General features: G+C 35.0%; 52 protein-coding genes and 1 tRNA gene (2 of these 53 only partly in view). 21 read left to right on the forward strand and 32 right to left on the reverse strand.

The genetic code is table 11. From position 1 onward, the window contains the following. From purL to AB0A59_RS07505, 3 genes are all read left to right on the forward strand, one after another. Positions 1-2,058: the 3' portion of a phosphoribosylformylglycinamidine synthase subunit PurL gene (gene purL, locus AB0A59_RS07495; protein WP_458747451.1), read on the forward strand. 132 nt of this gene lie to the left of the window's left edge; 2,058 of the gene's 2,190 nt are visible here — the last part of the coding sequence; its start codon lies off the left edge, out of view; its stop codon occupies positions 2,056-2,058. A gap of 94 nt (positions 2,059-2,152) precedes the next feature. Continuing rightward, positions 2,153-3,601 (forward strand): amidophosphoribosyltransferase, encoded by a 1,449-nt coding sequence (locus AB0A59_RS07500; protein WP_458747452.1) that lies wholly within the window; start codon positions 2,153-2,155, stop codon positions 3,599-3,601. Positions 3,602-3,633: 32 nt separating this feature from the next. Continuing rightward, a complete protein-coding gene (locus AB0A59_RS07505) occupies positions 3,634-3,951 on the forward strand; it encodes a hypothetical protein (RefSeq protein ID WP_458747453.1) in 318 nt (105 codons plus the stop codon). A gap of 11 nt (positions 3,952-3,962) precedes the next feature. On the opposite strand, the gene AB0A59_RS07510 is transcribed toward AB0A59_RS07505, so the two are convergent. From AB0A59_RS07510 to AB0A59_RS07525, 4 genes are all read right to left on the reverse strand, one after another. Beyond that, entirely contained in the window at positions 3,963-4,418 is a 456-nt protein-coding gene (locus AB0A59_RS07510; protein WP_458747454.1) for an NUDIX hydrolase, read from the reverse strand. Positions 4,419-4,456: 38 nt separating this feature from the next. Further along, positions 4,457-6,193 carry a DNA topoisomerase I gene (locus AB0A59_RS07515; RefSeq protein WP_458747455.1) on the reverse strand — a complete coding sequence of 579 codons (1,737 nt, stop codon included), beginning with the start codon at positions 6,191-6,193 and terminating at the stop codon, positions 4,457-4,459. A gap of 185 nt (positions 6,194-6,378) precedes the next feature. Continuing rightward, positions 6,379-7,203, reverse strand: coding sequence for a dihydroorotate dehydrogenase electron transfer subunit (locus tag AB0A59_RS07520; RefSeq protein ID WP_458747456.1), 825 nt, complete (start codon positions 7,201-7,203; stop codon positions 6,379-6,381). After that, positions 7,190-8,095, reverse strand: coding sequence for a dihydroorotate dehydrogenase (locus tag AB0A59_RS07525; RefSeq protein WP_458747457.1), 906 nt, complete (start codon positions 8,093-8,095; stop codon positions 7,190-7,192). Before AB0A59_RS07525 ends, AB0A59_RS07520 begins: the two co-directional genes overlap by 14 nt. Before the next feature lie 688 nt (positions 8,096-8,783). Between AB0A59_RS07525 and AB0A59_RS07530 the strand changes: the two genes are divergently transcribed. Beyond that, positions 8,784-8,858: transfer RNA gene (locus tag AB0A59_RS07530), tRNA-Met, on the forward strand. Positions 8,859-9,130: 272 nt separating this feature from the next. On the opposite strand, the gene bluB is transcribed toward AB0A59_RS07530, so the two are convergent. Then, positions 9,131-9,841, reverse strand: a complete 711-nt coding sequence (gene bluB, locus AB0A59_RS07535; protein WP_458747579.1) for a 5,6-dimethylbenzimidazole synthase — start codon at positions 9,839-9,841, stop codon at positions 9,131-9,133. A 404-nt stretch (positions 9,842-10,245) separates the two neighbouring features. Between bluB and bioD the strand changes: the two genes are divergently transcribed. Next, the gene (gene bioD / locus AB0A59_RS07540; RefSeq protein ID WP_458747458.1) at positions 10,246-10,953 is read left to right on the forward strand and encodes a dethiobiotin synthase; all 708 of its coding nucleotides are present in this window, start codon (positions 10,246-10,248) and stop codon (positions 10,951-10,953) included. Positions 10,954-11,159: 206 nt separating this feature from the next. On the opposite strand, the gene AB0A59_RS07545 is transcribed toward bioD, so the two are convergent. Both AB0A59_RS07545 and thiD read right to left on the reverse strand, forming a co-directional pair. Then, a complete protein-coding gene (locus AB0A59_RS07545) occupies positions 11,160-11,873 on the reverse strand; it encodes a nucleotidyltransferase family protein (RefSeq protein ID WP_458747459.1) in 714 nt (237 codons plus the stop codon). A gap of 34 nt (positions 11,874-11,907) precedes the next feature. Beyond that, positions 11,908-13,248, reverse strand: a complete 1,341-nt coding sequence (gene thiD / locus AB0A59_RS07550) for a bifunctional hydroxymethylpyrimidine kinase/phosphomethylpyrimidine kinase (protein WP_458747460.1) — start codon at positions 13,246-13,248, stop codon at positions 11,908-11,910. Between the two features lie 352 nt (positions 13,249-13,600). Between thiD and AB0A59_RS07555 the strand changes: the two genes are divergently transcribed. From AB0A59_RS07555 to AB0A59_RS07570, 4 genes are all read left to right on the forward strand, one after another. After that, positions 13,601-13,981, forward strand: coding sequence for a translation initiation factor IF-5A (locus AB0A59_RS07555; RefSeq protein ID WP_458747580.1), 381 nt, complete (start codon positions 13,601-13,603; stop codon positions 13,979-13,981). Between the two features lie 256 nt (positions 13,982-14,237). Beyond that, the gene (locus AB0A59_RS07560; RefSeq protein ID WP_458747461.1) at positions 14,238-15,464 is read left to right on the forward strand and encodes a site-2 protease family protein; all 1,227 of its coding nucleotides are present in this window, start codon (positions 14,238-14,240) and stop codon (positions 15,462-15,464) included. A 261-nt stretch (positions 15,465-15,725) separates the two neighbouring features. Continuing rightward, positions 15,726-16,646 (forward strand): class I SAM-dependent methyltransferase, encoded by a 921-nt coding sequence (locus AB0A59_RS07565; protein ID WP_458747462.1) that lies wholly within the window; start codon positions 15,726-15,728, stop codon positions 16,644-16,646. Positions 16,647-16,759: 113 nt separating this feature from the next. Continuing rightward, positions 16,760-17,758 (forward strand): LbetaH domain-containing protein, encoded by a 999-nt coding sequence (locus AB0A59_RS07570; protein WP_458747463.1) that lies wholly within the window; start codon positions 16,760-16,762, stop codon positions 17,756-17,758. Between the two features lie 33 nt (positions 17,759-17,791). Here the strand turns inward: AB0A59_RS07570 and AB0A59_RS07575 are convergent, their stop codons facing one another. The 3 genes from AB0A59_RS07575 to AB0A59_RS07585 all read right to left on the reverse strand — a co-directional run bounded on the left by AB0A59_RS07575 (position 17,792) and on the right by AB0A59_RS07585 (position 20,127). After that, a complete protein-coding gene (locus AB0A59_RS07575; RefSeq protein ID WP_458747464.1) occupies positions 17,792-18,283 on the reverse strand; it encodes a hypothetical protein in 492 nt (163 codons plus the stop codon). Between the two features lie 97 nt (positions 18,284-18,380). Beyond that, positions 18,381-19,796, reverse strand: coding sequence for a cysteine--tRNA ligase (cysS, locus tag AB0A59_RS07580; RefSeq protein WP_458747465.1), 1,416 nt, complete (start codon positions 19,794-19,796; stop codon positions 18,381-18,383). A gap of 25 nt (positions 19,797-19,821) precedes the next feature. Further along, positions 19,822-20,127, reverse strand: a complete 306-nt coding sequence (locus AB0A59_RS07585; protein WP_458747466.1) for a Rieske (2Fe-2S) protein — start codon at positions 20,125-20,127, stop codon at positions 19,822-19,824. 242 nt (positions 20,128-20,369) lie between these two features. On the opposite strand from AB0A59_RS07585, the gene metG reads away from it, so the two are divergent. Further along, positions 20,370-22,043: a methionine--tRNA ligase gene (gene metG / locus AB0A59_RS07590; RefSeq protein WP_458747581.1), complete on the forward strand. Its 1,674-nt coding sequence runs from the start codon at positions 20,370-20,372 to the stop codon at positions 22,041-22,043. Positions 22,044-22,093: 50 nt separating this feature from the next. Further along, positions 22,094-22,651: a nicotinamide-nucleotide adenylyltransferase gene (locus tag AB0A59_RS07595; protein WP_458747467.1), complete on the forward strand. Its 558-nt coding sequence runs from the start codon at positions 22,094-22,096 to the stop codon at positions 22,649-22,651. Positions 22,652-23,202: 551 nt separating this feature from the next. Here AB0A59_RS07595 and egtD read toward each other — a convergent pair. The 3 genes from egtD to cofG all read right to left on the reverse strand — a co-directional run bounded on the left by egtD (position 23,203) and on the right by cofG (position 26,758). After that, a complete protein-coding gene (gene egtD / locus AB0A59_RS07600; RefSeq protein WP_458747468.1) occupies positions 23,203-24,183 on the reverse strand; it encodes an L-histidine N(alpha)-methyltransferase in 981 nt (326 codons plus the stop codon). Between the two features lie 102 nt (positions 24,184-24,285). Further along, positions 24,286-25,539: a 5-amino-6-(D-ribitylamino)uracil--L-tyrosine 4-hydroxyphenyl transferase CofH gene (gene cofH / locus AB0A59_RS07605; RefSeq protein ID WP_458747469.1), complete on the reverse strand. Its 1,254-nt coding sequence runs from the start codon at positions 25,537-25,539 to the stop codon at positions 24,286-24,288. Further along, positions 25,529-26,758: a 7,8-didemethyl-8-hydroxy-5-deazariboflavin synthase CofG gene (gene cofG, locus AB0A59_RS07610; protein ID WP_458747470.1), complete on the reverse strand. Its 1,230-nt coding sequence runs from the start codon at positions 26,756-26,758 to the stop codon at positions 25,529-25,531. Before cofG ends, cofH begins: the two co-directional genes overlap by 11 nt. 156 nt (positions 26,759-26,914) lie before the next feature. On the opposite strand from cofG, the gene AB0A59_RS07615 reads away from it, so the two are divergent. Continuing rightward, entirely contained in the window at positions 26,915-27,367 is a 453-nt protein-coding gene (locus AB0A59_RS07615) for a cobalamin B12-binding domain-containing protein (RefSeq protein WP_458747471.1), read from the forward strand. Positions 27,368-27,400: 33 nt separating this feature from the next. Here the strand turns inward: AB0A59_RS07615 and ilvC are convergent, their stop codons facing one another. The 13 genes from ilvC to AB0A59_RS07680 all read right to left on the reverse strand — a co-directional run bounded on the left by ilvC (position 27,401) and on the right by AB0A59_RS07680 (position 41,848). Further along, positions 27,401-28,405 carry a ketol-acid reductoisomerase gene (gene ilvC / locus AB0A59_RS07620; RefSeq protein ID WP_458747472.1) on the reverse strand — a complete coding sequence of 335 codons (1,005 nt, stop codon included), beginning with the start codon at positions 28,403-28,405 and terminating at the stop codon, positions 27,401-27,403. Positions 28,406-28,465: 60 nt separating this feature from the next. Next, the gene (locus AB0A59_RS07625; protein WP_458747473.1) at positions 28,466-29,425 is read right to left on the reverse strand and encodes a prephenate dehydrogenase/arogenate dehydrogenase family protein; all 960 of its coding nucleotides are present in this window, start codon (positions 29,423-29,425) and stop codon (positions 28,466-28,468) included. Between the two features lie 47 nt (positions 29,426-29,472). Beyond that, positions 29,473-30,987, reverse strand: coding sequence for an aminotransferase class I/II-fold pyridoxal phosphate-dependent enzyme (locus tag AB0A59_RS07630; protein WP_458747474.1), 1,515 nt, complete (start codon positions 30,985-30,987; stop codon positions 29,473-29,475). 10 nt (positions 30,988-30,997) lie between these two features. After that, entirely contained in the window at positions 30,998-32,107 is a 1,110-nt protein-coding gene (aroC, locus tag AB0A59_RS07635; RefSeq protein ID WP_458747475.1) for a chorismate synthase, read from the reverse strand. A 102-nt stretch (positions 32,108-32,209) separates the two neighbouring features. Further along, positions 32,210-33,676: a 3-phosphoshikimate 1-carboxyvinyltransferase gene (locus AB0A59_RS07640; protein WP_458747476.1), complete on the reverse strand. Its 1,467-nt coding sequence runs from the start codon at positions 33,674-33,676 to the stop codon at positions 32,210-32,212. Positions 33,677-34,039: 363 nt separating this feature from the next. Beyond that, positions 34,040-34,885, reverse strand: coding sequence for a shikimate kinase (locus AB0A59_RS07645; RefSeq protein ID WP_458747477.1), 846 nt, complete (start codon positions 34,883-34,885; stop codon positions 34,040-34,042). Between the two features lies 1 nt (position 34,886). Next, complete coding sequence (locus AB0A59_RS07650; protein ID WP_458747478.1) at positions 34,887-35,786, reverse strand: shikimate dehydrogenase; 900 nt, start codon at positions 35,784-35,786, stop codon at positions 34,887-34,889. 570 nt (positions 35,787-36,356) lie between these two features. Further along, a complete protein-coding gene (gene aroD, locus AB0A59_RS07655; RefSeq protein WP_458747479.1) occupies positions 36,357-37,079 on the reverse strand; it encodes a type I 3-dehydroquinate dehydratase in 723 nt (240 codons plus the stop codon). A gap of 67 nt (positions 37,080-37,146) precedes the next feature. Next, positions 37,147-37,947 (reverse strand): twin-arginine translocase subunit TatC, encoded by an 801-nt coding sequence (gene tatC, locus AB0A59_RS07660; RefSeq protein WP_458747480.1) that lies wholly within the window; start codon positions 37,945-37,947, stop codon positions 37,147-37,149. 102 nt (positions 37,948-38,049) lie between these two features. Next, on the reverse strand, positions 38,050-38,829 hold the full coding sequence (locus tag AB0A59_RS07665) for a DNA-methyltransferase (RefSeq protein WP_458747481.1): 780 nt from the start codon (positions 38,827-38,829) through the stop codon (positions 38,050-38,052). 190 nt (positions 38,830-39,019) lie between these two features. Then, positions 39,020-40,207 carry a 3-dehydroquinate synthase II gene (locus AB0A59_RS07670; RefSeq protein WP_458747482.1) on the reverse strand — a complete coding sequence of 396 codons (1,188 nt, stop codon included), beginning with the start codon at positions 40,205-40,207 and terminating at the stop codon, positions 39,020-39,022. Next, positions 40,170-40,961 (reverse strand): 2-amino-3,7-dideoxy-D-threo-hept-6-ulosonate synthase, encoded by a 792-nt coding sequence (locus AB0A59_RS07675; protein ID WP_458747483.1) that lies wholly within the window; start codon positions 40,959-40,961, stop codon positions 40,170-40,172. Before AB0A59_RS07675 ends, AB0A59_RS07670 begins: the two co-directional genes overlap by 38 nt. Positions 40,962-41,038: 77 nt before the next feature. Beyond that, positions 41,039-41,848: an NAD+ synthase gene (locus AB0A59_RS07680; RefSeq protein ID WP_458747582.1), complete on the reverse strand. Its 810-nt coding sequence runs from the start codon at positions 41,846-41,848 to the stop codon at positions 41,039-41,041. A gap of 128 nt (positions 41,849-41,976) precedes the next feature. Between AB0A59_RS07680 and AB0A59_RS07685 the strand changes: the two genes are divergently transcribed. The 6 genes from AB0A59_RS07685 (at position 41,977) to AB0A59_RS07710 (ending at position 50,381) form a co-directional block, all read left to right on the forward strand. After that, a complete protein-coding gene (locus AB0A59_RS07685) occupies positions 41,977-43,161 on the forward strand; it encodes a citrate/2-methylcitrate synthase (protein ID WP_458747484.1) in 1,185 nt (394 codons plus the stop codon). 77 nt (positions 43,162-43,238) lie between these two features. Next, positions 43,239-44,330: a phosphoribosylformylglycinamidine cyclo-ligase gene (purM, locus tag AB0A59_RS07690; protein WP_458747485.1), complete on the forward strand. Its 1,092-nt coding sequence runs from the start codon at positions 43,239-43,241 to the stop codon at positions 44,328-44,330. Between the two features lie 437 nt (positions 44,331-44,767). Further along, positions 44,768-46,756 carry a tRNA uridine(34) 5-carboxymethylaminomethyl modification radical SAM/GNAT enzyme Elp3 gene (locus AB0A59_RS07695; protein WP_458747486.1) on the forward strand — a complete coding sequence of 663 codons (1,989 nt, stop codon included), beginning with the start codon at positions 44,768-44,770 and terminating at the stop codon, positions 46,754-46,756. Next, entirely contained in the window at positions 46,728-48,509 is a 1,782-nt protein-coding gene (lysS, locus tag AB0A59_RS07700) for a lysine--tRNA ligase (RefSeq protein WP_458747487.1), read from the forward strand. The genes AB0A59_RS07695 and lysS overlap by 29 nt, the downstream gene beginning before the upstream one ends. Positions 48,510-48,570: 61 nt before the next feature. After that, complete coding sequence (locus AB0A59_RS07705) at positions 48,571-49,905, forward strand: hypothetical protein (RefSeq protein WP_458747488.1); 1,335 nt, start codon at positions 48,571-48,573, stop codon at positions 49,903-49,905. Positions 49,906-50,042: 137 nt separating this feature from the next. Continuing rightward, on the forward strand, positions 50,043-50,381 hold the full coding sequence (locus AB0A59_RS07710) for a hypothetical protein (protein ID WP_458747489.1): 339 nt from the start codon (positions 50,043-50,045) through the stop codon (positions 50,379-50,381). Here the strand turns inward: AB0A59_RS07710 and AB0A59_RS07715 are convergent. The 3 genes from AB0A59_RS07715 to AB0A59_RS07725 form a co-directional block, all read right to left on the reverse strand. Next, complete coding sequence (locus AB0A59_RS07715; RefSeq protein ID WP_458747490.1) at positions 50,378-50,770, reverse strand: hypothetical protein; 393 nt, start codon at positions 50,768-50,770, stop codon at positions 50,378-50,380. The genes AB0A59_RS07710 and AB0A59_RS07715 overlap by 4 nt on opposite strands. 1,322 nt (positions 50,771-52,092) lie before the next feature. Further along, entirely contained in the window at positions 52,093-53,094 is a 1,002-nt protein-coding gene (locus tag AB0A59_RS07720; protein WP_458747491.1) for a family 16 glycoside hydrolase, read from the reverse strand. A gap of 304 nt (positions 53,095-53,398) precedes the next feature. After that, positions 53,399-53,866, reverse strand: a complete 468-nt coding sequence (locus AB0A59_RS07725; protein WP_458747492.1) for a family 16 glycoside hydrolase — start codon at positions 53,864-53,866, stop codon at positions 53,399-53,401. A 215-nt stretch (positions 53,867-54,081) separates the two neighbouring features. Here AB0A59_RS07725 and AB0A59_RS07730 point away from each other — a divergent pair, with 215 nt between their 5' ends. Next, positions 54,082-54,648 carry a hypothetical protein gene (locus AB0A59_RS07730; RefSeq protein WP_458747493.1) on the forward strand — a complete coding sequence of 189 codons (567 nt, stop codon included), beginning with the start codon at positions 54,082-54,084 and terminating at the stop codon, positions 54,646-54,648. Positions 54,649-54,999: 351 nt separating this feature from the next. After that, complete coding sequence (locus AB0A59_RS07735) at positions 55,000-55,617, forward strand: nitroreductase family protein (RefSeq protein WP_458747494.1); 618 nt, start codon at positions 55,000-55,002, stop codon at positions 55,615-55,617. 294 nt (positions 55,618-55,911) lie between these two features. Here AB0A59_RS07735 and AB0A59_RS07740 read toward each other — a convergent pair whose 3' ends face one another. Both AB0A59_RS07740 and AB0A59_RS07745 read right to left on the reverse strand, forming a co-directional pair. Further along, a complete protein-coding gene (locus AB0A59_RS07740; protein ID WP_458747495.1) occupies positions 55,912-56,487 on the reverse strand; it encodes a hypothetical protein in 576 nt (191 codons plus the stop codon). Positions 56,488-56,561: 74 nt separating this feature from the next. Then, positions 56,562-56,900, reverse strand: a complete 339-nt coding sequence (locus AB0A59_RS07745) for a hypothetical protein (protein WP_458747496.1) — start codon at positions 56,898-56,900, stop codon at positions 56,562-56,564. 48 nt (positions 56,901-56,948) lie between these two features. Between AB0A59_RS07745 and AB0A59_RS07750 the strand changes: the two genes are divergently transcribed. Beyond that, entirely contained in the window at positions 56,949-57,182 is a 234-nt protein-coding gene (locus AB0A59_RS07750) for a hypothetical protein (protein WP_458747497.1), read from the forward strand. A gap of 153 nt (positions 57,183-57,335) precedes the next feature. Here AB0A59_RS07750 and AB0A59_RS07755 read toward each other — a convergent pair whose 3' ends face one another. Beyond that, positions 57,336-57,671: the 3' end of an NAD(P)/FAD-dependent oxidoreductase gene (locus AB0A59_RS07755; RefSeq protein WP_458747498.1), read on the reverse strand. The gene runs 648 nt beyond the window's last position; only the last 336 of its 984 coding nucleotides appear in the window; its start codon lies beyond the right edge, outside the window; its stop codon occupies positions 57,336-57,338.

Raw genomic sequence — 57,671 nt, forward strand, 5'->3', positions numbered from 1 at the left:
CTCAGATTATTACCAATGAAAGGGAATCACATATTGGTGGGTCCAGGGTATGATGCTGGAATAATCAATGTGGGCAATGGTTATGTGGTTACTATTCACATAGAGAGTCATAATCACCCATCGGCCGTTGAACCCTATGGGGGTGCTGCGACTGGAGTAGGAGGAGTACTCAGGGACATATTGTCAATGGGCTCGCGTCCTATTGCATTGTTTAACGCTTTAAGGTTCGGTCAGGTCGACAAGAATTCTAAATTTGGATCGAAGAATCGATGGTTGCTCAAGAACGTAGTTAGAGGGATTGCAGATTATGGTAATTGTATCGGTGTCCCGACAGTTGGTGGAGAGGTTGAATTCGACAAATCATTTGATAATTATTGTCTGGTAGATGTAGCTTCAATCGGGTACGCAAAACTTGATGATCTCGTTATGAATACCGCAAAAAAAGGAGATTCCCTGATTCTAGGTGGTAATGCCACTGGTGTGGATGGTATTCACGGTGCTTCATTTGCTTCAAAAAACCTTGATGAAGAAAATCGTTCCGCAGTACAAATTCCGGATCCATTTTTGGAAAAAATGCTCATGGAGGCAACTTTGGAGGCCATAGAAAAAGATTGCATTAAAACCATGAAGGACCTTGGAGGAGGAGGTTTATCATGTTGCCTCTCTGAAACAGCAGACAGTTTGAAAAAAGGATTTCTTGTTGATTTGTCCACGATTCCGTTAAAGCAGACAAACATGACTGATGCCCAGATCATGATATCGGAATCTCAAGAGCGCATGCTGTATATAGTCGACGAGAAAAAGAAAGTTGAATTCTTTAAAATTTTTGATAAATACAATGTAAATTATTCTGTAATAGGTCATGTTACAGATGATCTAAATCTTTCAGTTGTTAGAGAAGGTAACATATTGGCTCGTATGCCTGCCGAACTAGTTGCCCATGCGCCATTATTAAATAGGAAATCTAGTCGACCATCTTATCTAGAGGCGATAGAAAAATCGTTCCGAGAACCGGAACCTCAAGCGAACATCAAAAAAATGGTTTTTAAAATGTTGACTAATCCTTCCATATGTAGTCGAAAATGGATCTATGAACGGTTCGACCACGAAGTAGGAGTTAGAACGGTATCAAAACCAGGAGCATCTGATAGTTCAGTTATCAAATTAGACGAAGATAAATTTCTGAGTTTTAAATTAGACGGTAACTCTAAACATTGTTACTTAGACCCGTACGAGGGAATCATCGGGTGTTTGGCCGAATCACTTAGAAACCTCACATGCGTGGGTGCTAGTCCTCTTGGAATAGTAGATCACTTACAGTTTGGCAACCCAGAAAATGAAGAAATTTTTTGGACATTCTCAGAGACGATCAGAGGTATTATAGAATACTGTAAATTCATGGATATACCCGTGGTAGGAGGTAAAGTAAGTTTGTATAATGAAACCGCCGCTGGTCCCATAAAACCCTCTCCAGTGATAGGGCTGCTCGGGATAATTGATTCCAAAAATAAAATAAAATATCCAAAATATATCCCAAACGAATCAATCTTTATTGTTGGTACAACAAAAAATGAAATGGGCGGATCAGAATACTTTGAGTATTGCTTGAATGTTTTTGGTGGAAAAGTGCCCCGTGTCCATTTGGAGGAGCAAAGAAGTATAGTAGAAACAATTAGGAATTTGATTGACGATGACCTAATCACGGGAGTGCATGATTGTTCTAAAGGTGGAATTATCGTTACACTGTTAGAAATGGCTATCCATAGCAAAATTGGGTTTAGAATTTCCGTTGACAAAATACCTAATGAGTGCTCTAGGCTAGATTATTTACTTTTCTCAGAATCTCATAGTCGATTTATTTTTTCAACTCAACATGATTCAAAGGTCGTTAAATACTTAAAAAAAAGGGCCATTCCTTATGCGAGAATCGGATGCAGTTCATATGGTGAAACTTGTATAATTGATCGAGAAGGAAAAACAATTTTCAAAAGTTCACTAGATACTATTTCTCGAAGTTATGATAAGTCTCTCTCGAATCTGTTTGCAAAATCTAATTGACATTCTTTTTAGTCTAGCGAATCAAATGAAGATTTGAAGGTATCTTAATCATTGTAAATATTAAATAGAAAGATTAACGCAGATATATCTTCTAATGGTTCACGAAAATTGTGGTGTAGTTGGCATTTTTTCATTAGGGGGCGAAAATATAGTACCTTATTTGATAGATTGTCTTCGAGCACTGCAGCATAGAGGGCAAGAATCATGGGGGATAGCTGTACCAAAGAAATTGCCTTTTAAAAAAACCGGATTGGTTTCTGGATCTGCAAATGAATTTGATAAATTAATTACAAAGTTTTCTTCTAATATAGGGATTGGACATGTCAGATATTCTACCTTTGGATCCAGCTCTCTCGAGAATGCACAGCCATTGAAGGTTAAAGATTTATGTATAGCTCATAATGGGACCATTTCAAATGCAGAACAGCTCTCTAGCATGGTTGGTGGCTGTACTTTTACACCGCAAAGTATGACCGACACTCTCGTTGCGGCTCAAAGACTAGTAAGTATACTAAGAAACAAGAACGATATGAAGGCCGCGATGGAGATACTCAAAAATGAGATGGTAGGATCTTATTGCTTTACATTTGTCACAGATTCAAATACGATTTATGCCGCAAGAGATCCTAAAGGCTTTAGACCTCTTGTGTTGGGATTACATAAGGATACTAATACCTATATTATAGCATCAGAATCTTGCGCTTTGTCAACTGTTGGAGCAATCCTATTGAGAGATATTGAACCAGGTGAACTGATAAGAATAGACAAAAATGGTCTCACATCCCAAAGATTTTCCGAATCTGTAAATCATGCGCATTGTGCATTTGAATTTACATATTTTGCTCATCCAAGTTCCATTATGGAAGGGATAAATATTTATCTTGCAAGGAAAAAGATCGGTGAATATTTAGCACTTAAATTTCCCTTTAAAGAAGCTGATGTGGTAATCCCAGTACCTGATTCGTCCAGGCCTGCAGCTCTCGGATATGCGTTAAAACTTGGGTTGCCTTTTGAAGAAGGTTTGTTAAAAGACAGGTATAGCAAAAAAGGCTCAATGAGAAGCTTTATTGAGCCTCTGGTAAAGGACAGAAAGGAAATCAACCAAAATATTCTGCCAATTAAAGAAATGATAGAAAATAGACACGTTATAATTGTAGATGATAGTATAGTAAGAGGTACCAGTTCCAAAGCAATAATTGAGTCAGTAAAACAAGCAGGGGCTAAAAGGATATCCATGGTAGTTACTTACCCACCGATAAGTTATCCATGTTATGCCGGAATTGATTTTCCATCTCAGGAAGAACTGATCGCCTTTCAAGTTGCCAAGAATGAAGTGGATTCGAAGGCAATTGGTAACAAAGTCGCTAGAATTATAGGTGCCGACGAAGTTTGTTATAACGATAACATAAATCTTGCAAAAGGAATCGGTCTGCAAATGAATGAATTATGTTTTTCCTGTTCATCAGGTGATTATACTCCACTTGGAATAAAACCTGATTTTAGTTCAAGATATCAGACTAATGACAAAATATTAGTAGGTTAAAATTTAAATCCCCTCATTTTAATATAGTTATATTGAGTTTAGAAGAGCTTCGCGAAAAGGCATTTTTTCAAAATTCAATCGATATATGGATAATGTTGTGTGAGGAAAAGAACTGGGATTATTCGGACATAAAAAATTACCTAAAGTTTATAGATTATCTATTTTCAAATGGGATAAAAATACAGCGCTTTCCCCTTTGTATTAAAGAGTCGGGGGGAATGTTCGAAAGAGGAAAAGATAAGACGAGTTTTTTAGACAGGCTATCTAAGGTGCAATCTGACAATGCATCTGCATTCACAATTAAGCTGACACAATCAGCAATAGCTACGATGAGGGGATTTACTTTATAATCTTCCCAAGGTTAGATTTTAGTGGTCCAAAATGTAGATTTTTGGATCCTCCATGAATAGTAATCCTTTATAATCCTACCATCGGTAGTGCTAATCTGATTCTCATCAACCTGTTTACGATTCATCCACACACACTGATTATTACCATTTTTCAAAGCTCTCCGTGGATAATTTAAAATGATACAAACAAAAACAGTTTCGATAATATGTGTTCCAGTTAAGCTATCGATATTCGAATAGATGCCTAAAATGTCAATGGGTTCAACATGTAGTTCTGTTTGCCGTAAAATAGATCTCCGTAATGTTTCTTCAGCTAATTCTCCGTACCTAATTAAGTCGCCAGGAAGACATATTATGTCCCTTTTCACCGAATCTGGGGTTCTAAGGAGAAGAATTTCATTTTGACTATTACTACATATAGCCCTGACCCTATTAAGAGGTTGTATATGGCGGTCTTTATTTTTCATTGGGAGAATTATTCGGAAAGGCAGAACTAGTTATATACTCATAAGGCAAAATTCGCTTTGAGTTCTTTTTTTGTGATTTTGTCTACCCATAGGAATTTTCTCTGAAGCGTACTTGTATACATTTTGTTCCAATCTAAATCAACAATATTCATCCAGGAACGAAATACTCGTGGGTCGATATAATTTCGTAAAGAAGTGCCCAAATTATACTCCGTGGTTTCTTTCTGTAACTTTACTTGGAATTCCAATTTTTGAACTCTTTCATGCAGGCGTATTCTTTGTTTTTCAGTTTTCCAATCCTTGGACCTTAATTGTGCCTTTAAATTATTAATAAGCTCTATTTTTTTGTTCATAGAATCCTCATATCTTTCAATTGCTTTAATACTAGCGGGATTTTTAGGGTCTATTCCCTTCTTATGATTACACGTTATTGCAGCTTGCAAATTTGCATACCTGGCAACATAAAGCTTTTCAAATTCTGAAGATTCCTGACTAACTTTGATCGGAGGATTTCTTAGCGATTTCTTCACTATATTTGTGGCAATATAAGTTCTAAAAACTTTTGCGGTAAGCCCAGGTACATTTTTTGAATCAATATTTCTCAAAAATGTATTTACTCTCATTGAATTTATGTTATCAAAAATAGGATCTGTTTCCTTTTTGTTTTTTGTAAAGAGATTCAGGTTGTTAAATAAGAGTAGCTTATCATCGGAATCAATCAAGATAGATTTTTGCCATGGCACACTATCCTTTCCAAGAAAATTAAATTCTAATACTCTATTCTTCTTATCGATCTCTTTGAATTTTAAGTGTTCCTTTCTAAGTGTAGTTGCACCCACCGTATCCGCTTCATCCGGATCTTTTTCATCACCGACTCTCATGGCCATTTTGAATATGAGGTAACATACGGTAGAAACTTTCCGCTGAGCAAGATCCCTTGATGTCATCTTATTCACGATCTCCCTCTCAATTTTGTCAATATATTTTTCAAGGTTTTTGGCTTTATCATATTTGGCCTTATCATAGTTCTGGCGGATTAAAGATGAATCGTGTAACCAAACATATTTTCTTTTTCCGGTCAGTGTCTCAATCCAGGATGCTAGCCAAGTAGAGCTATGATCGTGAATTATTTTTTGCCATGGGCCCTCAGGGACAGCCGCCTCTTCACCAAGATTTAGTATAACCTCTTCGGGTTTGACACGAGGCTTCCATCTACCTCTTAGTGGATGTTGTCCCCTGCCCATAAACAACCCGGGCGGTTCAACTAACCAATTTGCTACATCCACTTCCACGTCATCCACTATTGCTTTGCCAAAATAGTTTTTCAATTTTTCCTTCTCATTTTTTCTCTCTAATGTAATCTTTTTTCTTTGTTCTCTTGATAAATTTCTCCATGCGATGGTGTCTCTTTCCTTAGCCGCCTTTTCTTTATCAACATATATGAAAAAATCACTCATATCTAATTGATTAATTTCGTTAAGACTGTTTTGCATATCTCTAGGTAACAATCTTTTAAAATCTGTCAAAAAATTCTTTTGGAAAACAGGATCTTGTACATAATGAGTATCCTTCTTCTTTGCCCAGGCATAGATCAACTCTTCTTGATCCTTATCTAGCGTGTAAGTTTGTTCATCTATTTTAAAGGGCAAATTCTTGACTACGTATTCTGGAGGAAAGCAGACTCCATTGTGATGAAGTGTAATCCATTTTTGGGTGCCATTATTTCCACGGTTTTGATCATATCTATCATCAGAAGCAATCGAAATGGAAGACAATTTATATAAAACTATTTTGATTTAGAATATAAAACTATTCTCTTAGAAAACCTGTCCTTTCGATATACCAGAAGGTAAGATTTTCTTTTTGAATACTTTTTTGTTCTAGATTTATCAGGATGAAGACTGTATGATATGTTTTAACCAAACAATTCTGAATTGGCTTATTTCAATGCTAATAACATTTAAAATTTTGTAAGTATTCCAGATTTATTCCTGTAACTGTCCCCGAACTCAGTAAGTTTTTGAATCTGTTTCAGGTTGAAAATCGTTCCATCAACGCAAACCAACTTATCATTTATACAACAGCTCGAACAAATCCCAATTCCACATTTCATGTATCTCTCTATGCTAGCCTCCATATGCACACTACTTTCGGTTGCAAGATCGTATACTTTTTTCATCATCATCTCAGGTCCACAAGTGTATATTATGTCAATATCATTATGACTCGGCAGATAGTCTCTCAAAATATCAGTGGGATATCCCTTTGTACCAAGAGAACCGTCTTCAGTAGCAATAAATAAGTCAATTTTACTTTTTTTAGCCCATTCAGATATTATTTTAGTAAAAAATAGTTCAGATTTAGTCCTGGCACCTATGATGAATGTAAATTTAGAATCATATTCCTTGATGCAGGATAGTAGCCTTACAAGAGGGACAAGTCCAGTACCACCGCCTAAAATAATAATATTCTTATAGGATCTATTTAGTGAAAAAGAGTTTCCTAAAGGCCCACGAATTCCTAGTTTGTCTCCTTTTTCTTTGTCAAACAAGGAGGTGGAAGCATAGCCATTCTTTCTTATGGTAATCGCAGCGTGGCCTTTCTTGCCACTAATCATTACGCTCAAGGGAATTTCTTCTTTCCTAGGAATCCAAACCATTAAAAATTGTCCAGGCCTTGATAAACTGCTAAGAGAGTCTTTAAAGATAAAGGTCTTGACTGTAGAAGTTTCGATGATTGCATCTTCGATTTCAACTATTCTCATCAAGTTTTTATCTATGGGCAACTCCAATAATCTCCCTAATATCGTTGATATTTTGTCCTTCTAAGAAGGCGTACAAATCCTTAACAATGTTGCGGACTGAGTAGATGCCTTTCAAACCTATCACACTGCCTATCTGTATTGCCGATGCTCCAGCCATCATATATTCTAAAACATCCGAGTATGTCATTATCCCTCCGCAACCTATGATAGGAATTTTTAAATTCTTGCTTAATTCAAAAACACATCTGATCCCAATAGGCCTAATGGCACTTCCAGATAGGCCGCCGATCTTATTTTCTAAAACTGGACAATGAGTTTCAATGTCAATCTTCATTGCTCTTAGCGTATTAATAGCAGTAATTCCGTCTGCTCCCGCTCTTTCGGCTGTTTTAGCAATTTCGACCATGTCAGATTTGCCTAATCCTACTTTGACGAAGAGTGGCTTTGTAGTATCCTTCTTAATTGACCTAATAATGTCATGGACTAGGTTAGGATCATCACCGATTTCCATACCCATTTTTTCCACATGAGGACAAGATAAATTCAGCTCAAAACCCAAAATTTTAACGTTCTTAAACTTTCTGACAATAGCAGAGAATTCACTCTTATCAGAGCCAACTAAACTTACAAGTAGCGGTCCATTATTCTTCGAAATTTCCGTTGAGAACCACTCTGCTCCTGGATTTGCCAGCCCGACGGCGTTTATATAGCTCATATTTTCTACACTAACTATAGTTGGATTCCTGTAACCTTCACGAGGATTCAGGCTAATCGATTTACTTACTATAGCCCCTGCTCCAATTTTATACAACCTATCAAATATGCTTTGGGATAGTCCCAAAATACCGGAGGCTACGATCACTGGATTTTTTAAATTTAAACCTGCGGTGGTAATAGGTATATTATAATCCAATTCGTTGTAAAAAAACTTGTTTTACATTTGTTAAAAGTTTATCGGAAGCCCCATATGGTGAATTAACAGAGCACTATATTCAAAAAAAGATGTAACTTTATCAACCTAATTTATTGCATTTCATTAACTAATCATGCAAGGAATCCATAGATATATCGTAGAATGCGAATTTGTTCTCAACTTATTCTGAATATGCAGATTACCCCCTACAACTGGTCTGATGCCTGTAGTTAGACTTTTTTTATTCAATCAAATTTACTGACTCCAGGGAGAATAGTATTATTTTATCAATTCTCTAATTGAAATTATTTTTATCTGTAGATTTCATATTAGGTCATTTATTAGGTGTTGAAAAGAGGATGATCGGGATGCAAATTTAGGATGTCATTTGACTTTACTAGCCATACAGTCGAAAAATAAACTTATACCTACAAACCTACGACCCATCAACTGCTAAAAACTCGGTGAAGCCGATTCGAATTCCCAGACGATAGACTCTAGAAAATGGCAAGAACTCCAGTCTTAATCAAGGCGATGGATCGTTCTTCTAGTGGTCACCGCAAGTCCTACACATCTATGAGTATAGATGGGCCATCTTAACCTGCTTTGGATGCGAGATTAATGTTAGTTTAGAATATATTGCACGTATATTTTATTTGATTTGCTTATAAATATCAGAGCTGGGCTTGCCGGGGTAGCTCAGCCTGGTCAGAGCGTTCGACTCATAATCGAAAGGTCGCGGGCTCAAATCCCGCCTCCGGCACTTTTTTTTGCTTTAATTCATTAATCCTGCAATATTTATTAAACACCATACAATATTTTTCAAAAATGCAGTACTTTAGCAATATTTAAATTAACCATAGCCGGAATACCACTTGATTTGCAAAAATCAAAAAAACCTAGGAAGAATTTGCGAAATAGACTAATACTGTCTCTAGTTTATAGGCGATAAATATCACCCTTTTATTATTAATCTATTTGATTTTTTTGCCAAGATTCAAAAACTTTGTCCTATTATAATATGCCACCAAACTATCAAAACTTCTTGCTGGTTAAGCGTTGGTTGAAGCCTTCCCATTCAATAGGACGCTTACTATCTTCCCACAGTTCGTAGTTAATGACTTTTTCTAACTCAAGTCTACTTAACCAATTTTGTGATTGCAAATCAGGCAGGGCCTCAAATTTATTTACATAGCCTAGACACAAATAAGCAACGGGTTTAATGGTGGAAGGGATCTTGAGAATTCTTCTTAAGGCTTTATTATCGACAATACTTACCCAGCCTACTCCTATATTTTCGGCACGTGCAGCAAGCCACAAATTTTGGATGGCGCAGCAAACACTATAGATTCCAGCCTCTTTCATGGTCATTCTCCCAATTACAAAAGGCCCGAATCGTTTGCGATCATATGTAACGCATATGTTTAGATTGGATTCTAATATTCCCTCTAATTTTAGACTTAGATATTTCTTTTTCTTTTCGCTGTCTTTTTCAAGCAATTCAATTGATTTTAATCTCTCTTTAGAGAATGACTCTTTGATATTTAGCCTACTGGCTTTGTCTCTTATCAAAATAAAATTCCATGGCTGTGAATATCCTACAGATGGTGCATGATGGGCAGCTGTTAAAATCCGCAACAATACTTTATTACTTATTTTCTTACTCGTAAAATTTCGCCTTACGTCCCTACGAGAATGAATGATTTTATAAAAGATCTCTTTTTCAGTTTCATTAAAATGCCCCATTCTATTATCTGTCAATTATCTATTAACTGAAATTACCATAATTCAATATAGATTTATACTTTTACTAAAATAGTAATTTAGAATATTATTAATACTTTTTATCGATTCTTCTATCACAGTAGATCAATAACAATTTAGTCACCCTGGAATTCTTGATTTCAGATCTGCCAGGAAGGCAAATAACCTAGTCTAACTTCTAAGTGGATATTTTGATTATTTACTGTAGAGCTTTGGCGACAATTCTTAAATCCATTCTCGTTTCATAATTCTGTTTCATAGCGTTACCTATCTGCTGTCTATTAGGTATCATTATAGCATAGTATCGAGGGCCATACGTAGAAGAATGGATAATACTTGAGATAAATTATACATAGCAAACTATATAATCAGACTTGGTTTCATAAATGAGTAGCTTGTCTGATGGTATTTTTGTGACTGGAACTGATACTGGGATTGGAAAAACATTAATAACAGCTTCTTTGGCATGGAAATTCTCTAAGAGTATTAGAAAAATTTGTGTAATGAAGCCATTTGCAACAGGAGTTTCAGTGTATTCTAACGACTATAATTCAGAAGATTTAGCAATCCTGGTTGGGGCCATTAAATTAAAAGAAAAACAGGTGAATTTGAACCCATATTTTTACTCTTTACCTTGTTCACCATATATGGCTAGCAGTTTGCTCAACTTAAAACCACCATCGTTAGAATTTGCGATTAAGAAATTCAAATTTTTGCAGAAAAAATATGACTACATAATAGTCGAGGGAATAGGCGGAATAATGGTACCAATAAACCGTAAACACACGTTACTGGATTTTATAAAGTTAACTAAACTTGGAGTTATCATCTTAGCAACTCCGAAATTAGGCACATTCAATCACACGTTGCTTAGTGTAAAAATTTGTCAAACAAGTGGTATTCCTATAAAAGGAATAGTAGTAAATAATATGCCCAATCCTGCAAGCCAAATTGAGGCAGAAATTCCGAATTTTCTTAAAAAGTTTACAAAGTTACCTATACTAGGTATAATCCCGACCATCCATAACCTCAAATTTAATACTTCCACATTTTCTAAAATTGCCAATCTAATTGACATTAATCCTTCTAGCTAACTTAGCTCTTAGGTATATTCTTTGGTGACAGGGTAATATGCAAGATATTATAGAATTTATGAATTAATTTGCCAAATGCTAGTTTGTATTATAACAAAAATAGTTACCCAGTAAACGGTGAAAAGTCTTTATCCTGTCTCACGCATAAGTACTGAACCATTGCTGGAAATTCAATCGTTTATATCTAAAAAAGAGTTTTAGATTAGTTATATCTTACCCAGTTTCTTAACATACAACTTGTACGCTTCTAAGTATGACTTTTTATCCCCAATATCCATAAAACTCCCATTTTCCACTATAAATGATTTTACTTTCCTTTTAGATCTTATTGATTCTCTCACTGCTTCGTCCATTCCAAAGGAGATGGAGTCTGGAATTAAGTCTAAAAACTGCGGCTCAAAAACATAGCATCCTATATTTATCAGTCCAGAAATTTCTGGTTTTTCCTTCCACTCAGAAACAAGCATTTTTTCTTTATCACTGTGCTCAATAAATCCATATTTGAGATTGGTTTTGTAACTTGAAAGGGCCATAGAAATGAAGGCTTTATCTTCGAAATGATTTTCAATCATCCGATCTAATGGGAATTCATAGACTGAATCTCCGTATAGACAAACAAAAGGCTCTTTTAGATACTTGGCGGCAGTCTTTAATTGTCCCGCTGTAGCCAACGGTCTATCTGACCGAGAATATTTTATATCTATGCCAAATCGAGTACCGTCTTCAAAATAGTCTTCTATTGATCTGTGTAGATAACTCACACAAATAATTATCTCATTTATTTTTTTAGATTTTACGAGCCATTCAACAAGATATTCGAGCAGGGGCTTATTGCCCAAAGGCAACATTGGTTTTGGTATAAAGAATGTATAGGGTTGCAGTCTTGTTCCTAGACCACCAGCTAATATTACGGCTTTCACAAAAAATAAGAATAATCAATCATTATTTAAAATATTAGTTATCAACATATTCCCGCAGAATGATTTTTACTTTTTGTAAAACATCCCTAGGGTTATATCCAAACACAATAACCATGGGCTCCTTTCCTAAATCGCCATCGTGATAAACTATCTCCACATTATGTCCATGTCGAAAAGCTTCGCTGACCCCCCATTTTATCGATGCTCCTTCCAATTTCTTAACCTGCCCTGGTTCTTTAGTCCTAAAGTATCTGGAGCATTTAAAGTTCTTCTCACAGATTTTAATGATATTTTGATTGTTGCGAATATTGATAGCAGATCTAAACAACCAATTGAATTTGTTTGCCGCTAAAAGAGCGTTTGATACATGAACCGAAGCTCCGAATTGGATTAGATTTGGAGTCCTGATGTTAATCCCTATACTAGTTACTCTACCCAGTACTCCTGCAATGTCATTTAAATCCTGCGGTTTTTCTATTGAATATACAAAGTTTGTTTTAGTCTCGGGTATAAGCTGAAAAAAATTGTCCATGTTTTCCAAAATCGTTACACAATCTTGTAACTCTCTTAACACCTTGAACTTTTCAGAATTCTTATACATTTGATATAACGGATTAGATACCAGTACCCCGCCACCAATTTTTATCGAATTCTTTAAAGCCTCATGTACGTACGAATTGGCTAGCTGGAATGATTCACCGATATCGTATCCTTGGGCTAGAAACGAGGCGATGGCCGCAGAAAAGTTACATCCAGTACCATGGGTTTCACCGATTTTCAACCGCTCATGTACAATTTGATGCGGTTTCATGCACTTTTCCTTAAATAACAAGTCTACCACCTTTTCGTCCTTTCTCCCGTGGTGACCCCCCTTAATAATGATATTTGAAGCTCCTAACTTGAATATCTCTGATGCTGCTTTAATCATATTATGCTTGTTTGTTATGTTAATCTTTGAGACAAGTTCAGCTTCTTTGAGATTGGGAGTAATTACATAGGCCAAAGGGATAATCTCTTTTCTAAATAGTTCATACGAATCATCGTCTAGTAATTTAATACCGGTGCCAGAATATAGTACGGGATCAACAACGATGGGAGTCTTATAGTTTTTTAAAACAAGCTTGACAATATTTATTATCGATTTGCTGTAAAGAACGCCGATTTTTATGACATGTGGTTTGATATCTTCCAAAGTAGTAACTAATTGATTCTTAAAAAATTTTGATGGAACCACCAGAATATCAGAAATAGTATCGGTACTCTGAGCAGTTAATGTAGTTATTACCGTAGTGCCGTAAACACCTAAAGCCGAGAATGTCTTTAAGTCTGCCTGTATCCCGGCGCCAGCCGATGAATCACTTCCTGCAATCGTCATTACCTTTTTCAATCGCTTATTACCCCTCTATTGAATTGGTTCAAGTTATAAATTAGTGTCTCTTCTCTGCCCTGAAAGTATTTCACAGATTTAGGGCGAATGTAAGAAAGGCTAAAATGCAGATTTCATCTGATGATGTCTCATTCCATATTGTGATAATATTATCTAGGGATAAAATATAACAAATCGTGGGAACATGTAAATTCAATCTACATCCACTTTCTGAATAAATTGCTTCTAATATTAACTGAATCGAATATGGTACCCATATTCTAATAAAAAGCAAGCAATCGATCATAACTGTTAAATATGCATTTCATGTCAATTTTTCTGATTATTATTGAGTAAGCCTATGGACCTTGGTAGCTTGAAGGTTGGTTCTTATATTATTATTGACGGAGAACCATGTAGAATTGTTTCTTATGATCATAGTAAGCCAGGTAAACATGGTTCCGCTAAAGCTCGAGTCGCAGCAATGGGTGTTTTCGACGGCTCAAGGCATAGTCTAGTTTCTCCAGTTTCGGCGAACGTTGAAGTTCCGCTTATAGATAAGAGGAGCGGACAAATCATTTCAATCGCTGGCCAAGTATTGCAAATTATGGATCTTGAAACATTTGAGGTCTTTGAAACATCAGCTGTTGAAGATGAAATTAGAGATAAAATCAACCAGGGGGGCGAAGTTGAGTATTGGAAGGTACTGGAAAGGATAAAAATTGTGCGAGTAAAAGGGTAAAATAAAAACTCTAGATCGGAACCATGGGACCTCTTTTTTCCCTCCCATAATATGAATAAAGGATATAGTTAGAATATCTATATCGTTAGACAGGTCCGAATTAGATTGTTTAATTAATGTAGAAAAACCTGAATTCGAAGCCTGTACTTGGCTAGACCACCATCATTCAACGATTCTTCTGGCTCTACTAATGCGAAAAACCTTCAAAAAGTTTGTTATGATGCATTTAAATAATAATAATGTTCACATTACTTAATTGGAACAGCAATCAAAAATAAAGTTTGATCTTCATTTACCCCTAATATTAATTCATACACCGTACGGTTTAAAATTCTTTGATAAAGTTTCACAAACTAAAGCTGCAAGATTTTATGCAAAATTCAATACTTATTTAATGCCACTTATCACTATCATGGCTTTATTCCTAATTATAGGCTCAGTGGCTGCCTTATTTTCTAGTGAAACTATAAGAGAGGGTGCTCGTGGAGTAGGTCCCCAAGCCAATTTGTTGATCCCAGGGCTCAATCCTTATTTGCCAATATGGGAAGGTTGGATTGCTTTAGTAGTTACTATCATAGTTCATGAAGCCGGCCATGGAGTAATTGCTAGGGTATACGGTGTTAAGGTTGAATCAACCGGACTAGTATTGTTTTTAGGAATTCCGATTGGGGCTTTTGTTAATATTGAAAGAGACGAACTTAATAGGATTTCAACTAAACAGAAAAGTTCTATCCTAACTGCAGGGCCAATGACAAATATAGTTTTAGCGGCTATTTCTTTGTTCGTTATACTCTTAATAACTTCCACATTGGTCATAACAAAGCCGATTGATCCAGCATCGTTCGGGGTGGTAGTAACTAATGTTAATCAAGGTTCACTTGCAGAATCAATTGGATTGGATAAAGGGACTATAATACAACAAATTCAGAACAACCAGATTCGAAATCCAACGGAACTTAATGAAAATTTAAACGCGAATTTGGGGAAAATAATTACGATCGGAATAACAGATGAGAATGGTCAGAAATCAATTAAGCAGGCAACACTACCACCGCAAAGAGAGCCTGGTAAGGGAATTTTAGGGGTGTCAATCACTCCAGTAGCAGACCCAAAAGAGGTATTGGACAGGTACAACTCTATGATTTTTACATCTCCGTTAGCTTTACTCGCTCCACCAACATTTGTACAAGGAATGGTCCCTTATTCTGATTTTATGGCCGACAAATATACATCGCCGTTATTTGGTTCATATTACACGATACCAGCAAGTCTGTTTTTCTGGCTCTGGTTCATAAATTTCAATGTAGCTATTTTTAACGCTTTACCAATTGGCCCGCTAGACGGAGGCCAGTTATACAACTCATTGATAGATAAGAAAACTCAGAACAAAAAGGGAATCATCAGACATGCTTCAAAAATACTGACATACGGAATGGTAATAATTGTTGTCCTCTCAATTGCACTACCATACCTATTGAAATAAATGGATACCATGGTTTGATTAACTGACGATGCTAATGCCAAATGGAGGCTGATAAACACTTCAAGTATTGTCGGGTCAAGCTAATTCGGCCGGATAAGTTCTAATTTTATTGAAGTAATAATTTGGTTTTTCCCTTCATAAATATTACATAGAGTTAAACAAACATCTATAATACAATGCAAAAAAATAGGATCATTGAAAACTTCCCTTTTAAATTTTAAATTTTTTTACTGTATAAACCATATCGAAAAAAAGTATCCCTTGTATTTAGAAAGTTATATAATCGATCCTCTGGATCAGAATGAGTGCATTGAAGGTTTTTTAAATTGTCCTGAATGTAAAAAGAAATTTCCCATAATAGACGGCATTGTAATAGTAATTAACGATATTGCGAAGTATGTCTCAAAACGAATGTCAATATTCGGTAAATGGTTTTCAGATTGTAGAAGTGAAGAGATGAAGACTTTTTTGAAAAACTTATCGTTGGATTTGGAGAAGAATCATCCAAAAGAGGACCGATATGAGGACGATGGTCTATATTTTCAAAGTTACAAATGGCTTCACAATGAAAATTTTGAAAGTGATAAATTTCTGCACCTTATGAGATGGAAAATAAAACCATCTGACGTATATAGGAAAGTGACATCAAATATTCCTTTCAATCCTGAGGGTATAGCATTAGATCTGGGATGCGCGTTAGGTTTATCTACAGTTGAGTTAGCAAAAAAATTTTCATTTGTTTTTGGGGTAGATTCCTCATTTTCCTTTATTCGAGAGGCCAAGAAAAAGATAAAGGAACTGGAGGTAACAAATATGGAATTCATAGTATCTGACATCTTGGATTTACCTTTTAGAAACCAAACTTATGATCTGATATTTGGATTGAATATTGTCGAGTTCTTACCAGTTGATGATCTTTTGTCCACGATACATAATCTACTAAAGCCGCACTCCCTGTTTATTACAACTACTCCATACGATTACAATCGAGAAATAGTTTATAATAGAAATATGAATGATCAGATACTCCGTTCAACAATGGAGAAAAAAGGTTTTGAAGTTACTCTTAGGACAAAAAAAGAGGCATTTATCCCTTGGATCTTAAAAGTTAATGAGCGAACATACTTGTTCTACTTCCTCGACTTAATTGAAGCAAAAAAAATATCAAAACACAAGTATTAAACTTATGTGACATTCTTCCGTACTACTTGACCAATAGTATTTCCACAGTAAAAAATTATGAACCTTCTTCCAAAATCTAATTATATCAATTTACTAAAGAGATAGCGGATATAATGAAAGTACTATTTATGCAGTCCTCTTCAAAGTCTTATTCATTTTTAGATTACAACGAGAGCGAGGTCGATAGTTCTATACCCTCAAACTGTTCTTTATATCTTTTTGGAAGGGCTCTAATCACAAGGAACATAGAATTAATTAATTCGTTGTATAATTTAGAGACTGTATTAATTCCAAGAAAACTTAATTTCATTTCAAGCATCATAAAATCGACAACAGATATACCAGTAGAGGAAATTAATGAAAATACTTACCACAAATTAGTAAAAAGTGAATTAAAGGCCTCTAAATTCGACGTTAATGAGAAAAACCATAGTGAATCCTCCAGCAGTCATATTCAACAAAATACACTAGTTACAAACAAGAATTTGTTGTTCCTCCCTTGTAATACTGTAATAGGAAAAAGGTCGACTAGAAAAAGTATTGAATATTACAAATTTCAGTATCCATGGGAATTTTTAGATATTATACAGGAACTCCTTAAGGGTGAGGTAACATATTCAATTATTTCCAATAGGGCAACAATTGCAAAAACTGCAATTATTGAAGGTCCTTGTATTATTGAAGACAATGTTGTAATAGATGATTTCGCAAAAATTAAAGGTCCATCTTATATAGGTAATGGTAGCTTTATTGGCATGGGTTCGTTAGTCCGCAACAGTATGCTGGATTATAACACAAGCATTGGTTTTAACTGCGAAATAGGAAAGACATATTTCGCAGGAAATGCTAAGATTTCCCACCATAACGTGATTTTGGACAGTATAATAGGAAAGAACGTTTGGTTTGGTGGGTACTCTGGGACTGCAAATGTTTTATTGACTAGAAAGAATGTGCAATACAGGATTGATAATGAACTAATCGATACAGGAAGGAACCATTTTGGCACAGTCGTTTCCAATAACAGTTCTATTGGCGCTTCAGTTATAATCCTGCCTGGTCGTAAGATTCCCCCAGATTCAATTATCCCGGCAGGCACAATTTTTTCAAAATAGTTGAATTTATTAGATTAGCTAAAATATATTTATTCATGCAGATGTCTTGTTTGTTACCTCTTTAAACGACTCAAAAGCCATTACTTCGTCTTTAAGAGATTCCGATAAGAAGTTAGTTGAAATTTCATTAAGAGATTCGTTACCTGTCAGTAAATATTCCCTAAAGACCTGATAGCTTTTGATCTCATTGTAAAATGAGTTGACCAGACTCTTCTTGGCAGACTCAAAGGAATCGGGAGCTTGTGTTTGATTGAATTTATTCATCTGTGTAGTAAAGTTTACTAAGTAGTTGTTTGTCAATTCAGCCATCGTTTCATTTGATATCTCTCCCAATTGCCAGAGGCCGATTTCGTCTTGATAAGCTCTGGTGAGATTCGCTGAATCCTGTGTGAGGCTAGCAAAATAGTTAGCGTACTCTTCCTGCGACGTTTGTACTGAGCCCACATTCACAAAGAATAACAAAATAATAGCTACTGATGATAATGAAAACAAAATCATGGTCTTTAATTTATTGGATTTGTTCATGTAATCAAATGAAATTACTTAGATAAAAATTCTCGCCTATCTTTTTGTTAATCTTGACTATGTTAATAAGAAATTAATGTTTTAGGCTGACCTATGTTTAGACTCTAGTTGATCTCCTCTTCCACAATGTAAATCCTTTATGATCAATCAAATCGATATTAAATCTAGTAAAAAGTTCCAATCTTATTTTGTCCGAATCTAAATAGTTTTTCTCAGAGCGTAATAAGTTTCTTTTGTATATTTGATCATCTATCTCTTTGATCTCCTCTGGAGATACCTGGTCGATTCTCAACCCAGTTACGAATATAAATTTTTTTAACATACCAAAGGTTTTGTTTAGGAATCTAATATCTACCGGATTATCTACGGCAAAAAAATTATTTAGCCTTGAGACAAATTTTAGAAATACAGTCATGGCATTTGCAAAATTTAAATCATTACCGAGATATTCTTCAAATAAACTTAGATATTTAGTTAACTCATCTAGCAGTGGTTGTTGAACTGAATTACAGGTCTCATAAATAAAAGAATTTCTGGTTCGAAATTCAAGTTCGCAATATGCATTAGAAATCTGATCCCACCGGCTTTTCATTTCATTAATTATGTCCTGGGTGTAATCCAACGGTTTAGTATAATGAGAGGAAATGCAAAATAATCTAATTACATTCGGCCCCACTTCTTTTAATAGTTCTGAGATCTTGACTGTATTTCCAATAGATTTTGACATTTTTTCAGAATTGATTGTTACCATCCCCACATGCATCCATAATTTCGAGAACTGGGTTTCAAATAATCCTTCTGATTGTGCAATTTCATTTTCGTGGTGTGGAAAAATAAGATCTTGGCCCCCTCCGTGTATATCGATATTAACCCCGAGATACTTTGAAGCCATAACTGAACACTCAATATGCCAACCCGGTCTCCCTTTTCCCCATGGAGTATCCCACGTTGGTTTTGAAGAGCTGAATTTCCACAAAGCAAAATCTCGTGGATCATCTTTCGATTTATCGACCTCAATCCTCGCACCAGAAAATATCGATTCTTTGTCCTTTTTAGATAACTTGCCATACCCGTTGTAAGATTTAACTTTAAAGTAAATTCCATTTAATCCCACATAAGCTTTATTTTTTTCAATTAATTTACTAATGAAGTCAACGATATCTGGAATATGCTCCGTTACCTTAGGGTACGATGTGGCCTTTATGACGTTTAATGCTTCAAAATCCCTAAAGTAGCTATCGGTATATGCCTGAGAGATTTGTTCTGGACTAGTGTGTTCACTGCTAGCCTTTGCTATTATCTTATCATCTATGTCCGTAAAATTCTGTATGAATACCACTTTTGCATTTTGTACCTCTAGGAACCGTCTTAGTACATCGAAAACTATTATAGTTCTTGCATGCCCAATGTGACAATCATCATATACGGTAACACCACATAAGTAAATTTTTATTACATCATCGGATATATTAATTTCTTCTAACTTGTTTGTTAATGTATTGCTTAATTTCATTTCTAGAGGAATATTAGCGTAAAGACTATACGTCTAGATAGATTTCATTTTTTCTAATCTCAACAGGGAAAGTGGTTAATTTTATACCTTCCATATAATCCAATAATTCGCCTGTTCTAATGTTGTAATGCCAAAAGTGCAGTGGGCATTCGACGATTTCTCCGTTAATCTTGCCCGGTGCCAAAGACCCATCTTGATGTCTACAAAGTGCCTCGATAGCATAGTATTTGTTTTTTGATAAAAATAGAGCGATCCTTTGTCCATTAATGCTAAGTTCTTTACCACTGCCTTCTCGAATGTCGTCTTTACTGGCTACTTTAATCCATGTCATCTGACAATAGGTAATGCATTGTCAAAAATTATAAATGTTTTTTTACTAATTGATTCATATACAGTTAAATTAAATTCAAGAATTAGGGGTATACAAGTTAGGCATAAATGAACAATCTGTCCGAAAACAACAACCATGACTCAATTAGAGCTTATTCAGATTCTGGAAATCCGAATTCCAAATCAGATGACATCCATGATATTCTTAAGGAAAATGAAAAATATAAAAGCCCTAGGATTGATATAGGAAAAAGCCTTATAGTTACTTCGGCCTTACCTTATGCGAATGGTCCTATTCACTTGGGACATATTGCATCAACTTATCTGCCAGCCGATATTTTTACCAGGTTTGTCAGATCAACCGGTAGCAAAATTTATCATATTTGTGCTACAGACGATTATGGAACACCTATACTGATAAAAGCAGAGAAGGAGGGAAAGACACCTGCAGAGTATGTCAGAGAGTGGAACGAGAGAGACAAAAAAGATTTTGAATCCATGTGCATTAATTTTGATTACTTTTCTAAAACTAGTTCTCCTCAAAATATAAAGTTTGTACAGGATGTATTTATGAACCTGTCTAAAAACAATCACCTCAAAGAAGAGACTGTGGTTCAGTTTTTTTGTTCATTTGATAACAAATACCTTCCAGATAGATACGTAATAGGTAGATGCCCATTTTGTAACTCAGAAGGTCAGTATTCCGACCTTTGTGAATCATGCGGAAGAGTGCCTGAACAAATATTGGATCCCAAATGCGCCCTTTGCGGAAGACCCCCTATAAGGAAGGAAAGTCTCCATTATTTTTTTAAACTATCTGATTTCGAGGAATCTCTAAAAATATGGCTCTCCAATAATAGGACTTTACAAGAGGATGTAGTAAAATATGTTTTAAACTGGATAACTGCAGGATTGCAGGATTGGGATATAACAAGGGATTTAACTTGGGGCGTACCCATACCAAAAATTCAGGGATTTCAAAATTATGAAAACAAAGTATTTTACGGGTGGTTTGACAATCACCTTTGCTATATTTCAACGTTTAATACCTTTGCAGAGACCGTTCTTAAGAAAGAGGGTAAAAAACTTTGGAATAATTCTGAAATCATTCATTTTATAGGGAAAGATATAATCTATCATCATTACTTGTTTCTGCCTGCTATCAGGCTTGGAATTAAAAGTGAATACAAATTGCCTGATAGAATAGTGACAAGAGGTCATCTGCTATTTCAAAATAGAAAGTTATCAAAGAGTAAAAATTGGTCGATAACTTTAGGAGGATTTACAAAGTCGTTTGACCCAGATTATCTTAGGTTCTATTTTTCTACAATTATCCCTTATTCACAATCTGACATTAATTTTGATTGGGATAGTTTTTATGAAAAAATTAATAATCAGCTTATTTCAAACATAGGAAACTTTATCAACCGCACACTATCCTTTACCAAGAAACAATTTAATGGAAAGGTACCGGTAAGGACTTCTTTGGATGAACTAGATAAAGAAGCTTTAGTAAAGATAGCACAAATCGCTTACGCTGTAGGAGAGTTAATTTATGGAAACGAATTAGATAAGGCTATGAAGATGATTCTACAGTTTAGCTCATTTTTTAACCAATACTTCCAGTCTAAAGAACCTTGGAAGTCACGTCAAGATGCAAATAATACCATTTGGATATCTACTAATGCAGTAAGATCAATTGCCATAATGTTGTTTCCATTCATCCCATCATCCGCTCAAAAAATCTGGAAACAGTTAGCAATTCCTGAAGATTTAGAAGTTCAAGACTGGTATTCAGCGTCTGAATTAAGAATTCCTCAAGATCATAACATCGGCGACCACATTATTCCAATTTTTAAAAGGATTGAAAGAGCTGAAATTGAAGATCAAAAGGCCGAATTTTTGGATACCAAATAAAAAAAATAAAACCTGAGCTAAAAATTATATTCTTTGTTTCCTTGATTAAGATGACTACGAACATGGCTGCGGCAATGATAGGACGATTTCAACCATTCCATTTAGGACATTTGAATCTAGTCCGCCAAGTTTTGGCTGAAAATGATGGAATAATTATTCTTATAGGAAGTTCGCAAACCAATTACACCCTAAAGAACCCTTTTACAGCTGGAGAAAGAATTTGGATGATTAGAGATACCCTCATAGAATCAAAAATTGACATGTCAAAAGTATTCTTGGTTAATGCTACTGACGATGAAAACAATGCGAAATGGTTTAGCAATATTATATCATTAAGTCCTCCATTTAAGGTCCTTTATACTGGAAACAATTTTATCAGAACCCTACTTAAAAAAGAACCCGTAATAATCAGAAAGCCAAAATTATTTAAAGAAACTCTATTAAAAGGATCAATAATACGGAAATTGATTCTTGAGGATAACGCTAAATGGCAAGAATTGGTTTCTGAATCAGTAAGAAACATCTTTAGTGAAATTCATGCAGTAGAGCGCATTAGGAATATCTACCAAACTTGGATGGATTCTCCTTTTTCCGAACCCAAAAATTAAGAAGAGAGAATTATCACTATGTTGTATCTATTCCAATTTACTATTTCTAAATCGTAATAAAAACACATCACGAATATGATTCACTGTGTAAATTTCTCCCTAACTAGTATATTTATCTGAAAAGATTTAAGATAAATCGATACTTCTAAATGAAAGATAAGCACGTTAGCAAATGACAATTTTTTTTTTGCTGTTATGTTTTCGAAATGAAAAAAAATCTAATCCTTAGAATTAATAAGGTGACATGGATAAAAGATGTTCTTGAAGTAAAATTTTTGAAATATTCTCGCTTTCTACTCCATTGTGTATAAAATCGAATTTGACGTTAGTTCTCTGATCCTGTAAGTTAGGGTCAGAATTTTTCCTTCTTTGATCATGTATCAGAAAATTGTCCAAGCGAATACAATAAATCAATAGATTTCTCAGGACTTCTCAAAAATACATTTTTTTTGCTCTTGAACACTATTCTAGTCTGCCTTTAAGGGTAATCCCCATCAAATTATTCTTGTAATCTTTGGAGCAGTGTTTGATTAAAAGAGTAGTTGGAAGAATCAACACGGTTTTAGCATGACAAGATTGAACCAATTATTCTTATCAGAGAAAACCTTCTCAAGCGAAAACCCAGATCTAATCGCCAATTCTTGGATTTTTTCTTTACTATATTTGTATGAGCTTTCGGTGTGGATAGTTTCGCCATGAGATATCTTAAATATTTTACTAGATCCCGATACTCTAAATTCTTGATCCGATTTCGATTTCAAATGCATCTCGATTCTATCTTTTTTCTTGTTAAAGAAGGCATAATGTATATACCCGCCGAGATCAAAGTTACAACCTAGCTCCCTATTCATTCGGGTTAGCAAATTCAAATTAAATTGCGCAGTAAATCCTGCTTTATCGTTATAAGCAGGTTCAATAATAAATTCATCCTTTATCATATCAAAACCAACTAAGAGAAAGTCCTTATCATTCATATTGATTCGAACCGCTTTTAAAAAGTCTCTTGCCTCATCAACTTCAAAATTTCCTATACTAGAACCAAAGAAAACTATCAGTCTAGAAAAAGAATCAAATTTAAAATTATTTTCAAATAAGATATTATTACAATCTTTGATACCATTTATATAATCGTTGGGGATCCCTTTTACCCGTATATTGTGATTCTTTGTTTCCAAATCATTTACTACAGAATCCAAAAAATTGAATGAAATATCAATTGGAAAGTAATATAATTTGTCTTGTTTTTTTAATATTGAATCAAATAGATGTTTGGTCTTCTTTGAACTACCACTTCCCATCTCTATTAAAATGATCTCTTTTGATATATGTTGCAAAATAGAGGTGGAATATTCTTCTAGTATACTATTTTCAGTTCTAGTTGGATAATATTCAGGCTGAACCGTTATTTGTTCAAACAGGTAAGAACCTTTACTATCGTATAAATACTTAGAAGGTATTGATTTTTGAATGGGATTAGATAGTCCTCTTAAGATATCGGTTCTAAATTCTTCGTTGTTATTATCAAAATGCAAATTTTAATTTATTTTTAGAAGTAAGATATAAATATTTTTGTTATCATTGTCTATGAGATACGTAATTATAGAATTGGGTATACGCTTCCAACCATATCCAGGTTAACTTTTCTTGACCTTAAACCTAAAGCTATTCAATTTGATCAGTTCATTATATGAACCAAATATTTTAGGATTGATTTTGTCTAGGGAATTTTCTGACTCGATTTCCTTATTGGTTTTGAAATCTTTAATAATCTCATATTTTGACGTTCTCTGTGCGGGTATCTTACCTGCCGATTTGATGATCTTACGCATATCTACAGGTCTTATAAATTGTCCATACCGTGACCCTGCCGATGTTGATATACTTTCGTTAATTAAGCAGCCACCCAGGTCATTGGCTCCTACACTAAGCAATATTTGTGATAATTTTGGGCCTTCTTTGACCCATGAAACCTGAAGGTTATTAATATAATTATTGAAAAAAATTCGTGAAATCGCATGTATTTTCAAAATTTCTAAACCATCAGCGCCGGCCCTTAAATCTTTGACTAAATGATGGTTAGACATTGGAGCGTCGTAGTGTACATAACTTAAGGGAACAAATTCGGTGAATTTACCGGTTTGTTTTTGGATATCTCTTATTATCTCTAAATGAGTAACGATATCGTTATTACTTTCAATATGTCCATACATTATCGTGGAAGTCGTTGGAATGTCAAGCTTATGAGCCGTAGAAATTATGTCAACCCACTGTTCTATGTTGATTCGACCAGGAGAAATCTTGTTTCGTACTTCTTTTACAAGAATCTCAGCGGAGGTGCCAGGTAAGCTTCCCAGTCCAGCCTCCTTTAGCATCTTTAAATAATCATGAACTTTAGTGTTAGACAATGTGGATCCATACAAAATTTCCTCTGGGGAGAAGGCATGAATATGAATCTCAGGTAATTCCTTCTTTATCGCTTTGCATATGTTGATATAAAAAAATCCATCCATTTTAGGTGGCAGTCCTGCCTGAATACATATTTCAGTCGCTCCAAGCTGCCATGCTTCTTTAGCTCTCCTTACTATCTCTTCGATTGGTAAAAGATAGCCCTCTTCGACTCTAAAATCTCTACTGAATGCACAAAAACCACATTGCTTTATACAGACATTTGTAAAGTTAATATTTCTGTTTATGACATAAGTCACAATTTCACCATTTGCGCGCCTTCTTAACTCATCAGCAACTATAATTACCAGCGACAAACTTGATCCAGTAGTCTCAAAAAGCTTTAAAGTATCGGCCGATGAGATTTCTTTCCCATCTAAAGCCCTGCCAAGGATTGCAGAAATTTCGGGATCGATATTCCTAAAAATCTCCTCAATGTTCATTTTTAACAAACTCCTCTCTGACCAAGCCGTATTTATCTCTCAACGGTTCTATATAGTCTTTAAGGGATTTATGCACGAATTTCTTTGATAAGGCCGGATCAATTATATATTTTGGATATACCGGCAATCGTGCCCTCAAAGCAAACCCCTTATCTCTAGTTACCTTACTAACTTTATCAATCGTCGGCCAGGGTGACTCTGGATTAACATGATCTGGTGTAATCGGCGAGATGCCACCCCAATCATTAATTCCCGAATCCAGGTAATTTGAAAATATCTCAGGGCTTAGATTCGGTGGGACCTGAAGACTAATATCTTTTAATATTATTCGAGCTGCCGTAATACATCTTAAAAAGTAAGAGTATGAAGGAGATTTTGCGAATTCCATCACTGTCCCTTTTTTTGGTAAAAAATTTTGTATAATTACCTCTTGAATGTGACCAAATTGCTTATTAATGTTGTTTATTAGTAACAACGAATCTACTATTTCATCAAAGGTTTCATCTATGCCAATTAACAGTCCTGTAGTAATTGGAAAATTGAGCTCCCCCGCTGAAATTAGGGATTTTATTCTAACCTTGGGATTTTTGCTTGGAGCTTTTTCATGAGCCTTCCCCTTATCAACCAACCTTTCACTCGAGCTCTCCAGCATCATACCCAAACTTACATTTGTAGATTGTAACATGGACATTTCCTTCTTTGTCAGGCTTCCAGCATTAGTGTGAGGTAACATGCCTGTCTGTGAAAGTATTTTGTCACTCAAATCTGCTAATAACTCGGTTAGATTCCGATGTCCAAGTAGCCTAAGCCACAGTTTTGCCTCTTTATATTTGACTTCTGGCCTCTCACCGGTCACAATCAATGCTTCCGTACATCTCGCTTTCGCTCCGAGTTTAGCAATTGTTATTGCTTGAGACGGACTAAGCATTACAGCTTGGCTATTTGTGGGTTCTTTTTTGTAAGTACAATACGAGCATGAATCTTTGCACAAATTAATTAAATTGATAAAAACCTTTCTAGAGTAGGTGACAAACTTGCTACCTGTCCTATTACGGAGAAACGAGGCCAAAAGGCTCAAATCCTTGATCTCGGCAGTACTCAACAGACCCTTGAGTTCTTGAGTGTCAATCATTTTTTTTTCGATTATCTTGTAAATGATTTCGTTGGAATAGAATTTTTTTGGTAAATATTGATAATTTTGGATTCCATTTAAAGCCATTTATTTTTAATGAATTACATAATGAATCTATACATTAAAGCCTTACTATGATTAAGTTCAAGATGATATTTCTACCAAATAGTAGTCTACAGCGTCCATAATAATGTAACAATAATATAAAATATTTTAAGCTCGGGATATATATTATTATAGAATATGACCACTTCATTGATAAAGGAGACTCTAGAGAAGGAAAATTCAAAAGACCTGTCTCAAAAGAGAATCAGGATTTTGGTTACAAAATTGGGTTTAGATGGTCACGATAGGGGCGCTTTGGTGATTTGTAGAGCCCTCCGTGATTCCGGAATGGAGGTAATCTATTCTGGATTATTCTGTACACCTGAACAAGTTGTAAAAACTGCAATTGAAGAGGATGTAGACGTAATTGCAATGAGTCTCCTCAACGGGGCTCACCTAACACTATTTCCCAAAGTGTCGCGGCTGCTAAGAGAACAAAATATAGATGACATTTTATTAGTAGGCGGAGGAGTTATACCCGAATCAGACAAGCGCGAACTGGAAAAAGCAGGCATTACAGGGAATTTTGGACCAGGAACTTCCCTTGATCAAATTATTGGACATATTAAAAAAAATGTAAAAAGGGATTGAATCTTTAGTAGGACTGTTTATGGGTTTCGATTTTTACTCTATCTTATCTTGCGGCCACATCATTCTCCTTAAATCCTTGCCTACTCTTTCAATTTCATGGTTCTCTAGCTCACTTATCATCCCACTAAAGGTCGATTTTTTATCCTTTTTGTAGTTGTTAACCCATTCTTTTGCAAACTGTCCGGATTGGATCTCTTCTAAAACGTCTTTCATTTTGGCTTTTGAGTCTCCGTCAATGACACGTTTACCTCTTGTAAGTCCGCCGTATCTCGCCGTTTCACTTACTCTATTGTACATGCCGGTAATTCCATACTTTTGAATTAAATCTACAATTAATTTCAATTCGTGCAAGCATTCGAAATAAGCTATTTCTGGGTGATAACCTGCTTCTACTAGTGTTTCAAATGACTTGAGAATCATCTGGTGTACTCCACCACATAAATCAACTTGCTCCCCAAACCAATCCGTTTCCACCTCTTCTTTAAATGTGGTTTCTAAAACGCCCGGCTTTGTGCTCCCAATAGATTTAGCTAATGCCAATGTTTTTTCCCAAGCTTTTTTTGTATAATCTTGATGCACAGCAACAAGTGAGGGTGTCCCAAATCCATCTAAATACAATTCGCGTACTCTTTGACCCGGTCCTTTTGGTGCAATCATTATGACGTCAATATTCTTAGGGGGATCAATCCACTTCCAATGTATTGCAGCTCCATGTGAAAAACTAATTGTCTTGTTTTCTGTCAAATACGGAAATATTTGGCTTTTAAAAGTCGACTCTTGCTCCATATCAGGAATTAATATATGAATAATATCAGACTCTTTAACTGCATCACTAACGCTTTTTACTTTGTGGTTGTCAGCTTGCGCTTTTGTCCATGTATTCCCGTTTGGTCGCAAACCAACACAAATATCCAAACCTGAATCTTTCATATTAGAAGCCTGTGCAGCGCCTTGAATACCATAACCAATGACTGCTATCTTTAGATTTTTTAATGGATCCAAAGAGACTTCATTGTCAAGCCATCTCCTTATTGTCATGAATTGAAATGAAAATGAAACATATATGTTCTTATTGATCTAGATTTATCAATAAATAATTTAATTATTTAAGAACCTGTAAAGCAAATCGTAAGAATAATCAATATCGATTTGATTCTTGATATTTCTTTTTGTATCAATAACAAGATTCTTTAAGTATTTTTCGTCTTTTTGTTCTACTTTTTTTGATACTCTGTTGTAAATCTTACCGTACTTTTTTATTATTTCAGTTGCCTTGTCGCTTCCGAGAAATAGAGTCAAGAAAAGTGGTGGGTCGTCCGTTAATATACTCTCACTCAGTAACGATTGAATCTTATATGAACTACCAGATAACTGTTTTAATAGTTTTAATAAATCCTTTTCCTTTTTCAGTATTTTGTTAGTTGATATTTCAATTAAAAGTTTAGAGAAAACAAGATTAATGAAGTAAATTAGACTAATAAGAATAGCAATGAGAGTGTCGTGCTTCTCTGGTGTATCAACTAAGAATCTTTTTAATTTTGGAAATAGTCTAGCCAAGATCCTTGATTCAGGACTGATACCAGATAAACTAAGTGGCACATGCATTATTATGTTCTCTGAGGAACTAACTTGAGCCCCTGGACCAAACATGGGATGGATGCAAAGAAATTTCAAATAATTGTATTTCTGTGAAATATTTGACATGTACTTATGAATAGGATTTTTTACAGAAGAAATTTCAATTGTAGTTGTTCCTGGTTCTAATGACTTTGTATGTCTATCAAGGATCTTGCGAGTTTCCTTAATCGGAGTACATAAAATGACTATCTTTGAATCTTTAATAAATCTAGTGATACTTTTGGAAGTATAAACATTTTCAGTTTCTGATATATCAAAGTATTCTATCCTATTAATATCAACTAAAAAGATCTTTTCTATTTTGATGGTTTTTTTTCTTAGATATAGATCTTTAGATTGCTCTTTGCGCAAATTAATAAAATAGTCAAAAAACCATCTTCCCATTCTTCCGGCCGCTCCAACAATTAAAATGTTTGACATATTGTTATTTCAGTTAAAGGCGAATATTATTGCAGACATAGTCATAGTTAGAGTTTATTAACCAAGTCATGAATAATTTCCAAACCTTCGATCATTTTATTTTCCTCCAAACAGGTAGATAACCTGACGTAATTAGAATAATTTGATCCGAATCCACTGCCTGGTGCTACTGCTACTCCATGATTTAATAATAATTCTACTAGTTTCAAGTCAGATAAATCCAACTCATCCTTAATCCTTGCAAAAACATACATCCCTCCTTCAGGATAGGTAAATTCGAATGGTAATTTTTTCAAATGTTTACATAGCAAATCTAACCGATTCTTCATTACCTTGTTGTTTTTTTTAGGATTAGAATTCAGCGCTAGCAATGCGCAAAATTGCATTGGTTCTGCAACTGAAGTTAAAGCTAATGCCTGTATTCTGATAAGTTTGTTGATTAATTGGCTATCCCTAGAATATACAAAGCCGACCCTAAATCCAGTCATTGCAAATGTTTTTGAGAACGAACCGACCAGTATTGATTTGTCATAGTCAAAATTTATAATGCTGCGGAACGGTTCGTAGGCGTAATTAGAATAGACTTCATCGCTGAGTAGATAAATTTCTTTTTTGCGAGCCATATCGATTATATTGTCATAGGTTTTTTTACTCAGGATTTTTCCTGTTGGATTGTTTGGATAATTCAGACAAATTATTTTTGTATTAATATTAATTTGATTTTCTATTTCAGAAATATCAGGCTCCCAATTCTGTTCCAATTTAGTCTTTACTATCCTATTTTTTGCACCTAGATAATTTGCACAATCATGGCAAGCCGGCCAAGCCGGTTCAACTGTAATTATTTCATCACCAGGTCTTAAAAGTGCAGAAAATGCGCAAAATATCCCAAACCTACCTCCAGGAGTAACAATTATCTTTTCAGGACTTATTGGTTCAAAAATATCAAAACCGTTGTTAGCTGAAAAATTGGAAATATGATTTGACAGACCTGTCCGCAAATCTTTAATACCGGCAGTCTGAGTATAATGAAACTTGTGATTTTCATAAATCTTGGTTAATTCATTCTTGACTTCTATTGGAGGTAGAAAATCAGGTTCTCCTACTTCCATGTGTATTATTTTGTATCCTTGTAACTCTAGATTTTTTGCTGCATTAAAGACATCAAGATGCGATTTAATTTGAAATTTGGCAAACTCATTTTGATCCCTCGGATGAGCGGGCTGAGACTGATGGCCCTGAGAAATGGTAATAGGAGTAACCTTTTCTTGTCCAACTTTTATCTTATTTTTTTCCAAATTCTGGATTCTGACTGATTCGTTGATTAACATGTTAACAATCCTGCCTGAAAATTCTGGGTCTAAATCTAAATATTTTGAGTTGCTACACAAATAACTCTTTATGTCCAATTCCACCTTATCATCAATAATGTCAAGATTCAAATGGGTCTTTATCGTTCCGATTTTTCTTGCAATCTCCATCCTTTGATTGACAAGCTCCATAATCTGGTTCGTAATTTTTTTCATGTCTTTTCTCAGGATATTAACTTCTTCTATGGACATTTTCGAATCTCTAATGTACTACTCTTGGTATCAAATTAGATTTAGAGCAACAATCTAATAAAACGATGGCAGCGATGCTATCTACTACAGGAGGGGCTCTGGGAACTACACATGGATCATGTCTACCTGTTACAATCAATTGAGATTCAGTCATATCCTTCAAATTTACAGTCTTCTGGGGTCGTGAAATAGAAGCAGCGGGTTTGAATGCAACCCTAAATACTATAGGCATTCCATCAGTGATCCCACCCAATATTCCCCCAGATTTGTTTGTATTCGTAATAATGTTACCAGTGGATTTATCAATCACAAATGAGTCATTATTTTCAGAACCCTTCGTGGTGGAACCTCTAAATCCCGATCCAAATTCAAGACCTTTTACTGCAGGAATACTAAAAATACCTTTTGATATCTCCGATTCTATCGATTCAAAAATCGGCTCTCCTAATCCTACCGGTGCGCCTCGTATTATGCATTCGATTATACCTCCTAATGAATCACCATCTTTTCGAGCAGATATTATCAAATCTTTCATTCTCTCCGCTGTTTCCTGATTAGGGCAACGTACATCATTTAAATATCTGTTTCCAGAAAGTGTGTCAAAAGGTATGTCAGCTAATTCCACACTTATATCGCCAATTGATTTTGTGTAACTTATTATATCAATATTTAAAATATTCTTTAATATTTTCAAGGCTATTGCACCACCCATCACTATAGTAGCTGTTAATCTGCCTGAAAAACGTCCGCTTCCCCTATAGTCATTAAAACCACCATATTTCAGATAAGCAGTATAATCCGCGTGGCCTGGCCTAGGTTTTGACATGAATTCATCATATGAACGCGAATCAGAATCTTTGTTCCAAATAATCATACAAATCGGAGCACCAGTCGTGAATCCATTGAAGACACCTGAAAGAATTTCGACTGTATCCGTTTCTTTTCTTTGAGTGGTTATGATTGATTGTCCCGGCTTCCTTAAATCAAGTAGTGGCTGAACATCTGCCTCCGATAGCTGTAGTCCTGCTGGACAGCCATCTATAATAGCTCCTATGCATTTGCCATGACTTTCACCAAAACTTGACACAGTAAAGTGATTCCCAAGTGTATTTGAAGGCATGAATAAATTTTAAGTTGTAATTCTAATATATTATTATTTTTAATATTTTTCCTGCATATAATTAATCTATTTTTATTGCTTACAAAGCCATACTCGATAACTTCAAGTGAACAAAAACTCTATTTGAGCTCCAATTCCTTTCAACTCATTTATGAAATTTGGAAAAGATACATCAACTGAATCCGCACTGTCAATAATAGTGTTTTCTGTAGATAAGCCTGCTATAGTAAAAGCCATGAAAAGTCTGTGATCGTCAAAAGAATTGATTACAGCACTTTTTAATTTCTCTGGTGGAAGCACAGTGATTGAATCATTGTCTTCTTTTACCTGAGCTCCAAATTTTGTCAGTTGAGATGAAATGTTAGAGACCCTGTCAGTTTCTTTATATCTTGCATGCGACACCCCAGTAATTGTTGTCTTATTCTTGGCCTTTAGTGACAAGATTGCTACTACCGGAAGTAAATCAGGGGTGCCAACCAAGTTAAAATTCCCACCAACAAGTTTCGTTGATCCATCTATTTTAGCTACTCCCTTATTTTTGTCGATCTCGATTCTGCCTCCCATTTGTTGGATAATATTGATTATCTCCATATCTCCCTGTGGCATTGTAAAATCCAAATTCTTTATCGACAACACACCTTCTGACATTATAGCAGCGGATATTAGCAATGCTGCAGTTGAAAAATCCCCCGGTACTCGTATGGTTTGGGGTTTGTAGTCGTTATCGACTGGTAGGCGGTATTCCTCTGAGATTGTTTCATCTAGTTTGGAATTTCTCGATACCTTTGTGCCATCTGCCCAATGACTAGAGAATAGTTCGTTTGGCAAATTTTCCACTTTAACACCAAATTTTTTTATCATAAATATTGTTGAATCTATATATGGTTTGGAAACTTGGTTGCCTAAAACTTGAATTGTAATTGGCCTTTTAGAATAGATTCCAGAAAGAAGGATTGACGATATAAATTGGCTAGAAATGTCTCCTCTAATCTGCGTAGTTCCTCCTTGAATACCTCCACCCTTCACAACAAGCGGGGGAAAGTAGTTGTTGTTGGTTGAAAAACAATTAACTCCCAGCTGATTTAACGATTTTATAAGATCACCCATGGGTCTTTTTCGAAGGCTTTTATCGCCTGTTAAAATACTATAGCCGTCATTTACCAAAGAACACATTGATGTAGCCATTCTAATGGTAGTGCCTGAATTGTCAGCAGACAGCACATCTTCAGGTGTCTTAAAACCTCTTCTTCCTCCATTACTTTCCACTATAATATTCTCTGCTTCCACCAGATTATCGCCTCCACGTTTTGGCTCGCTAAAAGTATTTGTTGAGTAATTCATTGGTCCATAGCTATTAGGCTCCAAACGATAATCAGACTTTTTATTCAAGGGATTTACGCTTACCCCTAGCATTTGAACACATTCTATCGATGCAAGGGTGTCTCTAGAAAAGAGTACGTTCTCTATATGGGATTTACCTAAAGCAAGGCTTGATATCATTATAGCTCGGTGACTATAACTTTTGCTTGGAGGACAAACAACCTCGCCGCATAGTTGGGATTTTTTCACTTTTATATCCACGCAAATGACCTGTTATATTATTCACAGAAAATTAATATCAATATTGCTATTGTTAGTAGTCAAGCCCCTAAGATCCTGCTGGTAATAGGAATTTATTAAAACTTTGACCATATCAAATAACACACCAGGTTGGATTTCTCCACATCTCCTGAAAATAAAAAATGATGGTCAATCTTGCCTATCCTTGAACTACGCTATAACACCACATCATATGGATAAGATATTGAAATGGATATCCTTACAACATTTATTAAGACCATCCATCTTTTCATTATACTTATCTCTAATCTCGATTTAAATACGATATCAAATGGTAAAAGTTCAGATCTAGGATCTGATATTCAAACTTAATTATTCAACTATCGCTTTGGTATTATTAGCTTTTGCTAGGATTATTTTACCATCAAATTTTTTCATTGAATTTACAAAATTTTCAACATTGTCCTTATACAGTATCGCAGCAATAGCTGGCCCATTTCCTGAATGGCTAATACCTAAGCAATGGTTTTCGAGGGCACTAATCATGGGTGCGTAATTATTGTAAAGTACAGAGTTTATTAGGACACCGTTTAGATTCATTGCTTTCCAATAATCCCCTTTTAGGGCTAACCTGAAGGCATGATTAAACAAGTCTTTATGAATTCTTAGCTTGGGAACCTCACCTCTAGCAACACCTGCAGGCAGGTAAATTACAACAGCAAGATCGTTATTTACAGTGTCTCTCTTTATTATTTTCTTATAGTGATTATCAGTCAATATTACTCCTCCATAGTAGCATGCACAAGCATCATCAAATGCCCCTGTCATGCTCACCTTTGCCCATAGAGATGAATTAACTGCGGTATTTAGTACGTCCCTGTCATAGATCTGATCACTCAATAATTTGTAACATGCAAGAGATATGGCATTTGATACCGCACTAGAGCTTTTTAAGCCCCAGCCGGCAGGTATTTCAGAAACCAGGTTGATAGATATGAAATGATTTTTTAAAACGCTCGCTGGTAGTATGCTTTTAACTATCTTATTTACCAACTTATCATTTACAAAATTTCTGGATATTCCATAATGGCCTGGTTCAAGGGATATTTTTACCTTGACTTTTTGCGAAATACCAAAAGTACAACCCTTGCCAGTTGCAATGGCATTTACGATAGATACAGCACCAAACATAGTAACAGAGGCAGAAGAATTTTTCATCCTACTTGGGTTCACCAAATATACCAAGTATAGCCTTTTTCATAATATCCTTTGGTGCTTCCAATCCTGTCCATATTTCAAATGATTTAAAGCCTTGATTTAGTAACATCTCGTATCCAAAAATGACCTTTGCATTGGCCCTTTTTGCACACTCTAATAGATTAGTCATAACCGGTCTGTAAATAATGTCAAAAACTATTGATTCATTGTGTATTGATTCAGAGCTTACAAGGCTTTTTTCGTTTTTTAGACCTACTGAGGTAGTATTAATAATCAATTTACATTGTGATGAGATTCGAGATAATTTTTCCTGATCAGAATAATCCATGGCAATACAATTTAATCCCATAGCTTTTCCCAATTCAATGACTTTAGACAGTTTATGCTGATCCCTATTGACGACAAATACTGATTTTATACTCTTTTTTCTCGATAAGCCTACTAAAGCGGCTCTACTTGAACCGCCTGCCCCAAGAATTAAAATTTCCAAACCTTCAAAATCTGATAATCTTTCTTCAATGGGAGCCATTACCCCATTAATATCTGTATTATGGCCCACAAGAGTGCCGTTTTCATTCTTAACTGTATTGACCGCCCCGGCCAATGAAGCCTCATCACTTAATTTGTCCAGATATTTTGAGATTTCTACCTTGTGCGGAATAGTGACATTGAACCCTGCCACTTTAATATCACGTAGTGATTCTACTGATTCTTTCAATTCGTCTAACTTTACTTTAAACGCAATGTATGAATAATTTAAATTCAAATACTTAAAAGCAGCATTATGCATTAAAGGGGACAATGAATGTTCCACCGGATCTCCTATGATACAAAATGTTTTTGAAGAAGTATCTACGGCGGCTACTTGTTCATTAGATGTATCCACACTATGACTACTCATGACTATCCAGAATAGTTTTTAAAGCATATTTATTCTAAAGTGCTTAATCAAAAGAATCGTGATTCTGTCATTATTTTACAGGTCAGGACCTGACGAATTTTTTCTCAAGTCGATTTCTGGCAATCTATCTTATCCAGTAGTTTTCCAATTTAATTTGTTTTACCAACTTTTCAAAGCTAAATCAGCATCGATCATCAATATCTTATTAGATATCATAAGCAGATACTGCGTATTATAAATATTGTAGGAGAGTCTAGTATTATTCAGCAATCCTATTTTAATTTTGTACCTAACAGGAAGTGATTTTTATAAACGATAGCATTCTTCTTGTCGAATATCTCAATAAAGCAATTCTATAATAAGTATCATTCTATTAAACTTCTCTAATATACTTGACTCTTGTTTTCTCCACAGAAGTTTGTCAAGGTAATTCTCAGAGTAATGAAACCAGTAAGCATAACTAAATTAAATTCGGGAATGTTAATTGTAGTGGTGATGACGATAAGTTAGAATTTAGTGAAATAGCAAATAGCATATGGTCAAAAAATTTCCAATCCGTTGTTTTGTATGTCAAACCAATTTACTTTTAAACAACTCATAAATTGACTTCATTTGGTCTATCGACAATTGACCTGGTGCTAGAGGTGCCCCAACCGACGCATAAGTAAATGGGGCGTCACCTATCACCGTGCACAATACCCTACTTAATACACCCATTTCACCCATTGCGAAAGCAACCAAGTTAATGTGACTATCGATTGTTTGGTATATCCCTAAAATTTTGATTGAATCGTCGATAGCCGTAGCAGTAGTGGCTATTTTTATATATGAGCTGTAAACTCGCATTTTTTTCACCTGCTCTATAAGCTCGTCAAATTTAGGAGTATGTGAAAAATTATGCCAACTTATCAAAATTGGTGTGTTTTCATTTTCAACCAAATCCGCGATAAAGTCGTTATTATAAATCAATTTGTATTCGATATCTACAAAGAGTGGTTTTCTCTGCATAAATTTAGTTATTATTTCAGCTCTTTTTTTAGGATCATTTGAAAATTGACCGCCTTCATTCTCGGGCCTGATAGTATAAATACATTTGTCCTTATATCTGGATAATATATCCAGATAACGATCTAGATTTTCAAAACTATTAAGATAATCAAATCGACACTCAATGATATCTACTCCTTTAGTTAGCGCTTCATCTATCTTATTTACTGTTAGCAGCAAATCTTCATTACTATGAACATCATTTGTAACGGGTATCGATGCACATAGTTTTCTACTTGAAGACAAGATTAGATAAATAAAGAACTAAAACGATATTTTTATGTCTTTCTGCCTAATTAGATACCATATGGATTTATTGAACATCTATCTTGTTGCTTGCTCTTAATTTTATTATTGCTATCCCAATCACATATAAAAGCAACATTGGAATTGAAATAAACCACATTGTTATTCCACTGCCATCGGGGGTTATTATAGCACCGAAAATGATTATTATCAACACCGCATACTTAAAATTCTTTATCCAAAATTGGATGTTGACAAGACCACTAGCTGAAAGAATAGCCATAACAAGCGGTAATTGAAATGAAATCCCAAATGCTATGAAAAACTGTAAAACAAAATTAATGAAATCTGAGATGTTTAGGAATGTAAGGACACCAATAGATTGCCCATATTGATACAAGAAGGATAGGGTGATGGGAATAGCTAAATAAAAGGAGAAAACCATCCCGCATATGAAAAGACCTGTAGTGGGAAGTAGGAATATAAGAAATGCCTTTTTCCTGCTTGTGAAAGACATGGCAGGGCTAATGAAGCCAAAAACTTCTCTGACAACCAATGGGATTGAACAAGAAATTGAAATTAGAATCGCAACGTAAATTTGCGCATAAAGAGATTGTCCTGGTGCTGTTTGAATCAACTCGACACCCGGTGGGATCAGGCTTTTGCTTAAGAACAATGTCGCCTGGCTAGCAATGTTATTATAGACTGTCGGCATGAAAAAATAGAAAGAATAGTTATTGACAGTAACCAAGTGAATACCAAAAACAGTACAAAAGATCATTATCGCTATGGTAATGACGATTACCCTCAAAAACCGATTCCGTAATTCCTTTACATGATCAATGAATAGCATATCACCAGGTGCCATTTACCTTAGACTCTAGTACCAAAAAAAGGAAAAAAAATATAAACTATGCTTAATCTGAGATTGGTTGAAAATGCATAGTTTACTAAAGGGTTTAGGACTTAATTATACCACATGAGAAGCTATTTTCTTCCAGTTGGCTATAAGGGCTTCAGGTCTAATATGTAAGTCCTCATTTACGATCCTTTTTTTTGCCAGGTCAACATATTCCTGCTTTACGTCTATTCCTAGAAAATGTCTATTAAGATTGTAAGCCACTTTGGTAGTTTGGCCACTTCCATTGAATGGATCGAGGATAATATCTCCTTTATAGGAGTAAATTTTAAGCAGACGATAGGGTATTTCCTCGGGAAAAGGACATGGATGTTCGATATATCCGGGTGGTACGGGTGCTATATGCCATACAGAATTTGCTATCTCTTTGGTCCATTCCTCATGTGTAGCCGGTAGGATTTCTCTTCTTTGGTTCCTGCCACTCTTCACATCACCCTTTCTTAATACTAAAATGAATTCATGCATGATATTTGCCCGATAGTATTTAGGATATGGGTTTATGACAAAAGAACCATACCTATTAGTTCCACCAGTTACCTTGTGCCAGATTATTTCCTCATGGAGATTCCAGTTTCCACCGGGTGCCACTAATCTGGACAATAACAAATGGGGCAACGGGATTAAGGTCCCATTTACAACCTCATTGGCTATGACTATACAGCAATAGCCACCTTCTTTGGTTACACGATATACTTGATCATTAAAGATAGTAACCATATTTTCCAAATATTCGTCTAAACTAATCTTTTGGATTCCTCTATAATACTGCGTATTTTTTTTAGAGGCATGTAAATCATAGTCTATTGCATTACCATAAGGGGGGGAAGTCACAGTCAATTGGATACTCCCAGAGGGAACATTTTTTAATACCTTTTCACAGTTTCCTAGCATAATTTTATCGTATAAAGATTCGGACCTGATTAACACAAATTCAGGTTTTGAATAAGGTCCATAATCACATTACTCTAAAAATTTATACTGATTGATAAAAAGATTTAACAAAAATTTCAGAACTAATTTGTCATTTCTCCAAAATGTATTCATTTGAAACCTCCATACCAAAATGTCTGCCTATTAACGGAATGGAATAAACCAATATTTTATCACCAGGTTTTGCATGGGTAACCGGCAAAATTTGACTCTTCTCATTCAAAAATCTGATGGTTTCAGCATTCTGAACTATAATAGTTCCCATTTCGTCATCATTAACTGCAGCTCTAAATAGTCGTAACGGTCTAGATTCTATCTTAGCTCTCCCAACGCCGACCATTCTTGCCTCTCCCTTAGTGTTCACTATTAATACTTGGCTACCAGATTCAAGCTCAGACAAATACTTGGTGGTTCCATCTGGAGTTATAGTGTAGCAATGTACTGCGCCCGCATTGACTCTAAAAGGTCGAGGTGATGTAAATGATGATCCTATCGATTCATTGTGAATCAAGAATAAAAAATTCGATTTGTTTCCAACCAGCATTCCTTCCCCCTCAGAAAGCATAGATACAGTGTCTATGCAAACTCTTTCTCCCATTCCTATATCCAGGATCTCTTTTATTTCTGCAATTTTTATTTGAAAAGATGAATTACTAATTATATTTCTCGCCCTAATTATTTCGTCTTCACTATTTGTCGACATCGGTACTCCGTCTACCCCCAATTCTAATACAGTAAACAGAGTTTCAACTTCCTCTATTGATTTTGCGACAGCAAAGATCTCGGTTCCGGTATTTTGAAGGGAAGCTATAATGTTTTCAAGAGGTATTATCCTCCAATCATCCAAATCTATAATCACGAATGACAGATGAAATACATCTATTAATCGCTTTATTTCATCAATATCTTGGTTGCTGGTAACCTTTCTGAAAACTCCTATTTTAGTTCCTGTAGGAGGATGTTTTACACTGAGTTTCTCGAGTTGTTGCTTGGATTCAGCAATTATATAATCCGCGTCCATGGAATTGAAAATAGATTTAATTTTAGTTGAATTTTCGGCCAGACCATCAATATCCTCTGAAGGATCGATATAAATCAAATCTATTTTGTCTTTTGTTTTGCTAATGAGGCTATTAAATTCATCAAGTTCACTTTTACCAGCTAAAGCAGGGATACTTGATAGGTCTGAATTAGAATAAAATAACGGCTTTAGTATTATTTTCTTGGCTTTTTTCTTATCCTTACTTTCTTCTGTCTTTTGAGGATTTGATTCTACCATAGTGCTTGTTCTCTATTATAATAGCATGCAGGGCTTTTATTATTTCATTTGGATTATTATGTTGAAAAATATTTCTACCAAAAGTTACCCCGATTGCCCCTGCTCTCATAGCTTCTTGACACATTTGCAATATTTCCATATCGGTATTAGATTTTGGGCCACCTGCAATTACAATAGGCACAGGACAAGATTTTACGACTTCTCTAAATGTATCCACATCTCCCGTATAAACAGTCTTCACTATATCTGCTCCTGCCTCAGCACCTATACGAGCAGTATGGGCTACGATGGCAGGGTCGTGTGGGTTTGAAATATTGTCACCACGAGGGTACATCATCGCAATTAATGGCACGTTCCACTCATTGCATTCATCAGCAACTTGACCAATCTTGTACAACATGTTTGGCTCTTCTTTGGAGCCTATATTAATATGCAAAGAAACAGCATCGGCCCCCAGTTTTATTGCTTCTTTCACCGAGCCCATCAAGACCTTGTTGTTTGGATCTGGGCCAAGGGATGTAGCAGCGGACATGTGAGCAATCAAACCTATGGAAGGGGGTGCAGGGAGAGATTTTATGATCCCCTTATTTAGTAGGAAACAAGTCAAACCCGAATCTTGTGTTTGGCTTATCAATTCTGTGATATTCTGAATCCCTCTTAATGGACCACTGCTTATTCCGTGGTCAAGCGGGATACACAACATTTTTCCCTTCTTCAATATACGATTGAGTCGTATTTCTTTCCCAAGGACCATAGTACAAGAAAAATTGTAAACCTATTTAAAAGTGATATGGTTAATTATCTAGAAATTAGTCTTATTTATTAATAATTTCATTTTGAAATCTTACAAATAGGTGGAAATGCTAGTTTATGCTGATTGTGTGCTATTCTCCGTTGAACCTTTTGAATGGCCTCTAAAGGGATCTCTGGCAATTCTTTAATGATAACCTTTTCGTTGTCATGACTTACATTAGCATCTGCTTCGAAGTATTGCAGAATTCTATCCAATTGTACGAATGGCAAACCCAGCTCGTCCTCGGTGAATTGGTCCGCCCATAATCTTGCACTACTTTTCTTTTCTGTAACGGTTTTAGGGATATCAAGATACTTTGCTAATCCAAACAATTGGGTCTTGTACAAGTCACCGAGAGGAAGCAAATCTGCAGCCCCATCTCCGAATTTTGTAAAATAACCAAGCATTAGTTCGGTCTTATTTGACGATCCCAATACCAGCTTTCCCATCTGGCCTGAATAATAATATAAAATACACATTCTGATTCTAGCAACCAGGTTTCCAGACAACAGTACATTATTATCGTCTTTGATTATTTCTAAGAAACTATCCTTTGGTTTATTGATAGATATTTTTTCATAATCTATTTTTAAGTTTGAACATATTGTGAGAGCATCTTCGATATCATCTGAGGGGGTTACAGATTCGTCGGGTAATATCAATCCCTTTACATTTGCTGATCCAATTGCTCTTGTTGCCAAATATGCCAGCACGGTGGAATCTATACCTCCAGAGATTCCCAGGATGACTCCTCTTGATTTTCTAGCTTCAGTTTCTTTTTTTATGAAATCCATGATTACCTGGCTAACTAATTCAAAGTTCATTGAATTTGAAGTCTTATTAGAAATATCATATTAATTTTGTTATATTATTAGCATCGGCTTTATTCTAGATTAAGAGATCACTAAAAAAGAGAGCTAACTGTGAATAAATAGAATTATTTTAATATGCTGAATCAATAATAGAATTAAAGTCATTGGATACACGCAACATAGGATTAAGAAATATCGAGGTAGCGGACACTAAGATATGCTCAATTGATGGTGAAAATGGGAAATTAATTTATAGAGGGTACGATATACTTGACTTGGCTAATCATTCCACTTATGAAGAAACAGCGTTTCTCTTGCTGTTTGGAGATTTACCTATAAAAGAGGAGCTTGAGGAATTTAACTCAAAGTTAAATGAATCACGGGGAATCCCGGATTCAGTTACCAAGAATATGAAAAATAAACCTATTTCAGCACATCCAATGGATGTTTTACAGTCTTCCATATTAGACTTGGCCGATTACGACCGCAATAGACTAGATGAGGGGAAAAACGCCAATATTGAGAGGGCTATTTCATTAATTGCAAAGATTCCTACTATTGTTGCAGCATGGGATAGGATTAGGAACAAACAAGATGTAGTAAAACCTCTTGACGATAACTCCCATGCACATAATTTTCTGTATATGCTAAGGGGAGAACACCCAAACCACGAGATTTCTAAAATATTCGATATAAGTCTAATATTACACGCTGAGCATAGTTTTAATGCTTCAACCTTTGCTGCTCGGGAGATTGCATCAACACGTGCAAGTATATATGCAAGCATAGGGGGTGCGGTGGGAGCCTTATCCGGGGAACTCCATGGTGGTGCTAATATACAAGTTATGAAAATGCTGCTTGAAATTCATGATGTAAATAATGTTGAAAAATGGGTCAAAGAAAGATTAGCAAAAGGTGCTCGAGTGATGGGGATGGGGCACGCGGTTTATAGAACAACTGATCCAAGATCAGAAGTCCTCGCAACTCTTTCTAGAGCAATTTCTAAAGAAAAGGATACAAAATGGTTTGATATTACCGAAAAAATTGAACAAGTCACAAAAAAAGTCATGTATCAGACAAAGAAAATGTTGATTTATCCTAACGTTGATTTGTATAGTGCCTCATTATACTATAGCCTAGGAATTCCAATCGATCTAAATACACCCATATTTGCTATATCTAGAATAGCTGGATGGAATGCTCATATTATTGAAGAGAAATTTGCTGAGGCCGCCCCGAAGCCAGCACTTTATAGACCAAAGGCAGTATATGTAGGTAGATACTGCGGCCCGATGGGATGTGAATATGTTAGTCTCATAAACAGAAAAACTCAGAATGCTCCAGTATAAGTAGAGATATTTAATCAGATTAGAAAGTATCGGCCTCTTAAATTTATAAGGACCGTCAAATTTCCTTAATTCATTCGTTGAAGTCGTCGTCAAGCAAGAACCATGTCAAATATAGTGATGTTGGGATAGACGTAGATAAGATAAGGTCGATTCAAAACTCAATTGGTAAAATTATACTGCCTACTCGCTTTTTACCAAAAAAAGGTAAAGTAGTTTCTGGATTTGGTCATTATGCCGGACTAATAGAATTTGAAAAAAAAATAATGACATTGCACACCGATGGTGTTGGATCAAAGATTTTGGTAGCTCAAGCCATGAACAAGTACAATACTATTGGTATCGATTGTATCGCCATGAACGTTAATGACACTGTTTGCTTAGGAGCTACTCCTGTAGCATACTTATCTTACATAGCCTTAGAAAAAAGTAATGACAGTTTACTAAAGGAGATTACCAAAGGTCTAGTGAAGGGAGCTAGTATGTCAAACGTAGCGATAGTTGGCGGAGAAACCGCTATTCTTCCTGATATTATAACTGGACAAAAGGAAGGTCATAATTTTGACCTTGCGGGAATGATTCTAGGGATTTTAGAAAATAAGAAGAAAATGATACTTGGGAACAAAATTAGACAGGGGGATATAATAATAGGCATAAAGAGTTCTGGAATTCATTCAAATGGACTAACTCTTGCAAGAGAAGTTTTGCTAAAAAAGCACGATACTAACGATAAAACCGAATTTATCAATAAGTCAGTAGGAGCTGAACTATTAACACCTACCTCTATTTATTCAAATGTTATTCTGAAATTAGTTGAAAAATTTGCATCAAGGATACACGGGCTTGCACATATTACTGGAGGTGCATTTACAAAACTAAAAAGACTAAATGAAACTGTTGATTACATTTTGGATAATATGCCCTCTATTAATGGCATATTTAGACAAATCATGACAGATGGAAATATTTCAGAAAAAGAAATGTATAGGACTTTTAACATGGGAGTAGGCTTTTGTATAATAGCAGCCAGGGAATCTGCAGACGAAATTATTGAAACCATAAAGCACGAGAAAATGGAATGCAAAATTGTTGGTAAAGTTCGAGGTAACGGAACAGGAAATTCATTTATTAAATCATCAGATAATAATGGAATCAAAAAATTTCAAATTTAGATACCAAATCGAGTATACTATTTTCTTAGCATGGTCATATTTGTAAGAAAAGATGGTCTTGACATACACCACTACATTGAATAGTATATTGTGAATTATTATATATATAATAATTGATATAGATTCTTTGCTCTATGGATTTTGTTATTAAGAGACTTGATAGAAATAAATTATTTTTTGAGGGCGTAAAGCACGTATTACATCAGTTGGTAATAAAAAGAATGAAATTTACTTGTAATTTTAATATGTTTCACTTTATATTTATCTGAGATTTGTCCATGTTTCTAGCTGTTGATGTTGATTTCATAACTTATCCACTTTGACGACCACCCGCTCTTTGTTGATTGCTTGCAAGATAGACAGTAATTTTTCAAAAAAGTAGTAAGAGATATTTAGAAGAAATAATAGATAGATTTTCAGAGAGGACATTAACAGGATTGTATGCCAATGCATCTCGATTCAATGCTAAAAATGATAGCCGATATCAGCAGATATGCAAGGAAATAGCTAATGATATCTTATCTAGAAATGAAGGTAGGGATTTGATGAAGATTAGTGAGATAAATAAACTAATAAAATCAAAATCTTCTCAATACAAGTTACCCAGTATCCCTAAATATTCTGAAATAAACCGATTTATTCCAATATCTAGTCAATATAAAAGAATTTTAAGGAAAAAGCCTGTGAAAACTCAGTCAGGAATTGCTGTTATTACAGTTATGCCTATGCCTTATGATTGTCCTCATGGGAAATGTATTTACTGCCCGGGCGGAAAGGAGTATGATACTCCACTTAGCTATATTGGGACTGAGCCCTCTACCAAATTCGCTCAAAGAGTGAAATATGATTCTTATGAACAGGTTCGTCACAAGATAATGCGTTTGATGGAAGGGGGTCATGAAGTTAGTAAAGCTGAATTAGTTATAGTTGGTGGTACGTTTCCTTTTTATCCTCAAGATTATCAAATTTATTTTATTAAAAGATGTTATGACGCTCTAAATTCGATTAAATTCGAAGATACTTCAGTCCAATCAGCTTTTAAATATTCTAATAACCAAGACGAAATCACAAAGCTTCCTACAAGCAATTTTGAAGTCCAGAGAAAATATAAGATCAATTCTCTTTTACTATCACTTAGTAAATCAAAGGTCCAAAATGAATCGGCTTTTGTAAGATGTGTTGGTCTCACTATAGAGACAAAACCTGACTATTGCAAAATGGAGCATATCAATTTAATGCTGGAACTAGGAACAACAAGAATTGAGGTGGGAGTGCAAACACTAGATGATACCGTTCTTAAAATGGTTAATCGCGGTCATACCATTCAAGATGTCTATAGAGCTTTTTATGAGGCTCGCAATTGCGGTTATAAGATTGGGGCCCATATGATGCCCGGATTACCAGGTTCTTCTTATGATCAAGATTTGAATAATTCAAAGAAATTGTTTGACGACGAGAGGTTAAAACCCGATATGTTAAAAATCTATCCCACCCTTGTGGTACGAAATACTGGACTATATAAGCTATATAATGAAGAAAAATACAAGAGTTATTCTACAAATGAATTGGTAAAACTATTAGTAGAAATTAAGAAAAACATCCCCCCATGGGTAAGAATCATGAGGATACAGAGAGAGATAGAAGCTCCTGATATTATATCAGGTCCTAAAATGGGAAATATTAGACAACTAGTATTAGATGAATTAAAAAGACAAGGAATAAAGTGTAAATGTATCCGTTGCAGGGAGATTGGACTTTATGAAGATAAGGTAGAATTTTCAAAGGACGATGTTTTGTTGTTTAGAACAGAGTATAATGCATCTAGAGGTAAAGAAATTTTCTTATCTTTTGAATTAAAAGATAGGATGCTCCTGTTAGGCTTTTTGAGGCTGCGAATCATGTCCGATCCACTAAGAGAAGAACTACAACAACAACAACAACAACAACAACAACAAGTTAGGCCTGACTCTAAGGCAGGATTCCGTAACAACGAAGCGTCTGGTTATTTAGTTAAACCCTATAGTTCTGCTATTGTGCGAGAGCTGCATGTTTACGGTTCTGTTGTAAAGGTAGGCGAACAACAGCACAAAATGAAACAAAATTTTTACCCTACATCTACATTCGACGATACGCCATTTAAAAATGCAAAGAGCATCTATGAAAATAATCAAAGCAGAAGTGATCATACTACTTCAACAACTAATACTATTATTGATGATCATAATGGACATTCGATTCTTAATGATAATCAAGTCAAATATCAACATAAGGGCCTAGGTCGAAGTTTGCTTGCCGAAGCCGAAAGAATCTGCAAAGAAGAGTATGGTTTGAGAAAAATATCAGTGATTAGTGCAGTAGGGACTCGAGATTATTATAGGAAATTTGGATATACTAATAATGGTCCGTATGTTACAAAATTATTATAGAGCATATATGAGTAGTGCTGCTGAAGAAAATATAATTGGCAAAGGTACCTGGATTGATAAAATTGCTTTTACTGTAGTCGAACGAGAAAAAAAACTCGGTAGGTCAACAACAAATATTAAAGTCGAAAGTGGATTAGGGGCATCTGGAATTCCTCATATTGGAAGCATGGGAGACGCTGTGAGGGCATATGGAATTTCCTTAGCATTACAGAATCTAGGTTACTCATCAGAACTGATAGCCTTTTCAGATGACTATGACGGATTAAGGAAGGTACCGGCTGGGCTACCTAAATGGCTGGAAAATCATATATGTAAACCAGTATCTGCTATACCCGATCCATTTGGTGATTGTCATGAATCATATGGTCAACACATGAGTAGTTTACTATTAGAAGGTTTAGATTCCGCAGGAATAAAGTACACATTTAAAAGTGGGACCGAAACATACAAGAGTGGGATACTAACAGAGCCCACTCATACCATTCTTTCAAATAGTAAATTAATTGGTGACAAGATTTCGGAATCTACAGGTCAGCAAAAATATCTCAAATTTCTTCCTTACTTTCCCATTTGTGAGAATTGTAATAGACTCTATGTGGCTAACACGATTGATTATTTAGAAAATGAGAGGGTAGTGACTTATTCATGTACCGGTAACACGATTGGAAAAAAATTGATTCAAGGGTGCGGGCACACAGGTCAAGTCAAGATATCTAGCGGAACTGGAAAATTAGCCTGGAAGGTTGAATTTGCCGCACGTTGGCAAGCCTTTGATATTAAGTTTGAAGCCTTCGGCAAGGACATCATGGACTCGGTAAAAATAAATGATTGGGTTTCTGAAGAAATATTGAAATTCAATCATCCCTTACATGCAAAGTATGAAATGTTTTTAGATAAGGGCGGTAAGAAAATAAGCAAATCTGCTGGAAATGTTTTAACTCCACAAATGTGGCTAAAATACGGATCACCTAAATCACTACTACTATTACTATATAAAAGAATTTCAGGAACTAGACATGTAGGTATTGATGATATACCTGCGCTTATGGATGAGTACGATTTATTTGAAGATATTTTCTTTGCAAAAATAAAAGAGCCAAATGATAGTAAACGGTTGAAAATGAACGGGGTCTATGAATATATCAATAACCTTCATCCACCAGCTGATGATTCCGATTCTGTGCACATACCATATAGGATCCTGATTCAACAGGCAAATTTATTTAAAAACCAAATTGAGGAATCCAATCTACTCGTAAATACTATTTTTGATAGGCTAAAGAAATATCAGCTCGTAAAAGAAGAAGACATCAATAAAAAGGATCTAACTGATAGGATAACTCTTGCTATGAACTGGGTAAGAGATTTCAACAGCTTATCAGCAGAAGCTGAAGGCGAAGGCCAGAGCGTAGAGAATGATACTCAAAGAGGAAATGAAAAAGTTGGAATGAACAGTGCTCAGCAAGAAGTAATATTCAAAATAGTGAAGGATTTGACAAATTTGGCAGCAAGCAATAATAACAAGACCAAAGACACGATAGTCCAAAATGACGACGATTTGGCCCAAGATGTACAAACTATAATTTTCAATAATGCTAAAAGCAGTAATCTCCAGCCTAAAGAGATATTCAGGTTATTATATAAGATTCTAATAAACGCAGAAAAAGGTCCAAGGCTTGGGAACTATATTGTAGACCTTGGCATAGAAAATGTAGTAAAAGCAATAGAGAAAAGAACTTGCTCTGGACGTTAGAAAACAATTAACCATCAATCAAAATTCAATATGAACGATAGGAAGAAGAAGAGGAATAATCATGTCAACTATTTCATCAATTAAATTTCTTAGGGATATCCTTTATGAGTATCAAAATTTTATCATAGTGATTGGATTAATTATCTCATTTTCTGGTGGCAGTTGGGATATAACATTTCATATTTTGAGCCAGCCAGAAAGTTTTTTCTCATATCCACATACCCTAGTATATACGGGAATTTTAATAGTAATCAGTATTTTTTTTATTAATTTTAGAATAAATATTTTAAATAAAAATCCAACTAGAAAAGATAATTGCGTTATTCTATTAGGTGCTGGTTTAATCCTTGCGGCAGGTCCGTTTGATTTCTCATGGCATCTCAAATTTGGCCTGGATGGTCTTCTTAGTCCACCTCACATTACGTTGTTGACTGGATGGTTGATAGTAGGATTGGGTAACCTAAGAATAACAAACAAGTTAATTGATTTAACCATAGGGAGGGAGAGAGCAAAAAGAGGTAAATCAGTGGGGATTATAGAGCCCACCTATCATCATCGTCGCGGCGCGGGCAACGCTAGAAACGATTATGAGAAACTTGATATTATGGCAAATCAGGCAACCAACTTGGGTAACAAAGGATTAACCCTTATTAGATTTCAGCTTTTTCTTAATCTCTCTTTTATTCTGATGATTTTATCTGGATTTATATATTTTTTTTCGCTACCATTTTCAGAAACCCAATATTACAACTACAACCCAGATCCATTAATTGCTTTTTTTGTCTATAGTCTTGGTTTCCCAATTTTGCTTTCTTGCTTTTTTATAAGAGTTCTAAAAAATTATCGAGGATTTGAAGAAATGGTCCTTTTAGTAGGAAGTTTCTATATAGTAATCATGCTTTTGACCCAGATCCTTTCAAATCCATTTCTGGTTTATTATTCTTGGTATTATATACTAAATATAATACCATTTGCAGTAATTTATCTAATTAATAAAATGCAAATAAAAAATAAAAGATTTACCAAAAGGAATGCTCTAATTGAGTCACATAGTTCAGGAGCAGAAGCAGCGGCAGCAGGAGCAGGAGGAGGAGATGTAAAAGAACATACCAATAAAAAATTGTATATTTTCTATGCTTTAATTCTTAGCATTTCATCTGTTACGATTTGCTTCCCACTCAATACCTATATACTTAATGAACAACTTTATGGTTATTTAGTTTACCAGAACTTGGTATTCAAAGTGTTTGTTCAAATATTTGTCGACTACTTTATGATAATAATACTACTATCCGTTATTGGTGGACTTTTAGGACTTTGGCTAGAGTGGGTTATATCTTCAATGTATAAAGGTGCTTATTATCGTTTTCATCAGTATTTTACAAATCATAAATGACAGGACGACGGCTACTGACACACAGCATTCCTGTTTAACACTGCTGGATGAAAAGATCAATTGAAGTTTTTTTGAGTTTTTGAGATATATAATAAAATAATAAAATAATATATTTTATGCGGTTTTTAACTTCTATCATGAGAGATATCAAACTACCGTCTATTTCTGATATCGCATTAGAATCAAAGGAAGAAAGGATTATTCATTATAGAAAATTTTTTGCTGAATTGAGACTAAACAGGCTCTACTTTCAACTATCTATTTTAAATTATTTCTCAAATCTTGATAGGCCCGATAATAGCAAATCGTTTACCGACCAGCTAGATAACTACATTTCTTTTTTTAAAAAAATGGATGATTGGCTTGAAAGTTTGAAACTTGAGGGGCTATACTCCGAATTTCGAGAACAGTGCTTAGATGAAAAGAAGGCTATTGACTTAATTATCCAGAGTTATGAAGGTAAAATGAATACCTAGAGGCTGGATTTATTGTTTAATGCACTAAGGTAGATAAGAATGGCATTGGCTATTTTTTCATGATCTGCTTCTTTCTCAAGGGAGAGTCTAACAATATGTCCTCCTGTGATTGGAAAAGATAGCATTTTAATTTTTTTTCTTACTGTAAGAGAATAAACTACTTCTCCTAATGTAGAGTCAAAATCAGTATGTAATTTTGAAATTAAAGCAAACTCCATAAAAATTTTAATAGATTCTGTTTCAGATTCCAATGATATTTTTCCGGGTCTCATTCCACCATATACTAGCCTACCCATATCATCTATAACTCCTATGAATCGGATATTTTGGTCTAGCCCTATAATATAATCATAAATGGCTTTATAGTTTAATTTAGCATCCTTGATCAATATATTCACCGACTAAATTGCAATGCCATACCAGCATATTTACCTTTGCAAATATTGCTAAAAGCTGACTCTTTTAGCAAGCAGAGACATTATTTCTTTCAACCTATAGACGTGCTACGAAGAAATTTTATCTCTCCCTATAGTAAAAACCTGACGCACTGTTTGAAGGAGAAAAAGCAAAAGTGAGGCCGGCTGACTATGGAATTACCTTGACCCCACTTTTACTGATGCGTGTGCCGACTTTTAAAATCAGTTCGTATAATAGATTATCATTAAAGTATAAATAGAATGATCTTTTTAACTGCTGCTGCCGTTTTTTAAGATCTATCGACGGGATAGTGGCTCTTTTCACTTAACGGCCTCTACTTCCTGTTCTGATGCCTAATAATAGTTGTAGCCAATTTCTTACAGGCCTTAGTTTACAATTCTTCAACATGCAAGGAAAATAATCGTCGAAAATTTCAGTGTTGTTCTTGATATACTGCATTGTCATTTCTTTCGATAAGGCTGTTCTCTAAAGAGAAATGTGCGTGATGATCTAGTTTCAGAAATCTACAAACTTGTGAATAAAGTTCCACCATCCGCTGATACAGGATGTTTCCCATGGATCTGACTAAATCGCAATGAATCCTTCTGCTATTAACATGTCTCTTTTTTTGGGTATGTTGGTGCGAGAATTTGCAGATTTTCTGGCTCTATTACTATCCCTAGCAAGATAAATTCAGAACTAACTTTGATTAGTGTCTCATCAACAACATACTCTGTGATATCTTCCTTCTACGACTTGACGGCTTAGTTGGATGGTATTTTGAATCAAGTTCCATTTTTTAGCTAATAAAACATGGTATCGTTTGATATAGAAAACAAGTCCTTCGGAGGTTTGACTTAAGGATAAGCCTAAAAAATACAAATATAGACGAAAGCATACATACTATGATGATGTTCTGTTTCTGTTAATCATTTAGAAGATAGAGAATATTCAAGCTATAGGCTTATCGTTAAGTGAACAGGGCCCACTCGTATTGTGGAAAGAATAAAATCGGCAGTGTTTTGGACTCATGGTTCGATTATAGAGTCATTACTGGTAATTTCGGTGGCTGCATAAGACTACCATCGCTTAGATTAAGCGAAGAGCAATCACCCCTTCTCTAACATTTATGGTGTCTTAAAGAGTTGCCGCTCGCTCAAGTCGATTCGATATATGAGATAACTCATGTGGAGGAAAATGACAATAGTATCAGAAGATGTAACAAGATGCGAGCAGTATATCTGGATTCGATCCCCAATGCTTTAGATTTGAGTGCAATATTAAAGAAAAAGGGTTACTTTGGAGAGACATTCATGTTGTCGTATTTTACATACGCATCCTCCGAATACATTGCTATTGCGCCCGAGGCCAACTTTGGAGACATGGTTGTATCAATATAATCTATCACCAAGTTTCCATTCCAGTACACCTTGATGTTATTGCCAATCATATCGATCTTGACGTTGTTCCAAGTATTTATCTTCAACGTTGGAGAGGACTTTGTTACTAGGAATTTTTGACCATCCACAGGATTTGTGCAGGTGTCACAATCTTTCTTTCCAAGCTCAATTCCGTTTGGTTTTACTAATAGCCAGTAATAGTGAAATGTATCTGAGTACCTAAAGAATAACCAACCCACTTCCCATGTATTAGCGGGGGAGTTTTGTCGCAATTGTTTTGCAGTATTTATATCGGTTTGCATTGAAAAATTGCAAAATATATCGTTAGACATTACCAATGCAGCATGTGTTTCAGATGCGCTAGTAGAAGCTTGTGGATTCAACCAAAAATTGACCCTCTGTGAGGCTTCATGTACTCCTGTTGACCCATAACCGGAGTAAACATTCTTCCACTCTCCGTTTGGTGATGTATGACCTTCGCGCAACAAGTATTGGGGGTAATGAAATTTATCAATCAAACTCGCTGTGCAAGAGGTATCAGCGGTGGCAGCCATCTGAGCGGATTGAGAATCAGTTTTCTCTTCTTTATCTAGTTGAGGCACTTCAAATGGAAAGTCTTCATCTAGTGGAGGTAATTCAAGTGGTATTTTCTCACCTAGTGGAGATATTTTAAATGGCAATAGATTATCAAATTTTTTCTCAGTAGATTGGTCTTCAGTATCATCATTACTTTGAGAATCAGTTTTCTCTTCTTTATCTAGTTGAGGTACTTTAAATGGCAATAGATTATCAAATTTTTTCTGAATATTGTCATACATAGAAGATGATGTACTAGAGTAGGTGGTATTGTCTGTAGGTATTCCTAAAATTGGAACCAACATTAAAATCGCTGCCAAGATTCCGACCATTTGAATTATTTTGAAATGCTTATAATTCCGTTTTTTTTGATTGAACAATTGTAATAGCAATGAAATTGATCGAATTTAGAGGAAACCCATCTATTCACAATAATATGAATATGTACCCAGATTTCGTAATCTTGTTCACTAGATCAGTAAAATATATTATTTCTATGGGTTGTAGTTTAACTTTAAGGTCATCGTTTCCTATTTGGCATTTCGTTTTAATAATCCATATTGATTTGAATCATTAAATTCCTGTTTGATTATTCGAAATAAATTATTTAAGAGTTTCTCACGTTTATTTGGGAGAAACGATCATGTTATTGTATGACACATAGGCATCCTCCGAGTACATTGCTATCGAGTCAGAAGCCAACTTTGGAGTCATCCCTTTATTAACAGAATCAATTACAACGTTGTTATTGACGTATACCTTGATATGATTGTCAGTCATAAGTACATTTATTTTATCCCAAGTGTTCAGCTTCAACGTTGGGGTAGACTTTTTTACTAGGAATTTTTGACCATCCACAGGATCTGTGCAGGTGTCACAATCTTTCTTTCCAAGCTCAAGTCTGTTTGGCTTAAACAATAGGGAATAATGGTGAAATCTGTCCACATATCTAAACTCTAGCCAGCCTACTTCCCATACATCGGGTTGATAGTTTTGTCGCAATTGTTTTAAAGTATTTATATCAAACTCCATTTCAAAATCACAAAATTTGTCTGTAGACTTTACTTCTTTATGTGTTAATATTATATACATTTTATGAATTTTTACAATCTGACAAGGGCGCCTTTTTTTGGAACTTTTTTATGGATTTACTAAGGAATTAAAGATTCCTTGTTCTCTACCATATATAACATATCTGGATTTTTGAGATCAGACTCCGATTTGATATGCACAAGATTGAACTTAACTTTAATTGGGTGCTCACAACAAGATTATATTAAAGGATCCTTCAATGAAATACAATTCAAATGCAAAGAGGATTTAAAGCTTTAATTGTATCTGGCGCGCTATTTCTTTCCTCAATAATAGTATTCTTTGTATGGGGAATGTCATTTAGCAGTATGTTCATTCAGAATAACCAAAGTCTCTCTACTAATCAAATTACCCTTAATCCTTTAACGTCCTTTAATTCTAGTATTTTTATTAATTCTACCGATAAGCTCCTTACAATTACGATTGATTCTTTAGACAATGATGAGATAGTACTTAATGAAATGGTAACTGATCCTGATGGAGAAATAGTATCTAATTCTTCATTCCAAAAAACCTATTTTTCTACTATAGATCCGAATTCCACTGGAAGGTATGAATTCTCGGTGTCAAATATGGATCAAAATGATAAAGCCACAGTTTATCTATTCTTTGGCAACTTGCCATTCTTAAAGGAAAATGGTGAGCTAGACTTTACTAGTTTCGGAGGTCTGGTTTTAGGAGTAATATTATTTATTGCAGGATTAGTGAGTTTTATTATTGGTATAATTCTGTATCTTAAAGACAGAAACAAAGAAAGGTATCGTGGTTTCATACCACGGTAGGATCATTAAATTCCAAATAATTTTAACCTCTTAAACTATGTCTATAGTAGCTCAATAAAAAACATGTAAGGTAAATATTGAGCACATTTAGTATTTAGTTCAGAACTAAGCTGAAGGAATTTGGATCCCCGCTTATGTCAATAAAAATAGATATGTGTGTTATGAAGGGATGGTAAGAATAAAAAAATACAAGAAACCCAACCGAACATTTTTCCCAAATACGGAACGACTCTGCTGTTATTATAACAGCAAAAGAATCACTTTATTTAATCAATTCAGCATGAATTTTAAAAGCAAATTCTTTTGCTCAATCTAGAATCTTTTTTAATAACTTAATGTTTTAGTTGAATATTGGAAGACAATAGAATTTTGGAAAGTATGTTTCCATCTGATATACTCCCAAAAGTTTATCCAAAGGAACCAAGTCCACAAGAAAATTCAGCAGTCGATGATGTTTTAAGTAGTAATATTTTTAATGTTATGCTAAATCGTCGATCACAAAGGAAATTTGAAGAAAAGGAAATAGAAAGCTGGAAAATAGATATAATATTTGCGGCAGCTGATACAGCTCCCAATGCAGGTGGATTTCAGGGTTTTGAGATATATCATATTAAAAATCCTCAAGTAAAACAAAATCTAGTCAAAGCGGCTAACAACCAGCCTTACGTCAATGCTCCATTAGTGTTGGTATTTTGTTCTAATCCGTCTAGAATTAAATTAAACTTCCATCCTGAGATATTGCATAAATTTTCAATCCAAGACGCCGCGCTTGCTGCTGGTTATGCCCAATTAGCTGCACATGCTTTAGGACTAAGCTCCGTTTGGATAGGCATGTTCAATGAACATATGTTAAGAGAAGTAATCGGTACTGAATTTGAGCCCACTTCAGTCTTATGTATGGGTTATCCAAAGAAAATGTTAATACCCAAACCAAAGAGAAATCTTACAGATCTAATACATACCGTCTAAATTTATCCTTCTCAAAACCACCTCCACTAGTTGAGATTAGGAGCAGAAGGAGGAAAGAGTGACGGTCTGGTATTATGCAAATGATTGTCCAAGTCGTGGTAGGTTGGCCGGTCAGTCTGTCAGTCGGTGGTCAATTCGGTGTTTTTAGTAATTGGACAGAAATATTTTAATTTCATTGGATAAGTGAAAAACTGTTCAGAGGATAAACAAGTTATATTTTGGATTAGTATACATGATATAAATAAAAAAATTTCAAGAAAAAAAAAAATTTAGACGAGAGAGGTGGGTGAGTTATTAGTTCAGTGGTTCTTTATAGATTGCTGTATAAGGTAAGTCGAATGATTCGTATAATTCGGAAACTTCAGTATCAGTATTCTTGTTTAATTGATCGCTCAAATCCATTTCATCTTCAAATACTTGTTTTGATACAGAGTCGGCTGATTGTTTGTTATTAACACCATTAACCTCAAGAGGCTCGTCTGATTCTCCGCCCTTATTCAAGTTGATTGGTTTTATGATGTTATCATCCGGTGATGCCACTGCAGGACCTGTTGTTAGTACCCCGTCAGTCTTAGTTTCGGCACCATTAATTTCATTATCTTCTTCATCATCGTTTGAAGATACAGCGACGTTATCATTAGAATTAGATTCCGAATTACTTGATTCTTCGTTGTCATCATCATTGCATGACGCTGCATCCTTCATGTCAAAATCACTAGACTCATTAGCAACCTCTGTGTCACAATTGAATAATTCATTTAGGGCCATGGCAGAAGACACTTGACTGAGTCCAAGTGACGCTACTATAGAAAATACTGCTACTACTAGAACACCTGCGTTTTTTGTAGAAAAACTTTTAGTACTGGTCATAGACATTTAGAATTTAATTTTTATAATTAATATAAAATTTGAAGAATGTAGCAGTAAAAAATTGCTAAGTGAATTTATTGATTAATTCTTCTTATGGAATCAACCATTCGGTCCTTGTGAGTCAGAATATCCGGTCGTTTCTGATAACGATTTTTCTTTCTTCTGAGGATAGGGGTCCTCCATTTATTTTTATTAAGTGTCTTTTTGTTATTATTGCGGGATTTAGATAGGTCAGTTGTGGTGCGTGTGATCTCTAGAATGAATTTATCCTCGAAACATCTTAAATTCAAAGTTGTATTTTGGTATTGATTGCTCATGCAAAAAGAAAAGAACGCTTCCTTGTGGATCAGAGTTGACAAACGTGCCTGCAATGCACTCTGATAAAATTCAACCTTGTACTTTTTGTTTTGCAACAAATTCACCGAGATTAGGATAAATATCTAAACAAGTACATAACCTAAATGACAGAATCTACAAGCATTAGAATTAACTTAGAGGAAGAAAAGATAACTAGATTGAAAACCATAATTGAAGAATTGTTTAATTCAAATGCAATAAGTTCAGACGATGTTGAGGAGTTTATTAAATTTACATTATTTATCGTTTTTGATGAATACAAAAGGGATGCTGATTCACTAAAGAAATTTTATTCTATGAATCTGACTAATTATCTGGAGAACAAAGATCGTTTTTAATTCGATTTGAAGCCAAGTCTACATAGTATTAAGATATGAAAATTTTATTTTGAAGAATAACTCAGGGATGTATCTAGATATTTGAGGTTATTCCAAAGAAGAGGAAGGAAAGAAAAAAGGAAAGAAGAAAGTAAGAGAGAACATTACACCTCCTTAATAATGGAACACGGTGTCTCCGATAGTTTTCTTCCAATCAGAACGAATGCCTGGCTTCCCTTTTAATTTTTCAATATAGTTAAATGCAGAAATGCCTGCAGCTGCGCCATCCCCACACGCAGCCACGATCTGCTTATAGGGAATGTTTGTTGCATCTCCAGATGCAAAAATGGCGGGGTGGGTGGTCTTACCTCCATCAGTAACCTCTATCTCCCCTTTCGTGTTAAGTTTGATAAGATGTTTTACAAAATCTAGGTTTATCTTTGACCCCATTTCGACAAATAAACCATCAACATCTATCATTTTCTCTGCTCCGCTATTGTCTTTGATTTG

The organism is Candidatus Nitrosocosmicus sp. T, assembly GCF_054408485.1.

What these genes read in the sequence shown, in the direction of transcription:
- cysS (WP_458747465.1), bottom strand. Translation starts at nt 19,796, where the DNA reads ATGAAATTAAGCAATACATTAACAAACAAGTTAGAAGAAATTAATATA.
- AB0A59_RS07500 (WP_458747452.1), top strand. Translation starts at nt 2,153, where the DNA reads ATGGTTCACGAAAATTGTGGTGTAGTTGGCATTTTTTCATTAGGGGGC.
- thiD (WP_458747460.1), bottom strand. Translation starts at nt 13,248, where the DNA reads ATGACGATTGCAGGAAGTGATTCATCGGCTGGCGCCGGGATACAGGCA.
- AB0A59_RS07730 (WP_458747493.1), top strand. Translation starts at nt 54,082, where the DNA reads ATGCAAAGAGGATTTAAAGCTTTAATTGTATCTGGCGCGCTATTTCTT.
- AB0A59_RS07740 (WP_458747495.1), bottom strand. Translation starts at nt 56,487, where the DNA reads ATGACCAGTACTAAAAGTTTTTCTACAAAAAACGCAGGTGTTCTAGTA.
- AB0A59_RS07615 (WP_458747471.1), top strand. Translation starts at nt 26,915, where the DNA reads ATGACCACTTCATTGATAAAGGAGACTCTAGAGAAGGAAAATTCAAAA.
- AB0A59_RS07595 (WP_458747467.1), top strand. Translation starts at nt 22,094, where the DNA reads ATGACTACGAACATGGCTGCGGCAATGATAGGACGATTTCAACCATTC.
- AB0A59_RS07630 (WP_458747474.1), bottom strand. Translation starts at nt 30,987, where the DNA reads ATGTCCATAGAAGAAGTTAATATCCTGAGAAAAGACATGAAAAAAATT.
- AB0A59_RS07625 (WP_458747473.1), bottom strand. Translation starts at nt 29,425, where the DNA reads ATGTCAAACATTTTAATTGTTGGAGCGGCCGGAAGAATGGGAAGATGG.
- AB0A59_RS07645 (WP_458747477.1), bottom strand. Translation starts at nt 34,885, where the DNA reads ATGAAAAATTCTTCTGCCTCTGTTACTATGTTTGGTGCTGTATCTATC.
- AB0A59_RS07670 (WP_458747482.1), bottom strand. Translation starts at nt 40,207, where the DNA reads ATGGTAGAATCAAATCCTCAAAAGACAGAAGAAAGTAAGGATAAGAAA.
- AB0A59_RS07575 (WP_458747464.1), bottom strand. Translation starts at nt 18,283, where the DNA reads ATGAACAAATCCAATAAATTAAAGACCATGATTTTGTTTTCATTATCA.
- bluB (WP_458747579.1), bottom strand. Translation starts at nt 9,841, where the DNA reads ATGGGGCATTTTAATGAAACTGAAAAAGAGATCTTTTATAAAATCATT.
- bioD (WP_458747458.1), top strand. Translation starts at nt 10,246, where the DNA reads ATGAGTAGCTTGTCTGATGGTATTTTTGTGACTGGAACTGATACTGGG.
- aroC (WP_458747475.1), bottom strand. Translation starts at nt 32,107, where the DNA reads ATGCCTTCAAATACACTTGGGAATCACTTTACTGTGTCAAGTTTTGGT.
- AB0A59_RS07705 (WP_458747488.1), top strand. Translation starts at nt 48,571, where the DNA reads ATGTCAACTATTTCATCAATTAAATTTCTTAGGGATATCCTTTATGAG.
- tatC (WP_458747480.1), bottom strand. Translation starts at nt 37,947, where the DNA reads ATGGCACCTGGTGATATGCTATTCATTGATCATGTAAAGGAATTACGG.
- ilvC (WP_458747472.1), bottom strand. Translation starts at nt 28,405, where the DNA reads ATGACAATAAGGAGATGGCTTGACAATGAAGTCTCTTTGGATCCATTA.
- AB0A59_RS07555 (WP_458747580.1), top strand. Translation starts at nt 13,601, where the DNA reads ATGGACCTTGGTAGCTTGAAGGTTGGTTCTTATATTATTATTGACGGA.
- AB0A59_RS07650 (WP_458747478.1), bottom strand. Translation starts at nt 35,786, where the DNA reads ATGAGTAGTCATAGTGTGGATACATCTAATGAACAAGTAGCCGCCGTA.
- AB0A59_RS07710 (WP_458747489.1), top strand. Translation starts at nt 50,043, where the DNA reads ATGAGAGATATCAAACTACCGTCTATTTCTGATATCGCATTAGAATCA.
- AB0A59_RS07510 (WP_458747454.1), bottom strand. Translation starts at nt 4,418, where the DNA reads ATGAAAAATAAAGACCGCCATATACAACCTCTTAATAGGGTCAGGGCT.
- cofG (WP_458747470.1), bottom strand. Translation starts at nt 26,758, where the DNA reads ATGGCTTTAAATGGAATCCAAAATTATCAATATTTACCAAAAAAATTC.
- lysS (WP_458747487.1), top strand. Translation starts at nt 46,728, where the DNA reads ATGGTCCGTATGTTACAAAATTATTATAGAGCATATATGAGTAGTGCT.
- cofH (WP_458747469.1), bottom strand. Translation starts at nt 25,539, where the DNA reads ATGAACATTGAGGAGATTTTTAGGAATATCGATCCCGAAATTTCTGCA.
- AB0A59_RS07750 (WP_458747497.1), top strand. Translation starts at nt 56,949, where the DNA reads ATGACAGAATCTACAAGCATTAGAATTAACTTAGAGGAAGAAAAGATA.
- AB0A59_RS07585 (WP_458747466.1), bottom strand. Translation starts at nt 20,127, where the DNA reads ATGACATGGATTAAAGTAGCCAGTAAAGACGACATTCGAGAAGGCAGT.
- AB0A59_RS07570 (WP_458747463.1), top strand. Translation starts at nt 16,760, where the DNA reads ATGAAAGTACTATTTATGCAGTCCTCTTCAAAGTCTTATTCATTTTTA.
- AB0A59_RS07725 (WP_458747492.1), bottom strand. Translation starts at nt 53,866, where the DNA reads ATGTATATAATATTAACACATAAAGAAGTAAAGTCTACAGACAAATTT.
- AB0A59_RS07675 (WP_458747483.1), bottom strand. Translation starts at nt 40,961, where the DNA reads ATGGTCCTTGGGAAAGAAATACGACTCAATCGTATATTGAAGAAGGGA.